Origin of the sequence: Hymenobacter sp. H14-R3, from assembly GCF_030063445.1 — a bacterium.
Taxonomy (GTDB): domain Bacteria; phylum Bacteroidota; class Bacteroidia; order Cytophagales; family Hymenobacteraceae; genus Hymenobacter.
On sequence record NZ_JASITD010000004.1, the window covers coordinates 56,969 to 113,368 of the forward strand.

Below are 56,400 nucleotides of genomic sequence, written 5' to 3' on the forward strand. Positions count from 1 at the left end.
CGAAACTGCTTGGTGCGCGTATACCAAGAGCTAAACAGCAAGCTTAAGTTATAAAACAGCAAAATAATGGGCAGCAAGTAGAACCACCAGCCCAGGGCCTGCACCTGAAGCCAGCCCACCAGCCAGGGGCCGAACAGCAACAGCGCCAGACTGGTAATGCCGAAAGCCCCTACCGCCAGCAGCCCCGAGAGTTGCATCAGGGCCAGGGCATCGGCTTTGTCTTTGGGCAGCGGCAGCGCGTTCTGGTAGGTGAGACTGCTGAGCAGAGCCAAGTTGCCAATAGCAGCGGAGAATACCGCGAACTGCCCGTAAGATGCCGGTGGATAGATACGCGTCATCACGGGCGTGAGCAGAAAGCCCAGCACCGTGACGGCGGCCGACCCGGAAAAGGTGACGAAGAAATTTTGGGCGAAGGAGCCTTTCTGCCGGAAGGGGGCAATTAGGGCGCGTATTCGTTCTATTAGCTGGTGCATACGCTACGCCGCCAAGGGGTGCTGCTGGGGTGAAATACTAGCTGGGGCGCTCACAACGCCAATTTATCGAGCAGAGCGGCGAAGCTGGCTGCGTAGGCCGGCCGGGTGTGGTGCTGCCCCGCAAATGCCTGCACCGCCGCCGAGCGTTGCCCTAACTCATCGGCTGGCATGTCCAGTACCGTGCGCACATGCTCCCGGATGGCCCCGATGATAGCCTCCGGCTCTGGGTCCGTTATCTCAAAGCCCAAATGAGCGCTACGCACCGCCGCCGACCGCGTGACGATGGGCAGCAGCCCAAAGTGCAACAGCTGAGCTACCGCGCCCGGCCCGCCCTCCGAAGCACTCGGATATACTTGCGCGATGCAGCGGTTAGCCAGTTCCATAAACTTAGCCGACGTCACATCTACCCAGCCTAGGTACACAATGTTGGGGTACTGGCCCAGCAGCGGCTTGAGCCATTGCCACAGGCGCGGCTCCCGTTCCAGGGCCCCGCCCAGGTACAGCGTGGCGTCGGGCATTTCCCGGAAGGCTTCTACCACCAAATCTACCCCCTTCAGAATGGCCCCGCCGCTGCCTAGCCACAGAAAATTGCGCCGGGCTGGCTCCACCGCTTTGGGCACGTGGGCGGGTAGCTGCGCCACCGATATATCTAGCAGGTGCTTCTCGGGTCGGAGCGAATAGAGTCGCTGCTGAAAAGACGTGCCAAAACTGGTCAGGTAGTCGGCGTATTCGTCCGAAAAGCTCACCTTAGTCTGCCGCTCCGGCTTCACCCACACGCCAGTGCGGGCGTGGAAGGCGTGCAGGCGGGTTAATTCGGCCAGGTTCTGAAAGGCCCAGTAATTTTCGGTGCAGTAAAACACCTTTTTGATAGGCAACTTGGCGGGGCACTCGGCCAGCCGGTCGCTTTGCACAAATGCCACCGCGTAACTAGCCCATTCGATAGGCTCCGTGCAATGCACGTCGTAAAAGTCCACTACCAAGCCGCGCTCATTAAGCTGGCGCACCATTTCGGCTGTTTCCCAATACATAGAGTGCTCGTTGAGCATGGGCGCTTGCTCCAACCTGCCCGCTATGTAGTATGGAATGACGTGAGCTACATACACAATAAGGGCGCGGGGTGCATCAGCCGCCACTTGCTCCTGCCCAATATTGTGGTAGCTCGCCCCGCCGGGGGGTACAAAAAGGCGCGTTGCAACTCCGTGCAATACGTTGGAGAGACGAAAACGTAAACCACGAAGGGTAGCCACTTAGAAAAAATTAAAAAAATAGCATCAACTCGAACTGATTATGGTCCTTCCAAAAGTCCTTAATTAAACTTCTGTACGTAGCTAAGACTAACTATACTTATGAAACATGCTGTTGACCAACCACCTTACTGGTTGAAATAGTCTCTTGCTTAAACGATATTCAGCCGAGCGAGATGCCCCCTCGTTTCCGTAGTAAGTATTCATAAACGGCACAAATTGGTCTGAAATCAGTCGTTCAATAGCTGGACGTTTTAGCAATAAATAAGCATCAAAGTCGAAGGTCGGTTGTCGTTTTGCCTCGTCAGCTATTACGGATAAGTTATGTAATTGCTGCTCGTTCAGCAATTGGCGCACCTCACCATCAAACTCATGCTTCAGTTTTTCTAGAGTGTCGAAGAGCTTTTGGCTTCGAGTAATTTGGTTTTGCAGGCTCCAAGCTCCATCACCGTGCATTCGATATGCCCCCATTACGGCGGGAAAGTACTTAATCTTTCCATGCTTGGCATTCAGCATGTGCAAGCAATAATCACCGATGGGAACCTGAGAATACCAGTCTGGTAGTTGAGTTGTCTTTTCAGGACCTGCAACAGTATTGCGAAAAACACAGGAAAGAGTAGAAATAAAATTGCCTTTTGCTAAATCAATAATTGTAGTAGTTTCCGACTGGTCAGATTTTTGAATGAGACCTAGCGACTTCTGCCCATCGGCTGAAACCATTCGCAGATTATGGAAGGAAATACTATAGTCGTGATTAGACTCTAGGAAATCAACTTGCATTTGAAGCTTTTTTGGGTCGTCCCAATAGTCGTCCCCTTCACAAAGGGCAATATAACTTCCGTTACAATAGTTGAGCGCGTCAATAAAATTAGGCATCATGCCCAAATTATGCGGACGTGTCAATACAGTAATACGATTTGGGAAACGTTCGGCATAATCTTGCGCTATGCTTAACGTACTATCCGTAGACTTATCGTCGGCAATAATCAAGTGAACTGCAAACGTTACTTGTTGCATCATTACTCCTTCAATGGCCTGAGCCAAAAAGGATGCGTGATTATACGTAATCATGCAGACGCTTACTAATGGACACATTTGATAAAATAATTAATTTATGTTCTGTTTTTCTTCAGAAACTCTTTCTCTTTTTCCAATAGCTCCTGACGACGTTCTTTAACCCACCGCGCCGGCGAGCCAAGGTAAATTCCGAAAGCGGCACAGTCATTAATCACGAGTGAGAGCGCGCCAATCGCCACCCCCTCTCCGAGTGTGACCCCTGGCAATAGGATGCATCCAGCTCCTACAATAGAATGACGACCAACATTTACAGGAAGATGACGCACATTGGTAAATTCTGTTCCCACCGTTGGTCCTGTCAAAAATCTACCCGAAAAATCATCACTACTTGAATAAATAGAAGAGCGGCCGGAAATACCGGAAAAATCATCTATATTAATCAATGCTCTCCCTATTATAGAAACATAGCAAGATATATGAACATTACGACCAATAGTGATTCCTCCTTCTCCTGCTGAGAGAATACAGAAATCATCGATGCGACTGTAGTCCCCAATGCTAATGTGTTCAGCACCGTAAATGGACGCCTTGTCCGAAATTTGCACCTGATGCCCTACTGATTTGAATCCCAGAGATTCAATTTCATCTTTGCTAAGAAAGGCCATATAATGGGGCTTAGTACGGTAAGTAGTTTTTGCACATTACTTCATTGCTTCCCGAACTAGAGTTACAATAGAAGTGGCTTGCGCATCTGTTAGGTCAAAATAAAGGGGTAAGCACAACGCTCGGGTCGAAATATCTTCCGAAACAAGCATCGGAGGCGATTCCACATAATTCAGCGTATTGAGCGACGGATAAAAGTAACGCCGCGGGAAGATATCGGCTGCGTTCAATTTATCGCGCACCCGAAGTAGTACATCTTCAGAAGGCATTACCAATGCGTAGTATGAATAATTATACTCACATCCTGAACGTAAAGTGGGACGCCGACACGCGGTATCAGCCAGTTCGCTATCGTAAAGCTCTGATAAATGGCGGCGTTTGGCGATAAGTTCAGAAATATGCGGAAGCACACACAAACCCATAGCGGCGTGAACTTCCGAGTTCTTACCATTTATACCAACCCCCCAAAACGCTTCGGGACCATTATGTCCGAAGTTTCTCATGTAGCTCAATCGATGGGCTATTTCATCATCGTTGGTTACTACAGCACCGCCCTCAATAGTATGAAAAAGCTTTGTAGCGTGAAAGCTCAATGTGGATACATCTCCGTACGTTAACACGGAGCGTTCCTGTTGACGTACGCCAAAAGCATGGGCCGCGTCGTAAATAATCTTAAGCCCCCGCCGTTCAGCTATTTCCTGCAAAGCCACCACATCACAAGGATTACCATAAACGTGAGTTGCCATAATGGCAGTAGTGCGAGGAGTAATTGCTTGTTCAACTAACTTAGGGTCCAGACACAGCGATTCAGGGTCAATATCAACGAATACCGGTACGCATTTTTCCCAAACTATGCTAGATGTAGTGGCTACGTAAGAAAATGGCGTCGTAATGATTTCACCAGTCAACTCAAGAGCCCGGATAGCCAATTGCAATGCAATTGTGCCATTGTTGAGAAAAAACAAATGTTTTACGCCTAAGTATTCTTTTAACTCTTTTTCCAATCGAACCACCAGAGGTCCTGCATTAGTGAGTTGCCCCCTCTCCCACACCCCTTGTAGTAGTGTAAAGTATTCAGTCAGCGGTGGCAGAAAGGATTGTGTGACGTTTATCATATAGTAAGATTATTGCATGGAAATATCAAGTCAGAGCTTTATAACCTCACGCGTAAAACCCGTGTACTGCCGCCGACACCTTTTCCACCTGCTCCTCGCTCATACCGGGCCACATAGGCAGACTCAGGGCGGTATCGGCAATTTCCTCAGCGATGGGGAAGGCTCTGGCGGGCATGTTCAGGTGGGCATATGCCTGCTGCCGGTGCGGAGGCACGGGGTAGTGGATGAGGGTGCCCACGCCCCGGTCGGTGAGGTACTGCTGCAACGCCGCCCGGCGGGCCGTGCGCACCACGTAGAGATGGTAAACGTGGGTAGCACCCTCGGCAATAACGGGCAGCACGAGGTCGCCCAGACCGGCCAGATGCGCGTCGTACCAGACCGCTACTTGCTGACGCTGCCGCGTCCACTCGGGCAGATACTCGAGTTTCACCCGCAACACGGCGGCTTGTAGCTCGTCGAGGCGCGAGTTCTGACCAATTACCTCGTTGTAGTATTTCTGCTGCGAGCCGTAGTTGCGCAGGGTGCGGATTTTAGTATTCAACGCTTCGTCGTTGGTCGTCACGGCCCCAGCGTCGCCCAGAGCCCCTAGGTTCTTGCCGGGGTAAAAGCTCGTGCCACTGGCAGCGCCAAAGCTACCGGTGAGGCCACCCTCCCAGGCCGCGCCCTGCGCCTGGGCGTTGTCTTCCACCACCCACAGGCCATGTTTCTGTGCCACGGCCATTATCAGGCCCATCTCGCAGGCCTGCCCGTAGAGGTGGACTGGCATAATGCCCTTGGTGCGCGGCGTAATAGCCGCTTCAATCAGGGCCGGGTCGAGGTTGTAGGTATGGAGATTGGGCTCGACGGGTACTGGCACGCCACCCACGTACGACACGGCCAGCCAAGTAGCAATATAAGTATTGCTGGGCACGATGACCTCGTCGCCGGGCTGTACATTCAGGGCCAGCAGGGCCAAGTGCAGCGCATCCAGGCCATTGGCTACGCCAGTGGTATGCGCCACTTGGTTGAAGGCGCTGTATTCGGATTCAAAAGTCTTAACTTGTTCCCCCAGTATATACCATTGCTTGTCATAAACATCAGCGATAACCGCCAATACTTCGGCGCGAATGGGGTCGTGCTGGGGGGAAAAAGAGAGAAAAGGAACGTTCATTTAGTAACTACGGCGACTAAAGTGGAGGATGCAAAGATACGCACCACCCGTTGGCAACCGCATAATTGCAACTCTTCCGCTATCTCTGGTGGCTCCCCTACTTGCCCACACGCCTGAGACCAGCAGGCTGAATTGTTCAGAAGCTGATAAAGTTATTCAAGCGTAGAACAGGTGCTTTACAAGGAACCTGTTCTAGGTTTCTGGGAGCAGATGGGTGTCATGCACGAAGACTCCCAAAGAAGTCGGAAATTTGGGGTGCGACCCACTCAAATTCCTTCCTTCGATGGAAGTCCTGCGCAAAGATATTATTCGTACCTGGATACTGCCCTACCTGAGCATCGGCACCCACAGGCCAGCTTGTCAAGCCGACCTGCTGGGGGTGGTGAAACTCATTTTGTACAAGCTTAAAACTGGCTGCCAGTGGCGACAACTACCACTTAAACAGTTTTTTAACGAGAATTTTCTGAGTTGGGAGAGCATGTATTACCGCTTTAATGAATAGCGCAAGGACGGCTCGTGGAAGAAGCGCTGGGTAATGCAGCTGCAGCTGCATAAGGCGCGCCTGGATTTGTCAAGCATTCAACCCGATGGTAGCCATACCCGCACCCACAACAGGGGGGCGGCCATCGGCTACCAGGGGCGTAAAGCCGCCCGCACGACCAACCTGCTTTTATGGCCGGTAGGACGGGCCAGCCCCTGGCCTGCGCCAGTCCGCAGGCCGGCAACTACCATAACCTGTTTGCCATCGAAACCTCGTCCGGGGAGTTGTGCGCGCTGGTGGAAGCAGCCCAGATTTCGCTCGAAGGTTTCTTTCTTAATGCGGATAGCGGCTTTGATGCTCAAGCATTACGCGATGATTGCTTCCGCCGGGGCATTGAAGCCAACATCGCCTTGAATCCAAGCTCCCGCACCAGTGAAGCCGCTCAGGACACTTATACTGACTGACCCCGAACTCTACCCCGAACGCACGGCCATTGAGCGCACCAATGCCTGGCTCGACAGCTTCAAAACCCTACTCGTCCGCTACGAAACCACCGTGGATAACTGGCTCGCTTTCCATTTTCTGGCGTTTACCGTCCTGCTACTCCGGAAAATACCCTTAGAACCCGAACTTTAAACAGGCTCAAGTAAAAGCTTCGCTGAAGAACCGCCGTAAGTATCAGCCGTACGGTGTTAACTGTATGGGCACCTATTCATCGCTGGCCGGCTCACCAAGATTACAAATAACTTATTACCTGCTGTTATACAACTATGCTATACATCAAGCGGCAAGATGGCAGCATCATTTCGGGCTTGGCACCGCTCATTTAAAACAAGCGCCGATACTCTGCGAATCTGATTAGATTGTCAATTCTTTATAACCAACAGGCTACCGATTCGCAACTTTTTCGGCAGGCCAGATGCGTAATAGCAGTTGCTAATAAACACCCACGAATAATGCATTAATCATGTAAGTGACGCCGCACAATACCTCAATTATCAACAGTGTAAGGAGCACCATTTTTTTGCGCCGCTGGCTTATATTCACAGGTATCCACGACAAAGTAGCCAGGAGAATAATCCAGTGCAGCACATGGTTGGCGGCTATTACCTGCCAGATAAAGTTACCGTGCATTGCCCTTGGCCCGGTTTCGTACACAAACAGAAAGACGCCGAACCCAACAAGTAAGCTTAGAAGCCCGAGCCGATGGGCCGGCAGCCGGAGCCAATCAGGCCGCAGCCCGTAGGCTACTATCGGCACCAGAAAGGAGCTGACTGCGCAGCCTAGCACGTGCCAACTGCTGTAGTCGGGCACAAAGGTGTGCCAGCCAGCTAGAAAAGCGAAACCTACGTGAGAAGCGCCGCCCAGCGTGTCCTGTGGGTGGTGGTTGGTCCACATCAACTGGCCCAGAATTACTAATAAAACGGGGACTATCGCCAGGGCTAACCGCATTATTTGCACTACCTGTAACCGGGATTGCAGCAGAAACAGCACCGCATATGCCGGCACGAAGGCAAAGGCGTAACTCGGTTTGAAAATGGCTCCTGTAGCCAACACCAGTGCCAGATACAAGTCTTTACACCAGTTTACCGCGCCGCCCGCTGCCAAGCACTGCGTGCCCAACACAACCGCGGCGATGCTGAACGGCATAGCGGTAATGATGGTCGAATTATGGTAAACATTGGGGGGCAGGAGCCCGACATACCAGCTAGCCGTGCTGACTGGCAACGGAAACAGCAGGCACGAGCCTAGAGCCGCCACCAACGCCATACCCTTTACGTTTGCAGTTGTGCTGATGCGCTGAATTAATTCTCCCTGCTGCAATAGCCCAATTCCTCCATACGCGGAAACGCCCACCAACCCGCCCCAGGCCATTGCTACCACAATGATGGCAATGATTAGCAGCCGCCCAGGATTACAGGTAAATCCACTGAGCAGGTGAACTACTTCGTAGAAACCGGCATTTGCCGGCACTGAGCCCTGCCCCAGGCAGACGTTATACAGCATGGAGACGTGGAGCTGAATATCCGTAATTCTATGCAGCACGCCGATGAGCAGCATATAGTACCCCATCGTGATAACAACCGTTAGTACTGACAGCAGAATGGCATTCCGTCGGAAACTGCTGGTCTTTTTCTGGTTCAGTACTTCTCCCATGCGCAGCGATGTTGCGTAAGCAGTTAGGCCTACTAATTTCAGTAAAAGTAACCGTTGCTGCTACAACGTGGCTAACAACGCGCAGGCTATTTGGCCGCTTGTGGCTATCATGGAGCCATCTGGAAATCATTGCAACCATGGGCTGCCACTTCTTACACAGCAGGTTACTGCTTGAGAATGTATACTTTTTCTCCCGACCGGGGGTCCATAATTTCCCTTGCTACTAAAGGACGCAATATTTCGGGCAGCGTCGCTTTTGCCGACGCGCAAATAAAGGCTAACTCGTACTGTTTCACGAATTGGTACTGCAGGCTATCGGTGGGCATATGCCGTGAGGGCACCATTAGGCGCGCGTACCGGTACAAACTAGCACTATGCAAACGCTGCCGGGCCTGCACAGAATCGAGGCGGTAGCGCGGGTCAGTCGTCAGACTGTCAACGGCGAAGATGGAGAGGCTCATCAGGTCATACCGATTACTCAGGCCGGCCAGATAAGTACCGGCCGAGTACGTATCCTCCGAAAGCATATAGGTGTTATCATAGTCTTTATCCCCGAACAGAAAGCCGCCGCGCACTTCCCTATCGGGCAGGGCCGCCTGCACTTGGCTTAGAAAGGCAGCTGAGTAAACTGTCGCGGTTTGCTTCTGGAATTTATCCTGAAGCAACGGGTAGCAGTTGACAACAGCTGCCCCCGCTAGCAACGTTAGCGCAGCCAGCCGCCTCCAGGTATTTACCCCCCCAAATGCCGCTCCTAGTACCACGGCCAGCAGCGTGGGCACCAAGGCTCCCATTACATTGCCAGAAAACTGAAAGCCATCAATGAAATGCGTCGCCAACGTCCGGCCAGCCGCTGCCAGAACGGCGCAGGCTCCGGCCCATACCAGCACCGGAAGCAATTCTTTTCGTTGGCTCAGCCAAGCGCAACGGGTGGTTACGACGACGCAAGCCGCTAGTAATAATCCAAAGAACAATCCATACAGTATCAGCGACCCAATGAATATATTAAGCAGGGTCCGCGCCTCCACCAGCTTTGGCACCAGTTCATCTATTAGTTGCAGCCCCGGCTCGCGTAGTTGAAAGGAGGCTGGTTGCACGACGTAAAAAACGCCGAAATAGCCAATGGTTAGGAACATAGGCAGCAGTAAGCGAGTTACTTGCGAATATGTAGCGCGGCGGCTTAACCACAGGTACCCGCCCAGCACTACGGTGCTGCCACCAATAGCCGGCCCAGTCGACACGTACACCAACGGAATACACGCTAGTACGAGCCCCGCTAAGTCGTAGCGGCGGCGCACTAAAAGCAGCACGCCCAAGGCAATAAAAACGGCGATGGCAGCCAATTTCGGCTCAAGTAGAACCTGGCTACCAGCCAATAAGCTGCCATTTTTCGTGAAATCGTAGTGTAGGAAGGCGGGCCATTTAACGCCGCCGCTTAACAGCAACAGCACGGTTAGCGGCCAGGCCCAGGTCGCCTTATGCCCAAAGTGTGCCACCAAGGCCCGCAGGCCTAGCGCCACTATCGTTAGCAGAATAGTATATGTGCTCAGGCAAAGGCCCCACATCGCCGACAAACCTGTGCATCGAACAAGTAAAGCATTCAGCCACAGTTCATAATAGTGATAGGGTTGCGCACCAATGAACTGCGGAAACACCGATTCGAGCACTGTGCTTTCGATGCCAGTTTTATTCAGGGCCAAGCTGACGCGGGCGTAAAAAACGTAATCTTGAAACGGGGTGGCCAGGAAAGTCGACTCAGAATCATAAAACAGCCAGAACCGGAACACATAGAGCACCACCGCTATAACCATCGCGTAACCTAGCGCGTGTGGTAACCACAGCCCTTCCTTCACAACTGAACCCCGTTGCTTCCAGATTAGCCAACCCATCAACAAAGGCACGGGTAGCATTACAGTGTGGCCTCCCGTCTGCACGGCTGCGTACGTCCCCACCCATAGGCTCAAGCCCGTTACCATTGCCAAAAACACCCCAAAATAGGGCTCCGTCGCTTCCGCTGACTGGCCCAGCAGCAAACGGCCGGTAACGTAAGCAATGGTCAAGCCCCCAATTGTCAGCAGCAGATATGGGAAAAACAAACTCATAAGTAACGCAGATAACAGACGAAGCGTGGAGCCATTCGAGGCCTCGCACAACATCATTTGGTGCGAATGGCTTGCGAAGATTGTGGAAGCGTGAGGCTGCTTGCGCTAATCCCGGCCGTATTTTCGAGATGGGTTTTCGATGTAGTAATCTATTTTATTTCTATTGAACCCGGAAGCGATGCTCCAGATAGTGGGCTGGCTCCAAGCGAAGCGACCGCAAATCTGTTTTTGATTCCGTTATCAGCCGCGTTGCGGCTTTGCTATCCAAGCAACTCCCGTCCGATCTCATTCATCTGCTTCACTACGTATAGGGGCCGGTGCCGAGCCGCGTCCATGCCGCGCCACACGTATTCTCCAATTACGCCTAAGGCAATCATCTGGAAAGCGGCAACGAAAAGCACCACTACCATCAGGGTCGTCCAGCCTTCGGGCTCGCCACTGCCAAACAACCGCAGGCCGATGAGGTATAGCCCATACAGCATGGCCACGCCCCCCAGCCCTAGCCCCAGCACCGAAATGGCCCGGATAGGAAAGTAGGAGAACGAGAGCAGCGAATCGATAAGCAGCTTGATTTTCTTTTGTAGCGTCCAACGCGACTTGCCGATTTCCCGCTTGCGGCGCACGTACGGGATGTTCACGTAGTCGTAGCCCAGCCATACCATCAGGTAGAACAGGTTGCTGTTGCGCTCCTGCATTCGTACCACGTCGTCGCACACCTGGCGGTCGAAAAACACGAAATCGAAACCGCCATCGGGGATATTTTTTAGGGCCAGGTGCTTCATCAGCCAGTGAAACGTTTTGGCGAATACCTGGCTGAAGCCGGTTTCCTCGCGGTCCTGCCGGTTACCGATAACTAGCTTGAAGCCCTTTTTCCAATAGTCGTACATCTGCACCATCAGTTCCGGCGGGTCCTGCATATCGGCCGTGATAATGGCCATGCAGTCGCCAGTGGCATGGGCCATGCCGGCCACAATGGCGTTGTACGAGCCCACATTGGCCACCAACTCCACCACCCGCACCCGGTCGGGATACTGGGCCTGGGCGCGGCGCAGCGCAGCTACCGTATCATCACCCGAGCCATCGTCCACAAAAATGTACTCAAATTCAACCTCCGGCGGGAAATTCACCTCGTTCCCAATCAGCCCCGGTATCGTAACAGGAATATTGTCTTCGTTATAGTAGCAGGGAACGATGACGGATAGCTTGGGCATAGATTAATAGTGCAACTACTTGCGCAGTATTGCTGCGCGCTGACAAAGGTAAAGTTTAATTAGCCGCTACAGGCCAGTACGTGGGTAGTGCTACCCAGTCGGAACCCTAGCTTCTCGCAGGTGCGAAATACGGCGCGGTTAGTGGCCTGCGTGGTCATCAGCACATAGGGTCGCTGTTTTTCAGCGGCTCGGCGCACAGTCTCAGCTACCAATTTCAGGTGCCAGCCCCGGTTTTGCGGCCCCACGGCCGTAAGCAATACCCGCGATGAACCGCTACCCGGCACCCCGGCCTCGGCCACCGCATCGCCAATGGCTAGGAATGAGTCGATAGGCAGGCCGGGCTCATTGGGCACCAGCACGGCATCGGCGTAGCTGCCTTCCGCGGCGGCTTCCGCGTAGCGAGCCAGCATAGCATCGGCCCGCGCGTCGCCGAACCATGGGTCGGCGTGGAAGCGGTCGAATACGTTGCGGGCGGCCGCCGAAATCCGGCCAATGTGCGCGGCTTCGTCGGGCCGGGCCAGGCGCACTAAAGCGGGCGGCGGCAGGGTAGCACTGGCCACTGAGCAATAGAAGTTCAGTCGGGTTTCCACCAGTCGCCAGCCACCGCCGGTCAGGGCTTGTAGCAAGGCCGTATCCTCGGCCGGTACCACACCAAAAGCATAGTATGGGCCTCGTCGGCCTAGTTCGGCCCGCAGGGCAGCGGCCGCCTGGGCCAGGTCGGCCGGGCTGATTTCCGCCCCGAATAGCCCCGTAAACAGGCGGTAGGTATCGGTACCAAAAAAGGCCGAATCCCAGGCCAGGTGCTGCACCAGCCACCGCCCAGCGGCATCCGGCATGGCCAGCACTTCCTCCCCGGCCAGGCTACCGAAGCGAGCGGCGGCCCCGGTGCCGTACTGCTCCTGTTGAGGGGCAAGCGGTAGCTCACGCAAAAAATGCGTGGGCGAATGCAGGACCAGCTTGTCGGCCCGCCCGGCAATCAGGCCGCTATCGGCCGCCGGCCCAATTACCGCGCCTGCCATACCCGTTTGAATTCGTCATACTCCCGGATATAATCGGCTTCCTGGTACGGTACCGATGCCAGCACCAATTGCACGGCCGAGTGTGAATACTGCATAGTGTGCCAGGCATGCGGTGGCACGTACAGGCCAACGTTCGGGTCCTCCAGCCGGAACAGTTCAATGCAACCGTCGGCTAGTTCAGTCGTGACAATGATGCGGCCGGCGGCGGCCACGAGCACCTGCTCCGTCACGTGGTGGGCGTGGCGGCCGCGCACGATGCTCTCAGGAGTGTAATAGGTCCAGAAAATACGCTGCACCTCAAAGGGCAATAATTTCTGTTGCTCCGTGACGGAAATGTAGCCGATGCTGGGGTCACCCAGCTTGGGAAAGCTAATGAGGTGCGGGTCGGCAAATTCAGCCATAAAATCAACAGAAACAGCCTCAGGCTTGAATTGCCCTGGTTCAGCAAAGATATACCCGTCACGAAATGAAATAAGAAAAGGACACGGAGATAGAGATGCCACACTTGGCGTCTCGTCGTTGCTGATGTTGTATGACCGGGTAGTAATTCCCCAGTTCGACCGTCCAACGCCGAGACACCAGGTGTGGCGTCTCTACCTCGTTCTCGCAACTCCATTCGTGATAAGGACAGCGCCTAGAGCGGTTTTCAGGTCAGTGTACGTTTTACTGCTTAGTTAAAAGTTAAAAGTGGAGAGTTAAAATGCAGACTTACTTACTTTTAAGTCTTCACTTTTAACTTTTAACTAAGTACATAGACCCGAAAACCGCTCTAGTAGGGAGTAGACCACATTCCAGGTCCAAGCATTCGGTCAGTGTGCCGGCCAAAACCCGCCCACCGGCCTTGTGAGCCATCACAGTATTCTCCACCTGGCGGCATACCATTCGGCCACTTTGCCCCTTTCCCCAGCAAATAGCACATTTCTCCCATACCTCTTTCCACCTAAGGCCGTAGCGTACATAGGTTCCGCATAGGCTGGTTATAGGCTTCTTGGTTATATAACCTCCCTCTTATGGTCTTTGCAGATTTAGCATTATTCCAGCATAATGGCCAGTTCCGCCGTTTTGCCCGGACGGTCCCAGGCGATAGCCTGCACCTGCCAGGCGGCAGCTTCCGGGTGCGTTGCCCTGGTTGCGCAGGTCCACCAGTCGCCCGCTTCGTGGGTGGCCTCCCCGTGCTCCAGCACCTGCCCGGCCTTGTCCAGTACTCGTACTTGCACCGCTACCACCCCGCAGGGCTTGTGCGCCCGCACGCGCAGAACCGCCCCGGCCTGCCCCCGGTACCCGTCGGCCTCCACCACCAATAGCTGTGGCGGTTTGGAAAAGTCCGACAGGGCCATGCTGTACACGCTGCCAAAGCGGGCCGGCTGCACGTAGGGTTGGTAGTAAGCCCGTCCCTCTGCACTGCCCTGCTGCTCACGCCCGTACGCCGCGGCCGCTTTAAAGTCGGTCTGGTGCTGCTGTTGCGCTGCGGAAGGAGGACCCTTTTTGCCCGCCGCCTGTTGGGCGTAGGTGACGCCATCGGCACTCATCCTGAACACCAAGTTCCCGATGCGCCCGCTGATGCCCGCAATGCCCGAGCCCTCCACCATTTTAACTCTTGCCATACCGCTGGTTTTTCGCAGGCCCAAATGCTTTGCCAACCACTGTCGAGTCGCCCATTACCCCCGCTAAATTACGGGGTAATAGTCGCCCCAATGGTAGCCTGCACAAATTAATACGCTCCATACGAAGTGAATACAAAAAGCCGGGCCACTAGCAGCAACTATCAATTGCTACCAGTGGCCCGATTTGTTACCCGATAAAAGAATTTGATGTGCTCCCAAGAAGCAAACCAAACGCAATCAGGCATTATTCTACCCGTTAACCTTTATCAATCAAAACATAAGCTAACCACTTAGAAGCTGCGCGGCGCATTGTCCACCTTGCCAGCCATCACCTCGTCTACGTGCTCCTTGAAGTATTCCAGCGTGCGCTTCAACCCTTCGGCGCGGTCCACTTTGGGTTCCCAGCCCAGAATTTCTTTAGCCAGCGTGATATCCGGCTTACGCTTCATCGGGTCGTTTTCGGGCAGCGCCTGGTAGGTCGGCTTAAACTCGACACCAGTTAATTTGGCGATTTCCTCACCAAATTGTTTGATAGTGATTTCGGCCGGGTTGCCAACGTTCACTGGTAGCGCATAATCGCTGAGTAGCAGGCGATAAATGCCTTCTACTAAGTCATCGACGTAGCAGAACGAGCGCGTTTGCGAGCCGTCGCCGAATACGGTCAGGTTCTCGCCGCGCAAGGCTTGGCTCAGGAAGGCTGGTAGTACGCGGCCATCATTGAGGCGCATGCGGGGGCCATAGGTATTAAAAATGCGGATAATGCGCGTTTCCAGGCCGTGGTGGGTGTGGTAGGCCATAGTAATGGCTTCCTGGAAGCGCTTGGCTTCGTCGTAGCAGCCGCGAGGCCCTACGGGATTTACGTTGCCGAAATAGGTTTCAACCTGCGGGTGCACCTCGGGGTCGCCGTACACTTCGGACGTGCTGGCAATCAGCATACGCGCGCCTTTTACCCGCGCCAGGCCCAGCAGGTTGTGGGTGCCCAGTGAACCTACCTTCAGCGTCTGAATCGGGATTTTGAGGTAGTCGATGGGCGAGGCCGGCGAGGCGAAGTGCAGAATATAGTCCAGCTTGCCCGGCACGAACACGAATTTGCTCACATCGTGGTGATGAAACTCGAAATCTTCGCGCTTGAACAAGTGCTCGATGTTAGCGAGATTGCCCGTTATCAGGTTATCCATCGCGATAACGTGGTAGCCTTCAGCCAGAAACCGGTCGCAGAGGTGCGAGCCCAGGAAACCGGCCCCACCGGTGATAAGAACGCGCTTTTTTTCTTCAGCCATTTTGTTAAGCTGTTAGCTACTAGCTGCTAGCCATTAGATTTTTTAAGGAATAATTTAATATGTCGTCAAACCAACGACTTAGGAAACTGGCTCTTTGTGAGCCGTGCGAATACCTATGCAGTGATAAGCAAAGCCAGCTTCTTTCATCTCGGCTGGGTCGTAGATGTTACGGCCGTCGAAAATAACTTTTTGTTTGAGCAAGCGGCCCACTACTTCGAACGAAGGCGAACGAAACTCGGGCCACTCGGTCACGACAAGCAACGCATCGGCATCAACCAACGCCTCAAACTGGTCTTTGGCGTAGGTGATGGTATCACCCAGCGTGTGCTTGGCTTCTTTCACGGCTACCGGGTCGTAGGCTGATACCGTGGCCCCTTCGGCCAGGAGCTTCTCGATGATAACCAGCGACGGCGCTTCGCGCATGTCGTCGGTTTTGGGCTTGAAGGAGAGGCCCCATATGGCAAACTTCTTGCCTTTCAAGTCGTTACCAAAATGCTTGCGCACTTTATTGAACAATACCTCTTTCTGCGCCTCGTTCACGCCTTCCACGGCTTGCAGCACCTGCATTTGGTAGCCGTTTTCCTGGGCGGTTTTGATGAGGGCTTTTACATCCTTGGGGAAACAAGAGCCGCCGTAACCAATGCCGGGATAAATGAACTTGGTGCCAATGCGGGCGTCGGAACCAATACCACGCCGCACCATATTTACATCGGCCCCCATGATTTCGCACAGGTTGGCGATGTCGTTCATAAACGATATCTTGGTGGCTAACATCGAGTTAGCGGCGTATTTTGTCATTTCAGCCGACGGAATATCCATGAAAATAATCGGGTGGCCGTTGAGCAGGAAGGGCTTGTACAGGCGGCTCATTACTTCCTCGGCCCGCTCGGAGCTGATGCCCACTACAATACGGTCGGGCTTGAGAAAGTCATCGATGGCCGCGCCTTCTTTCAGGAATTCCGGGTTGGACGCTACGTCGAAGTCGATAGTTTCGCCGCGCTTGCTGAGCGCCTGCTCGATTTCAGCGCGCACTTTAGCAGCTGTACCAACGGGCACAGTGCTCTTGGTAACGACTACGCCGTAGCTGTTCATATTTTCGCCGATGCCACGGGCCACGGCCAACACGTATTTTAGGTCGGCCGAACCGTCTTCGCCGGGCGGGGTACCCACGGCAATAAAGGCCACATCGCAGTCCTTAATGGCTTCGCTCAGGTTGGTAGAAAAGTGCAGCCGCTCTGCCTTCACGTTGCGGGTTACCATTTCTTCTAATCCTGGCTCATAGATAGGCAGGATGCCGTTACGCAGGTTGGTAATCTTTTTTTCGTCGATGTCAACGCAGGTAACCGTAATGCCGACCTCGGCGAAACATGTTCCGGTGACTAGTCCGACGTAGCCGGTGCCTACAACTGCGACTTTCATAGTGAGAGCTAGGTGTTTTTAAGAAGTAAGAGCGAGGTAATAATAGCAAAAACAATCCTAGCCTGACACTAAGCCATGTAGTGCTTCCACCAATACTGAAAAACTATCAGGCCCCAAATTCGGGCGTGGGCATCGCCGGGGCTATTGGAGAACAGCTGCTTTTTTAGTTTTTGCACGGCGGCCACGTCGAAGATGCCCTGGCCAGCTACAAAATCATCGGCCAGCAGGTCTTGCTCAATGAGGGGGCGCAGTTCGCCGCGCATCCACTTGAGCAGGGGTACTTCGAAGCCGTGCTTGGGGCGGTCGTAGAGTTCGGGCGGCAGCATGGGGCGGAAGGCATCCTGCACGATTTTTTTCTTCATCTTGCCGTCTACCTTACTGCTAACGGGTAGCGAAAAGGCGAAGTCCACCACCTTGTAGTCGAGAAATGGCGTTCTGACTTCCAGCGAGTTAGCCATGCTCATCAAGTCTACCTTGGTGAGCATGTCGTAGGGTAGTACCAACTGCATGTCGGTGAGCAGCACCTCGTTGAGGTCACCGTCGGCGTGGATATTTTCGAGGATATCCTTGCGGCGCTTGGCGGCAATCTTCTTATCAACTTTGCGGCGGCTGGCGGGACTCAGCAGGTCGGCGGCCTGCTTTTCGGAGGCGAAGCTGGCCCAGTCCAGGTAGCGGTCCTTGGGGCCGCTGAGCATGCCGCGCGAGAAGCGCTGGAGCTGCCGGACTTTATTGCCAAAGTAGGAGTTGCGCGACTTGGGCAGAATGTCCCACAGCAGGTTCAGGCCCGTGACGGCTTCGGCCTTGAAGCCGCCCTGCCGCACCTGGAAGTCGCCCATATGCTTGTTGTAGCCGCCGAAAATCTCGTCGGCCCCGTCACCGCTCAGCGCCACCGTTACGTGCTGGCGAGTGCGCTGGCTGAGAATGTGCACGGCCAGCGCCGACGAATCGGCAAAGGGCTCGTCGAAGTAATCGAGCATCTGAAAGATGTGCTCGTATAAGTCATTGTTGCTCAGCGAGAAAACCGTGTGATTGGTTTTATGCATCTTCGCCACCAGGTTGGCATACTTGGTTTCGTCGAAAAAGGGCTCGTCGCGAAAACCGATGCTGAACGTGTTGAGGTGCGGCGTGTGGCGGGTAGCCAGCGCCGTAATCACGCTGGAGTCGATGCCGCCACTCAAGAAAGAGCCCAGCGGCACATCGGCTACGAGGCGGCGCTCCACGGCCTCGTCCATGAGCGACACCAGCTTTTTCTGCTGCTCGTCGTAGGTGAGCTTGTTTTTGGCGACCTTTTTGGGGTCGTAGGGGATTTTGTACCAGCGCTTGCGCACCACCTTGTTACCCTGAATAAACAGGTAATGACCAGGTAGTAATTTCTTGATACCCTTGAAGATAGTGGCGGGGCCGGGAATGTAGTTGAGCTGCAAGTACTGGCTCAAGGCTACGTAATCGAGCTTGCGGGGCACGCCCAGGGCCAGTAGCGACTTGAGCTCGGAGCCGAACAGCAACTGGTCTTCATCGCGGTATACGTGCAGAGGCTTTACGCCGTAGCGGTCGCGGGCAATGAAGAGTGAATTCTCCTCTTTATCGAAAATGGCGAAACCGAAAAAACCGTTGAGCTTTTTGATAAAGCTCCGGCCTTCGCTGATGTACAGGTTCAGAATAACTTCCGTATCAGTTTGGGAATTAAACTGATAGCCTTTTTTCACCAGCTTCTCCCGCAGCTCGCGGAAATTGAATATTTCCCCGTTGAAGACGATGGTGTAGCGCCCCGAGGCGTCGGTCATGGGTTGGTTGCCATCGGCCGACAAGTCGAGGATGGCTAAGCGCCGAAAGCCCAGGCCGCATTGGTCGTAAATAAAATGACCTTGCGAATCGGGGCCGCGGCGCACAATGGCGTCCGTAGCCGCCTGCAAGCGGGTCAGGGCCAAGCGACCCAAATCGGAGAAGGCGTAAGCGCCGGTTATTCCACACATAGCTAGTGGGCAAAGATAGGGCGTAGCCCAGTGTCATGGGCCGGAAAAATGAAGTAAACTACCCAATTACAACCCGCAAGATGCAACCCCGGCCGACCTGAACTAGTAAAGCCTACCGAGCCGCAGCCCGGTTGCAGGCTCTTCTTTACGTAAATCCTCCCCCACCCTCCTTTATGAGCTTGCAACAAGAATTTGAAGCTGCCGTGCAGCAAGTCAACAACTTACCAGCCGAAACCGCTCCCAAACACATGACCGAACTTTATGGCCTGTACAAGCAAGCCACTGAGGGTGACGTGAATATGAAAAGCGGGGAAGTGGATGCCGCTGGTGCTGACCAGGCCAGCGGGCCTGGTGGTCTTTCGCAGGGCCAATGGGACTCTTGGGATAAGTACAAGGGTATTTCGGAGGAAGATGCCAAGCGCCAGTACGTGGCCAAGGCAACCGAAATAATGGGTAGCAACCAGAATGGCGGCTCCGAGGCCGGACAGGTACCAACCGATGCGCTCACCAACGCCCCGATAGCACCTGATGCGCCGCTGCCTACTGGCACGGAGAACGACACGACTGCGCCGCAGCCTGGCTTTGGCCCCGGCCAAAGCACCGGAGGTCTGCGCGGCGACATCACGGCCGGCGCGCCCTATGGTGGCGAAGACAAGCTGAAAGGCGCGCAATAGCTCCCGGCATAAACGAGACAATGGGTGTTGAAACTGAGCTTAATGCCGCCGTTTCAACACCCACTGTCTCGTTTATAAGTATTTTATTTATAAGTACTTACGATAGATATTATACAAAATACGTCGGTCGGTTTCGGTGAGAAGTGGGCTGGGGTCGGTGGGCACGAAGTGGCGCTTGAACGCTTTGGTAGCGGCGGGCAGGTCCTGGGTGTCGTAGCCGATGATGCGCAGGGCTTCGCGGGGCGTGAGGCCGGGCAGGAACTGGCCTAGCGAATCGGTGGCGAAGGGTGCGGCGGTGGTATCAGTCAGCACTGTGGTATCGTACCACAGCCCAAAACCGCGCTGCGCCAGCTTTTGCCAGGGAAACAGGGCGCTGGGGTCGCTTTTGCGGGTGGGCGCAATGTCGCCGTGGCCGATAAAGTTGGTTGCCGGGATGTTGTAGGTGCGCTTGAGGGCCGCCAGCACCTTCAGCAAGCTGACCACCTGGGCTTCCTGAAAGGGCTCGGTGCCATTGTTATCCAGCTCAATACCAATGGAGACTGAGTTGATGTCGGTGATGCCGCCCCATCGGGCGACGCCACCGTGCCAGGCCCGCAGGTAGTCGCTGAGCATATGGTAGGTTTGGCCGTCGCGGCCAATCACGTAGTGCGCGCTCACCTGGGGCTTCACCAGGGTGAAGGTCTTGAGCGTCTGGGCCGTACTGCTTTGCGCCGTGTGGTGAATGATAACGTAGTTGGGCTTGCGCAGGTTGAAATTGACGGTGCCCACCCAGTAGGGCACAGCGGGCAGACTATCAGTAGGCTGCGCGGGCTGGACCTGAATTTGGCGCGCCAATGCTTTGGCTTGCTGGCGATACACCTTATTGGTAGCCGCGTAGGGGTTGCGCACGCAGGCAGTGGCAGCGAGAATAGCGGCTACTATTAATGCAGCAGAAAATTTAGTCATGCGATAATCAGTTGTCTGACAACTAGTTAAAATGAAGAACGTCATACTGAGCTTACCGAAGCAGCGCGCTCGCATCGTTGGGGCTAGTTATCCAACGGCGCGGGCGCGCTGCTTCAGTAAGCTCAGTATGACGTGCTTGCTTATCCAGCGAGGCTGCTTACTTGGCGTAGGCCACCGAGCGCATTTCGCGAATTACGGTCACCTTAATCTGGCCGGGATACTGCATTTCCTTCTCAATTTTTTGCGAAATCTCGAAGCTCAGCTCGGCGGCGCGGTCGTCGCTCACGTTTTCGGCATCGACGATAACGCGCAGCTCGCGGCCGGCCTGGATGGCGTAGGTCTGGTTCACGCCTTTGAAGGCCGAGGCCGTTTCTTCGAGCTGGCGGAGGCGCTTGATGTAGCTCTCCATCATTTCGCGGCGGGCGCCGGGGCGCGAGCCCGAAATAGCGTCGCAGGCCTGCACGATGGGCGAGATGAGGGCTGTCATCTCCATCTCATCGTGGTGGGCACCGATGGCATTCACTACGTCGGGGTGCTCCTTGTATTTCTTGGCCATTTCCATGCCCAGGATGGCGTGGGGCAGCTCGGGCTCCTCGGTGGTCACCTTACCGATGTCGTGGAGCAGGCCGGCGCGGCGGGCGTGCTTCACGTTGAGGCCCAGCTCGGCGGCCATAGTAGCGCAGAGGTTGGCCACTTCGCGGCTGTGCTGCAGCAGGTTTTGGCCGTAGGACGAGCGGAAGCGCATCCGGCCCACCATCCGAATCAGCTCGGGGTGCAGGCCGTGAATGCCAAGGTCGATGACCGTGCGCTCGCCGATTTCGATGATTTCCTCCTCGATTTTCTTGGTCGTTTTGGCCACGATTTCCTCCACGCGGGCGGGGTGAATGCGGCCGTCCTTCACCAGCAAGTGCAGCGAGAGGCGGGCTATTTCGCGGCGCACCGGGTCGAAGCCCGAAATAATGATGGCCTCGGGGGTGTCGTCCACAATGACTTCGACGCCCGTGGCGGCTTCGAGCGCCCGGATGTTGCGGCCCTCGCGGCCGATGATTTTGCCCTTTACATCGTCGCTTTCGATGTTGAACACCGACACGCAGTTCTCAATGGCGTGCTCCGATGCGGTGCGCTGAATGGTTTCGAGCACCACCTTTTTGGCATCCTTGGTGGCCGTGAGCTTGGCCTGCGCCACGGTATCCTTGATGTAGGACGAAGCCTGTAACTGGGCCTCGTTCTTGAGACTTTCCACGAGCTGCTCGCGGGCCTCGGCGGCGGTGAGGCCGGCTACTTTTTCGAGCTGGCTCTGCACGTCGTGCAGTTGGGCTTCGGCTTCCTGTTGCTTGGCTTGCAACTCGGCCAGAGCGGCCTCGTGCTTGGCCTGGCGCTTTTCCTCCTGCTGCTCGGCCCGGGTGCGCAGGTTATCGCTGTCAGCCTGGAGCTTCTCGCGGGTACCATCGAACTCCTTTTCCTTCTGTTGAATGGTTTCGAGCTGCTTTTGGGTAGTATCGGTGAGGTGCTTGATGCTCTGCTCCTGGGCCAATACGCCCTGGCGACGCTCAGTCAGCTCCTGGTCGAGGGCGGCTTTGAGGCGCTGGCTCTCGGTTTCGAATTCGCGGCGCAGGCGCTTTTGCTCCTGCTCGTGCTCATTTTTGAGGTTGCGAAACTTGTCTTTCGACTGCTGAATGCGTTCGTCGCGGGTGCGGGTAGCCTGGGTTTCGGCTTCGTCGAGGAGTTGCTGGGCTTTGGTGCGGGCCTCGCCTTCGAGGTCTTGCCGGGCTTTGCCGGCAAGCTGCCGCCCCACCAGCACGCCCGCCACCAGGGCAATGACGGCCGCGACGGCGACATATAAAATAATGAGTGACATGGAGTTATGGAATTGAAGTGGAGTCAAAACCATAGCAACGGCAAAAACCCGGAACCGGAGCGCTACGAGAAGGCCACTTGCCTTCGGTGCGCCCGGCCGGGCCAACGAACATCACGGGGGCTGCACTGCCGCTAGGCGGCCAGCACCACGCCAGTCAGCAGCTCATCGAGGCGCGCCAGGCGCTCGGTGAGGGCTGCATCGGTTCCATCCTTTTCTTTGCTAACTTTCAAAGAGTCAGCCATGGTAGCAAGGGCCACCATCGCCAGCAGGTCTTGTTTGTCCTGAATACCGTATTTCTCCCGGAACTCACGTAGCTGTTCGCTGAGCTGCCGGCCGGCCAGGCGCAGGCGCTCTTCGTCGGCCACGGCTACCCGCATGGGGTAATCGCGCTCGGCAATGCGAATTTTAATAGCCAGTTCGTTCATAGAGAGCAAGATAGGGCATTCAAATGAGGAGGCTCGTTATTCCCTCAGATAGGCAAGGCATTTATCTATTTCGCGGATGTATTCGTTGAGGCGTTGTTTCAGCTCGTTGGCCTGGGTGGGTTCCCCGCCGGCTATGGTCTGGACAAGTTTAACAATGTTTTCCTGGTTTTGGTACTCGCGCAGCTGTTTTTCTCGGTCGCGCTCGTCGGCCTGCAGGTGTTGAATCGTGGTATGGGCATCGGCCAGTTCTTCGCGCATCTGCTGATAGGCAGCCACTAAGGTGGTTACCTGCCGCTCCAGGCGGTCGAGCTGAGCAAGTTGTTGAGACGAAGCCACAAAAAGAGGTGATTTAGCCCGCGAAGGTAGGGCGCGAACGCACGCTGCCCTAACGGGCCACAAAAAAGCCCGCCGGTGGGCGGGCTTTTCACGCGTTATTTAACAGAGCCGGTTATTCACCGCCCTTCTTCTTGGTCTTTACTTTGGTACCGTTGGGCTTATCGGTTTTGGTTTTGCCGTCGGGCATGGCGGGCATGGCAGGAGCGCTGAGCGTGGTAGCTGGCGCAGCGGCCGTTACGGGCCCACCGTTGAGGTCCAGCTCCTGCACGTCGTAGCCGAGCTCCGAGAGGCCGGGAAAGGCCTTGGCGCGGTCGCCCACCACCACGATGTACATCTTGTCGGCGGGCAGGTATTTCTGCACCGAGGCCTGCACGTCTTCCTTCTTCAGGTTCTTGAGAATGTCGGCCTGCTGGCTCACGTAGTCGGGCTTGAGGTCGTACTCGGCGAGGCGTGAGAGGAAACCGGCTTTCTGCTGGCCGGTTTCGTACTTGAGCGCATCGCTCTGGCCCACTGATGATTGCAGAAAAGCCAGCTCCTCATCCGAAATACCATTGCGGTAGTTCTGGATTTCGCTCATAAACTCCTTCACCGAGGCGGCGGTGGCATCGGCGCGCACGCCGGCCTGGGCCGTGTAGGGGCCGAAGTAGCGCGTGCCGCGGTAGCCCGAGCTAGCGCCGTAGGTATAGCCCTTGTTCTCGCGCAGGTTGAGGTTGATGCGCGAGTTGAAGGCGCCGCCGAGCAGGTAGTTACTGAGGTAGGCGCGGTAGTAGTCGCCGGTGGCGTCGTAGGCCAGCGGCGTGAGGTAGCCCACCCGAATCTCGGACTGCGCTGCGCCGGGCTTATCAATGAAGTAAATTTTGGTTTTGTCGGGCTGCACGGCGGCCGTGGCCACGGGCAGCGTTACGGGCTTGGCGGGCCAGGCTTTGAGGAAGGCCAGCGCGGGCTCCACGGTGGCCTGGTCCTGGTCGCCCACGATGGTGAGGTTGCTCACGCTGGGCGAGTAGTACTGCTGGTAAAACTGCTTCACGTCGTCGAGCGTGAGGCTCGTGACGCTGGCGGTGGTGCCGCTGTTGGGCACGCCCATGATGTCGGTTGGGCCATACAACAGCTTGGCATAGGCGTTGTTAGCAATTACCACCGGCTGGGTTACCTGGTTGGCAATGCCTTGCAGGGTTTGCTTTTTAAGGCGGTCGAAGTCGGCCGGGTCGAAGCGCGGGTGCAGCAGGCGCTGGTCGAGCAAGGCCAGAGTGGCGGGCAGGTTTTTGGTAAGCGACTGCACGTACACCGTCGTATTGTCGTCGCCCGAGAATACCTGAATAGTGCTACCCAGGCGGTCGAGCGCCGCCGAAAACTCTTCACCGGTGTACTGCGTCGAGCCCTCATTCAGCATTTGGGCCGTGAGCGCGGCCACGCCGGCTTTGCCGGGGCTGGCCTGCTCCAGCCGGTGGCCACCCTGAACGGTGAGCAGCATGGTGGTGGTGGGCAGCTCGGTGTTCCTGGTACCGATGACTTTCAGGCCATTACCAAATTTATCCTGCCAGATGGCGGGCACTTTCACCACCGGGTTGGGCCCCGATTTGGGCTGTTTCGCACGGTCGAAGGTATCGGTGGCCTTCACGTATTTCAGGCCGTCGTAGCCGTAGGTAGGGGCCTTGTAGCCGAGGGCGGAGGCCGTGTAGTTGTCCTTGGCGGCCTGCTCGTCGGTTTTGCCCTTAGGCACCACGCTCAGAATAACGGCGTGCTTGCCGCTAATATATTTATCGAACACGCGCTGCACGTCGGCCTTGGTGAGGCTGCGCAACTGGCGCAGCTCGATGGGCAGGCGGTTGGGGTTGTTGAAATAGGTCTGGTTAGCAGCCAGTTGGCTCACTTTGCCGCTCACGCTACTAAGGCCGTTGATGAGCTGGGCCTCGGTGCTGGCTTTGTAGCGGGCCACCTGCTCGTCGCTGATGCCGGTTGTTGCAAGCTCTTTCAGCGTGTTGCGCATGATAACCTCGGTGCTGTCCAGGCCTTTGCCAGGAAGGCTGAGGGCCACCATGGCAAACTCGCCGCTCAGCTCCGAGTTGCGCTGGTAGGCCTGGGCCTGCACGGCTTTCTGGTTCTTTACCAGGTTCTTATAGAGCAAAGAGGTTTTGCCGCTGCCGATGATGTCGGCCAGCGCGTCGAGGGGCACTTCGTCGGGGTTACCGTGGGCTACCGTCGGGAATACCATTTGCAGCATCGGGAAGCGCACGTTGTCCTCGTAGCTCACGTAGCGGTCGGCGGTGAGCACGGGCTCAGGCAGCTTTTGCACCGGCACGGCGGGGCCGCGCTTGATGGGGCCAAAGTACTTCTCGGCCAGCTTAAGGACCTGGGCGGTGTTCACGTCGCCGCCCACGGTGAGGGTGGCGTTGTTGGGGCCGTACCAGCGCAGGAAGAAGTTTTTCAGGTCGTCGACGCTCGACTTATCGAGGTCCTTGAGGTAGCCGATGGTCAGCCACGAATACGGGTGGCCGTAGGGGTACAGCGTTTTAGAGATGTACTCGCTGGCCAGGCCGTAGGGGCGGTTGTCGTAGTTCTGGCCGCGCTCGTTTTTGACGGTAGCGCGCTGAATCTCAAACTTTTTCTGGCTCACGGCATCCAGCAGAAAGCCCATGCGGTCGGCTTCGAGCCAGAGGCCGGTTTCGAGCTGGTTGCTCGGCAGGGTTTCGTAGTAGTTGGTGCGGTCTTGGTTGGTGCTGCCGTTGAGGGTGCCGCCGGCGGCGGTTACGAGCTTGAAGTGCTGCTGGTCGCCCACGTGGTCGGAGCCCTGAAACATCATGTGCTCAAAGAAGTGCGCGAAGCCCGACTTGCCAATTTGCTCGCGGGCCGAGCCCACGTGGTAGGTCACGTCCACGTGCACCAGCGGGTCGGAGTGGTCTTCGGTCACGACAACCGTTAAGCCGTTGGGCAGCACGTACTTCTCGTACGGAATCACCAGCTCGCCGGGCTTGGCCGCTACCTTCTCAATGAGGCGAGCGCCGCCAATTATAGGTGAGGCCGCCATCTTGTTGGCGGCCGGGGTTTTGGCGGCTTTGGGCGCGGGCTTCTGGGCCACGGCGGGCACCGCGAGCAGGGTCATTCCGAACAGCCAGGGGTAGGCAAAACGCATTTTCAGAGGAGGAGAAAGGATGAGAAAAAGCCGGCCGGGCGGGGAAGCCGCAGCTTACCCCGTCCGGCCGGCCCACAATGTTACTCGCCACTCCGCGCTTGGCGTTACACTAGAGCGTGAGGACAATTAGAGTCAAGTTTATTTATCTAAGCCAATCTAACATTGCCCCAATGTGCCAGAAGGCCAGGAAAGAAACGACGGTTTTTTCGTAGCGTGTGGCTAAGCGCCGGTACTGCTTAAGGCGGCCGAAAAAGCGCTCGATTTTGTTGCGGTCCCGATAGGTTTCCGCGTCCATATCGAGGGGTTTCACCCGATTGGGGTGGCTGGGAATAACGGCTTCGATGTGGTGCTGGGCACAGTAAGCGCGGTTTTCATCGCTGTCATAGGCGGTATCGGCCACCACCTTGCCCGGTTGCAGGCCAGCCAGCAGGAGCTGGGTTTGCGGGCAGTCGCCGGCCTGTCCGCCGGTGGCAATCAGGCGCACGGCGTTGCCTAAAGCCTCGGTGCAGGCGTGAATCTTGGTGCCGATACCCCCGCGGCTGCGGCCAAGGCACTCGGTTTCGGGGTCACTTTTTTTTGGCCGGCCGAATGCTGGTGCGCCCGCACGACGGTCGAATCGAGCATGACCCATTCCAATTCCGGCGCTTGCAAGGCCAAAAAGGCGCGTTCCCACACACCTTTTTGGGCCAGCCGGCGGAAGCGGCGGCAGACCGAATTAGCCTTGCCGAAACGCTCGGGCAGGTCGGCCCAGGGGCAGCCGGTCCGCATTATCCAAATGATAGCGTTGAAAAACAGGCGGTTATCTTTGGCCGTTACGCCGCAATCGGTGGCTTTACCGGATAAGAGCGGGGATACGGCCTCCCATTGGCGGTCGGTTATTTCATGACGGCGCATATAATTTAATGCTTAACTTATTTGATATAACCTGAAGCTAGGCAAAGGTAATTGTCCTCACGCTCTAGCCGCCCCGCTGGCCCTGGCCGCCTGCCAAAGCCAGCCCACCCAACCCACCGGCCAGCCGGCCGCCGCTACTGCGCCGGCCCCGCCCGCCGACTCGGCCGGCACCAAGTACCTCTCGCAGCCGCTGCTGAGCACTATTTACACCGCCGACCCCTCGGCGCACGTCTTCAACGGCAAGCTTTACATCTATCCCTCGCACGACATTGAGGCGGGTATTCCGGAGAACGACAAGGGCGACCACTTCGCCATGCGCGACTACCACGTGCTGTCCATGGACAGCGTGGGCGGCAAGGTAACCGACCACGGCGTGGCCCTCGATGTGAAGGAGGTGCCCTGGGCCGGCCGCCAGCTGTGGGCTCCTGATGTGGCCTTCAAAAACGGCACCTACTACCTCTACTTCCCGGTAAAGGACAAGCAGGACGTGTTTCGCATGGGCGTGGCTACCAGCTCGTCGCCCACCGGCCCATTCAAGGCCGAGGCCACGCCCATCGCGGGCAGCTACAGCATCGACCCGGCCGTGTTTACCAACACCGATGGCAAGGCGTATATGTACCTGGGTGGCCTCTGGGGCGGGCAGCTTCAGCGCTGGGCCACTGGCACTTACAACGCCAATACCCCCGAGAAAAAGCCCGACGGCAACGAGCCCGCCATCAGCCCCCGCGTGGCCCTTATGAGCCCCGACATGAAGCACTTCGCCGGCCCGGTGCAGGAGCTCAAAATAGTGGATGAAGCTGGCAAGCCCCTGCTGGCCAGCGACACCAAACGACGCTTTTTTGAGGGCGGCTGGCTGCACAAGTACCAGGGCAAGTACTACTTCTCGTACTCGACCGGCGACACGCACTTGCTGGTGTACGCGGTGGGCGACTCGCCTACCGGCCCCTTCACCTATAAAGGCGTGGTAATGAGCCCCGTGCAGGGCTGGACCACCCACCATTCCATCGTCGAGTTCAAGGGCAAGTGGTACATCTTCTACCACGATACCCAGCTGAGCAATAAAACCTGGCTACGCAACGTGAAAATGACCGAGCTAAAGCGCAACCCCGACGGCAGCATCGTGACGATTAACCCGTAAATAGTTATTATCAGGCAAAAGCCTGCTTACGCCAGCACCTCGCCCGCCCGCGCAAAGCGCACGCCCTGCGCCAGCAGGTCGGCCTTGGCGGCGGCGATGCCTTCGGCCGAAATGCCGCGGGTGGCATCTTCCAGCACGGTCACTTCGAAGCCTTCGCCGCGGGCGTCCTTGGCGCTGAAATACACGCAGTAATCAGCGGCCAGGCCGGCCACAAATACCTGCTTGATGCCCCGCGCCCGCAGGTAGGCCGTGAGGCCGGTGGCGCGGCGGTGGCCGTTATCAAAAAAAGCGCTGTAGCTATCCAGCTCAGGGTCAGTACCTTTGCGAAAGATGGCTTCCACGCGGTCCAGGCTCAGGCCGGGGTGCAGGGCCGCGCCCGGCGAGCCCTGCACGCAGTGGTCGGGCCAGAGGCGCTGGGGCAGGCCCTGCCACGTAATCTCACTAAACAGCTCCTGCCCGGGGTGGGCGCTGGCAAAGCTGCGGTGCCCGGCCGGGTGCCAGTCCTGGGTAGCCACCACCAGGTCGAAATGTGGCTGCAACTCATTGATTGATTGTAGGATGGCATCGCCATCGGCCACAGCCAGTGCGCCGCCGGGTAAGAAATCGAGTTGAAAGTCGATGAGCAGGAGACAAGTCATAAAAGAAGTGCAGGGTAAGCTTTAGCTTGCCGCTGGTAGGTGAAAAAATGTGCGCTCAGCTTTAGCTTGCCGGGGTAATTGCCTTCGGGCGGCGTTACCGCGGCAAGCTAAAGCTTACCCTACACCGTTCAGCCCCAACACATTGGCCGAGTGCGCCCGCACGCTGGCCGTCAGGGCCGGGTTATCAGCCAAGTGCTGGCCAAACGACGGCACCAACCGCCGGAACGTAGCCTGCCACTCGGGCGTAGCCGCGTGCTCGGGGAAGCAGCGCTGCACCAAATCCAGCATGATGCTCACGGCCGTGCTTGCGCCCGGCGACGCGCCGAGCAGCGCCGCAATGGAACCATCGGCCGCCGTAACTACCTCGGTGCCAAACTCCAGCACGCCGCCCTGTTTCTTGTCTTTTTTGATGACCTGCACGCGCTGGCCGGCCATTTCCAGCTCCCAGTCCTGGGGCCGGGCCTCGGGGTAGTACTCGCGCAGGGCCGCAATGCGCTGCTCGGGCGTTTGCATCACCTGGCCGATGAGGTACTTGGTAAGCGGAATATTGCGCGCCCCGGCGTAGAGCAGCGGCCGGATGTTGCCCAGCTCAATCGAGCGGAACAGGTCGGTGTACGACCCGCTTTTCAAAAACTTGGTGCTGAAGCCGGCGTAGGGGCCAAACAGCAGCTCCTGGCGGCCGTCTATCTGGCGGGTGTCGAGGTGGGGCACCGACATGGGCGGCGAGCCCACGGCGGCCTTGCCGTACACCTTGGCGTTGTGCCGGGCAATCACCTCGGGCTGGGTGCACTTCAGCCACTGCCCGCTCACGGGGAAGCCGCCAAAGCCGTTGGCCTCCGGAATATCCGATTTTTCGAGCAGCGTGAGCGAGCCGCCGCCCGCCCCAATAAATACGAAGCGCGTGTACACCTTGCGGCTGTCGCCGGTGGCCCGGTCACGGATTTTTACGCGCCACAGGTTGCCTTCCTGGCGCTTCAGGTCCTCAATTTCCTGGCCTAGCTCGAAGGCCACGCCCGGCTGCTGGCGCAGCTGGGCGAAGAGTGCGCGGGTGAGCGCGCCGAAGTTGACGTCGGTGCCAATGGCCATGCGCGTGGCGGCCACCGGCTGGGCGGGGTCGCGGCCACTCATTACCAGCGGCATCCACTGCGCCAGCCGGGCGGGGTCGGTGCTAAACTCCATGCCCGCAAACAGCGGCGAGCCTAGCATGGTCTCGTAGCGCGTGCGCAGGTAGGCCACGTTGGCCGCGCCCCACACAAAGCTCATGTGCGGAATGCTGTGGATGAAGGACCCCGGCTCGGGCAAGTCGCCGGCCTCCACCAGGCTCGCCCACAGCTGCTTACTCAGCTCAAACTGCTCGGCAATCTTGTCGGCCTTCGAGATATCCACGCTGCCATCGGGCAGCTGGGGCGTGTAGTTGAGCTCGCAAAAGGCCGAGTGGCCGGTGCCGGCGTTGTTCCAGGCATCGGAGCTTTCGGCGGCTACCGCGTCGAGGCGCTCATACACGGCAATGGTCAGGCTGGGGTCAAGCTTTTTGAGTAGTACGCCCAGCGTGGCACTCATGATGCCCGCCCCAATGAGCACCACATCAGCGGTGAGTGGCTGCACCGGTGGAGTTTTCAAATTCATATGTAAAAAGAAGGGATTAGCGCTGCGGAAGGTAACTTTGTGAGCTTTACCTTACTATGGGCAAACATTGGCCAGCAGCAGAAGTAAAGCGGAACCAACAGAATTAACCAGTAGCGCCGGGGCGTAGAGAGAAGAGTTGAGTATGAATAGCGAGCCAGCGGGTTGTTACAGCATCGTTTACAGTAGTACGGTCATTGTCGATTTTACGGAGGAAAGCTTGCTGCGGCTATTGCGCCGCGCACGCGTATTTAATGCGCAGGCCGGCATCACGGGCGTGCTGATGTACGGCGGCGGCCGGTTTATGCAAGTGCTGGAGGGCTGCCCGGCGGCCGTGCGCTGCCTCTACGCCCGCATTGCCACCGACCCCCGCCACGGCCGCCTCGAAAAGCTGGCCGACGGCCTGGTAGCCCGTCGCGAATTTACGGAATGGCACATGAGCTTTGCGCCGCTGCCCGCCGGGTTTCCGCTGCCGGGCTACCTCACGCCGCCGCAGCTGGTGATAGCCAGCGCCGGCACCCTGGTGCAACCGCTACTGAGCGAGTTCATGGCGTCGTGCTTTGAGCAAGTGGCCGCCTAAGCCCCGCCGCGAAACGCGAAGCGTTGCCGCAGCTCCCAGGGCCCGCCCTTGTACGCCCACAGCGCCAGCCCCGTGCCCTGTGCCTCAAATGGTTGAAAGCCAGCCGTTAGCTCTTCGTACAAAGCGCGCGCTACGGCCGGGTCCACCTTGTTTTGCGCCGTAATGTGGGGGCGCAGGCCCTGCTGGTCCTGGGGCGATAGCCAGGCCTGCCACTGCCGCTGCAAGCCGCGGTGCAGGGCTGGCAGGTTGGGGTTGTCGAGGGTATACATTACGCCCCGGCCCATAAACTTGAGGCCCGTCACTTGCAAGGGCAGCGGGCCGGGCTGGGCGGCGGCCATTTTAGCAAGGTGCTGTGTGATAGCGCTTTCCTCTGCGCCCGGCAGGGCGTGAAACAGCGTGAGGTGGGCACTGAGGTAATTGATTTTGGGCGGAAAATAGCGGCGGCGCTGCTCGTCAAAAAACGCCTGGCTGGCCGCGTCGAGCGTCAGCGTCAGGATAAGGGGGGCATTGGTCATAGTGCGGGCTATACGCAAAACAGGCCCGGCCGGTGCGGTAACCAAAAGGAAGATAGGAAGAAAGATTTATTTTTTATCTACTTGTAAATCAACAAGTTAAATACATGGTGTAAATGTGCAAAAACGACCTAATCCGGGCCGGTTGGCGTTTACCAGGTAATGCAGACTGACTTATTTTTGCCCGTTCTCAATGCCCCCGCGCCGGCCCAGCCGCTGGCACCCGCCGCCGATGCTGCCCGCACTCACGGCGCAAAACTATGGCTGCCCAAGCGCGTGCTTTTTACGCCCGCCGCCCTCGACGAGCCCTACGGCCAGCAGATGCTGGCCCGCGCCACGGCCCTCAACCTCGACATTGAGCTGCTCAAAAGCAACCGCCTCACCGGCCTGCGCGGCGACGACGAGCGCGCCACCTACCGCACCGCCAAAACCACGCTGGCCGTGGTAAATGCGCCCGCCGGGGCGCTGCGCCTGCAACCCACGCCCCCCTCAGCCGACTACCAGCTCAACCTGGCCGAGGGCTGCCCCGCCCACTGCCAGTACTGCTACCTGGCTGGCAGCCTCAGCGGCCCGCCCGTGGTGCGCGCCTTCGCCAACCTGCCTAAGCTGCTGGAAAACACCCAGGTATACGAGCAAGCCGGCCGCTTCGTAAGCTTCGAGGCCAGCTGCTACACCGACGTTTTGGGCATCGAGCACCTCACCGGGGCGCTCGGCGAGGCCGTAAAATACTTTGCCGGCCGCGAAGGAGCCCGCCTGCGCTTCGTGAGCAAATATGACCACGTAGAAACCCTGCTGGGCCTGCCGCACCAGGGCCACACCCGCGCCCGCGCCTCGCTCAATGCCGAGCCACTGGCCCGGCAGCTGGAGGGCGGCACAGCCAGCATTGAGGCGCGCATTCAGGGGCTGCGGCGGCTGGCGCTGCCGGTGGCGCAGGGCGGCGGCGGCGGCTACCCGGTGGGCGTGCTGCTAGCCCCCATTATGCCCATGCCCGACTGGCAGCGGCACTACGGCGAGCTGTTCGACCGCTTGCAGGCGGCCTTCGACTTCGACTGCGACCTTACCGTGGAGTTCGTTACCCACCGCTTCACACCCGGCTCGAAGGAGGTGCTGCTGGGCTGGTACCCCAACACGTCGCTCGACCTCGACGAGAGCACCCGCGCCGTGAAGCGCAACAAGTTTGGCGGCCTCAAGTACGTGTATGACCAGCCCACCATGAAAGAGCTAAAAGCCTGGTTCTATGCCGAGTGGCAGCGCCGCTTCCCCCACGCGCCAGTGCAGTACTGGACGTAGCCAGTAGCTTCGCGCCGCATTAAAACGTATGTATAATGACAGTGGGCGAGTTTTGGAACGAGCAGGATTTTGCTTACCTGGTAACGTATTCTTTCAACCACGGGCCAAAGCTGTTGGCTCTAAAAGAAGCAGCGAAAGCACAATTTTAGTTAATCAGAAAGCAGTTATTAACCTCTTCTTCAACTCAGTTGCCAGTATTGAGAGAAAAGCTGCGTTTATTGGAAAGAACGTTTGACCTTGATCTACTGAATTTGACTCAAGAAAATGCTGCTTTCCATATTACTGCCTCGCCAGTCGCCAGAATTGAAAGAAATAGCGTAGCTGCCCAAGCGTTTGCCGCAATCATGCGCAAGCCAATGGTCAGCCCAATGCCTTTCATGTGCGGGCCAGTTTATAGAGATGCATTGGCCATTTATGATGCACAACATAACTTATTGAACGTCCTTAATATCTGCTTTGATTGTGACCGATTGGTAACGGCTACCGGGAAAGAAATTCAAGCTGATGCTGCTACTTATGAAGCGTTGTGTGACTTTCTGACGCGGCTCGGTCACCCAATCGGTACGCTGTAAATTGCCATGTCGCTTACTCAACAGCCACTTCGAAAATCGGGATAATCGTCGAAGCCCGGCGCGGCTAGGTCACCAACCCGGATAATATGATCGAGGCGCACTTCTTCGCCCGAGGTTAGCTGGGCATATTCCACGTGGTCGCGCACGAAGAAGGTTTTGAACACTACCGAACCCTGGCAAAGCTGCCGCAAGTCGTTGAAATACTGCAAGTAAACTTGCTGCTTGCGGGTGGCAATGGCTTCCAGCTCGTCGTAAAAGCCACAGGCAATGGGTTGATAATCAGTAGCCATGAGGGTAGTAAATAGTTGTGAGGTTGGGCTGATGTGCGGCGCTACCCGGCGAAACAATCGCCTTGGGTAGCCTATAATGGGCCCCGATGGCCCGGTTTTGTTTACGCTATTTGCCCACCGCTGGCCAGTTTTAGCGTGGTGTTGCGCCTGTTTAGGTCGGGTTGCCCATCTTTTACCCAACTGGTTTTGCTCCCGTTTACCAATTGGGACGTACCTTTAGAGCACAAAAGGCAAATCGCCACGTTTCAGTACCATTACGTAGCTCACACTACGTTAATAGATAGGTTCGCTGCTGCTTGCTTTATCACAACCCCATTTTTTCCCTAGCATTATGCAGACAGGAACCGTAAAATTCTTCAACGAAACCAAAGGCTTCGGCTTCATCAAAGTAGACAGCACCGGCGAGGACGTATTCGTTCACGTAACGGACCTCGTTAACGAGATTCGTGAAAACGACAAAGTGCAGTTTGAAATTGCCCAGGGCAAAAAAGGCCCGAACGCAGTTAAGGTGTCGCTCGTTTAGTTCGCCACTCCAGCTTAGAAAAGCGGCATCCCCCCTGGGATGCCGCTTTTTTTTTGGCCCTGTCGCGCGGGTAGCGAAAAAAAATAACCCGCTAAAAGGAGCCGGTAGCCAGTCGCGCCGCATCTTTGCGCCTTCCACTTGCCCTTTGCCATGACCATTCCCATTTATCAAGTCGATGCCTTTGCGCGCCGGCCCTTCACCGGCAACCCCGCCGCCGTGTGCCCCCTCGACGAGTGGCTGCCCGCCGAAACCATGCAGCTGATTGCAGCCGAAAACAACTTGGCCGAAACCGCTTTCTTCGTGCCTCTCAGCGGGGAAGAGGCTGATTTTCACCTGCGCTGGTTCACGCCCACCTTCGAGATTGACCTGTGCGGGCACGCCACGCTGGCCAGTGCCCACGTGCTGTGGAACGAGCGCGGCTATGCCAAAGACAAGGTTACGTTCCAGAGCAAAAGCGGCCTGCTGCACGTGCGCCGCGAAGCCGACGGCAAGCTGGTGCTGGACTTTCCGAGCCGCCCGCCCCAGCCGCTGGCTCCCAGTGAGCACCCGGCGGTGCTTATGCGCTCGCTAGGGCCCGGGGCAGCTACGCCGCTGGCCGTGCTGGCCTCCCGCGATTTGGTGGTTGAGTTTGCCCACGCCGACGAGGTGCTGGCCCTGAAGCCCGATTTCGTGGCGCTCATCGACCTGGGCTACCTCGGCCTCATTACCACCGCGCCGGGCAGCGGCGACGTCGATTTTGTGTCGCGCTTTTTTGCGCCCGAGGTGGGCGTGCCCGAAGACCCGGTTACTGGCTCAGCGCATAGCACGCTCATCCCGTTCTGGGCCGCGAAGCTGGGCAAAACCGAGCTGTTTGCCCGCCAGGAATCGGCGCGGGGCGGCGAGCTGTGGTGCCGCCTACGCGATGGCCGCGTGGATATTGGCGGCTACGCCGTCACGTTTTTGCGCGGCGACGTGCAGCTGTAGCTAAGCCGAATGAACATCAAAAAAACACCCGGCGCAACGCGTCGGGCGTTTTTTAGCCTGTGCAGGGGCGTGGGCCTTGGTTAGCCGGCGCCCATATCCCTTCTACAACAGGTTATACACCTGGCTGAAGTACGAGCTGAGCGTGAAGGAAGTGGCGCTGCCGTTGGAGGCCCACGAAGGGTTTACCATGTTCATGCCGCCGCCGTCGCCGTTCCAGCACCAGCCCAGCACGGTCCAGCCCTTGCCTTTGGCGTGGTTGACCACATCTTGCCAATAAACGGGGCCGGCCGGCGTATTGCCAAACTCGCCGATGATGCAGGGCCGCCCAGCCGAGGCCAGGTCGTCGAGGTCGGCGTTTTGCAGGCTGTGGTTCTTGCCCTGGTTGTAGCCGTTGGGGTACACGTGCACCGACAAGATGATGTTGGTATCGTTGATTTTGGTGCCGCTGGTGCCCTTTACAGCGGCGGCCGCCGTGGCCGTTTCCTGGCCATAGCCGGCGCAGTCGATGATAATGGGCCCGCCATACACCTGCCGCACCGAGCTGATGGCCGTGTTGTAGGCTGCCGCGTAGGCATTGGCCGAGATGTTGTGGCTGCCCCACTCGTTCATCAGGTTGATGGTGAAGCCGCCGCCGAGCGTGTTGTAGTTGGCTTTCCACCAGTTGCCGGCCGCCGTTAGTTCGGCCGTGTTGTCGGAGCCCAGCACCGACGACTTGTGGTAGGTGGCAATTACGGCGTAGCCATTGGCCTTGGCCTGCGAAATCCAGCTTTTGGCCTGCGTCACGTAGCCGGGCTCAATCTCGATGCGCACCGTTTTGATTTTGGTTTGCTGCTTCATTAGCGCCCAGCCGAAGTTGGGGTTGCCCCCGTTGTAGTACGACGGCTGCAAATTGACGCCGTTGCCGAGGTTCGCCGTGAGGTCGGCCGTGGTGGGGGCGGCGGCCTGGGGGGCCGGGGCTACCTCGTGGGAGGCGCAGCCACCGAGCAGGGCACTGGCCCCTAGGAGCAGGCCGGCCAGGCGGGCCGGGCGGGGAGTGGAGGAAAAGGTGGGAAAAAGACCCATGTGAAAAAGGAAAAAAGGGTGGGAAAAGAGAAACTTTGCGGCTGCAAGGTATAATCTACCAAAACTCCTTATGTAATAGGCTTTTACCATTTAATAACCTGTAAAAACAGGCGCGCCAAAGGGCAGCGCCGGGCCTGGTGCGCCCTGGGCTGTTTAGGACAATTCTACTTCTTTATCCGCGGGCGATAAGCCCGCTGCTAGTAGCTTGCAACTTCGTTTCCACAAGCCTTGCTCTGCCTCTACCAGCTATGACGACTACTGCTACCAATCGCCTCGCCTGTATTATCGTCGATGATAATGAAATTAACCGGCTGACGCTGGAACACCTCGTGGACCTCACGCCCGAGCTGGAGCTGGTGGCGTCGCTGCCGGGTGGCCTCGAAGCCCTGAATTTTTTTCGCAATGGCGGGCAGTGCGGCCTGGTTTTGCTCGACGTAGAAATGCCCACCATCACGGGCCTGGAGCTAACCAAACTGCTGCCCAAGCCCGCCCCCGCCATTGTGCTGGTAACCACGCACCGCGATTTTGCCGTGGCGGCCTTTGAGCTGCAAGTAGTTGACTACCTGGTAAAGCCAGTGGAGTTTGTTCGCTTCAGCCAGGCGATAGCGAAGGTGCTGGCCCTGCGTCCGCCCGCCCCAGTAACCCCGCCCCCCGCCCCCAAGGCGGTCGAAGCGGCCAACGACTTATTCGTGAAAGTCGGGACCAAAACTATCAAAGTCAACTTCGCCGAAGTGCTCTATATCGAGGCCTTATCTACCTACTCGGTGCTGGTAACGGCTACCCAAAAGCATATTGTGTACCTCACCCTCAAGGCGCTGAGCGAGCGGCTGCCCTTTGCCCATTTTGTGCGGGTGCACCGTTCCTACATCGTTAATGTGCGCCGCATCGAGGCCATTGAGGACAACATGATTAAGCTCGGCACCCACGAGGTGCCGGTTGGCAAGTCTTACCAGGAAGAGTTTATCCGCCACCTGAGAAATTTGTAAGTGGTTGGCAATGGGTAGTGGAACGTCATGCTGAACGCAGTAAAGCAGCTCGCGGGCAGCAGTAAAATTAATTCCTGCAACGATGCGAACGAGATACTTCACCGCGTTCAGCATGACGTCTCTTTATTCCATTACACATTACCCACTGCTAAGCCGGTAGTTCGCGGGGGAGTTCGGTGAGCACACGCTGCACCTGGGCGGCGAGCTGAGCGGCGGCGGTGGGTAGGCGTGAGTAGTCGGCCACGGCAGCGGTTTCGAGCTGCCGCACGGCATCGGCCACGTAGTGCACGCCTACCGATTCGAGGCTGGGCTTGATGTGATGGGTGATTTTGGCGGCCTCGTCCCAATTGCCGGCGGCGGCGGCGGCGCGCAGCTGGTTCAGGCTTTCGGGGATGTTGCGCAAAAACGAGTCAATTATTTTCAGCACAAATTCCTCGCGGCCCCGCGCCAGCGCCCGCAGGCGGGTGAGGTCGTAGGCGGCCGCGGTGGCCGGGTCGGGCAGCAGTTGCACCAGGGTTTGGTACACTTGCTCTTCCTCGAAGGGCTTGGCCAGGCAGGCGTTCATGCCGGCGGCCAGGTAGCGGTCGCGGTCGGCCCGAAATGCATTGGCCGTGAGGGCGATAATGGGTAGGTTGGCCCGGGCGGGGTCGGGCAGCGCCCGAATGGCCGTCGTGGCATCGAGGCCATTGAGGCCGGGCAGCTGAATGTCCATCAGCACCACATCGTAGGGCAGGGCCGCGTCGCGCACCCGGTGCACGCCGGCCAGGCCATCCTCGGCTTCGTCCACCACCGCGCCCCAGCCCTCAAACAGCAGGCGGGCCACGGTGCGGTTTATTTCATTGTCCTCTACCACCAGCAGCCGGCGGCCGTGCAGGGCCCCGGTATCGTAGGCGTCGGTGGGGTGCCCGGCACCCAGCGGCGCATCTGCTTTGGGCAAGGTGAGGGTGAAGCCGAAGGTGCTGCCCACGCCCAACTCGCTGCTGATGGTGAGCTGCCCACCCAGCTGCTCTACCAGCGCCCGCGAAATGCTTAGGCCCAGGCCCGTGCCGCCAAAGCGCCGGGTGGTGTCAGAGTAGGCCTGGGTGAAGCCCTCAAAAATCATCTCCTGCTTGTCGGGGGTAATGCCGATGCCGGTATCTTCTACCGTGAAGCGCACGGTGAGGTCGGTAGCCGTTTCGGCCAGCTGCTCGCCAATAACGATGATGCGTCCGCCCGGCTCGGTAAATTTTATCGCATTGGCTACCAGGTTAATAAGAATCTGATTGAGGCGGTGCGGGTCGCCCAGCACCCAGGGGTAGGCGCAGGTGGTGCGCAGCGGCGTGCCGGCAAAGTGCAGGCCTTTTTCCTGCGCCTGGGTGGCTAACGGCCGAATAGCCTCGCCCATCGAGTCGCAGAGGTTGAAGAGCACAGCCTCCATCTCCAACTTGCCCGAGGTAATCTTGGCCATGTCGAGCACGTCGTTGATGACGTGCAGCAGGTGTTGCCCCGCGTGCCGGATGGTGCGCACAAAGTCCTGCTGGCGGGCGTTGAGCGTGGTTTTGCCCAGCTGGCTGGCCATGCCCAGCACCCCATTGAGGGGCGTGCGAATTTCGTGGCTCACGTTGGCCAGAAAGTTTTCGCGGGCCAGCACGGCGGCCTCGGCGGCGGTTTTGGCCCGGCGCAGCTCCTGCTCGGCCTGAATGCGCTCGGTAATATCCTGGCCGTACCCAATAACGTAGGGCGGCTGGCCAGCTTCGCGCACCAAGTGGTTGTCGTAGAGCAAGTAGCGCGGACCGTTGGGGATATCAATGGCCAATACCCCGCGCTGATTATCGGTGGTGTCGAACTGTTGCAAGTACTTCTGCACCCTGGCTTGGTGCGCGGGGGGCACCAGCTCGTGCAGCTGGCAGCCGGGCTCCAAGGGGAAAGCGCGTTGCAATAGACTGGTAGCCATGGGGTTGGCCGTGAGTACGTTGCCCTGCAAGTCGTGGGTGCAGATGAGCGCCTGCGAGTGCGTCATCAGGTCGCGGTACTGCTTTTCGCGCTCGGCCAGGGCTTGGCCAGCCAGCTTTTTATCGGTAATGTCGGTGCTTACGCCTAGTACCTGGCGGGTGCCATCGGGCCGCAGCAGCGGGCGCTTGATGGTGTAGAGGTAGCGCGTTTCGCCCGAGTTCAGGGTTATTTGTTGCTCGTAGCCCATCTGCTCGCCGCTGGCCATTACCTGCGCGTGCGTGGCGCGGTACGAGTCTACTTCGGCGGCCTGGCCCGTGGTGGGTTCGGGGCTACGGGCTCCGTGCAAGTGGGTGGCCTGGCTGCTGAGTTCGGCGGCCACCCGGTTTTGAAAGATAAGCTCGCCCTCCGTATCGCGCACAAAGATGGAGCTGGGAATGGTATCCAGAATATTGTTAATAAATATCTGTTGCTCAGCTAGTTCTTGCTCGGCCTTGACGCGAGCCGTAGTTTCGGCCAGGTAGAGGGTAATACTACCCTCGGGGGGGGAGATGGCCGCCTTTTGCAGCAAAAAATACCGTTTACCCACGCGTATTTCGGCGGCGTGGTCGTGGGTGAGCACCGCCGCCCGCAGCTGCTGGCGCACCCACACCTGCTCGGCCCGGCTCAGGCCCTGGCGCAGAGCCAGGGCGGCGGGGTTGGCATACAGCTGCCGGCCCGTGCTGTCGAGGCGCACGATGGGATTGGGGTTTTGCTCCGACAAGCTGGCTAGCGCCTGAATTTCGGCCAGAAGCAAGGGCGTAAGCTCGGCGGCTGGGGCGGGTTGGGAAGGCATAAGGGCGAGGAAGCGACAGGGCTGGCGAAGCGAATAGCAGCGAAAATAACGTAGGCAACCGGAAAAACGGGGTGCCTGGCCGCCGGCCTCCTGAGCCAACCGAGCTTGGCTCACGCAGTAAAGGCTTTCTGACCGCTAAAAAAAGGTCTCAGGACTTACGAAAAGAACTGTTTTTTAGCCCCGGCGGCGGTCGTACCCGGTAGGGCGATAGGTCACTGGTAACTACCTGTGCGAGAAGCAACAAAGCCCCGGCGGGGTAGCACGCGTCCCGCGCAGTATGCAAGTGTCTCCCCTACGGGGCTTTGGTTCTGCTTTCCAGAGCCTTGTTGTTGATGTATTACCCCGCCGGGGCTAAAAAAGGGTCTTCTGCGTAAGCAGTAGGTCTTTGAAACTAGTAAACTCAGCTATCACAAGTAATTAGTGGCTTGGTACAGTGAGCACTAGCTGACCCAAACAACCGGGCAGTGCTACCCGGCTGCTGCCTGGCCCCACGTGCTCGGCTTGCAGGCGTATGCGTGGCGTGCACGCATGGGCGGCAAAGCGGACATAAAAAAACCTCTCCCAAGTACTGAGAAGAGGTTTTGAAAAGGAAATTCTGGACCCGGTAATTATTGGCCCAAGGTGATGTGCAGCACATCGGTCGAAGGAGCGGCAACCTCTACTCGGCTGCTGCCCACCCCAAAATACTCAACCCGCAGCGACACGGGCCCGCCCGCAGGTACGGGCAGCGCAAAGGCTCCGTTGGCATCGGTAATAACAAGCTGGCGCGGCGCACCGGCGGGGTACACGCTGGCCCCGGGGCAGGGCTGGCCGTTGGCATTGAGCACAATACCCTTCAGCTTTATCACGTGCGGAGCGGTGGGGGCGGCATCTGGCTGCTCGGTAGCCACCGCTACGAGGGTGGTAGCTGGGCTGGCGGGCTGGGCAGCCGGCGTTTTTTTAGCGGCCGAGGTGGCAGCCGGTGCTTTAATTACCGTGTCAAGCACCTGGTGGGTGCGGTGGGGCGCGGCCGGGCGCTTGCTGATGGGGTCATTGCCAGCCAGCGCGGGCCCAGCCAGTGCCAAAGTGGAAACAACAGCGGCGAAAAGGCGAGTAGCGAAGGATAGCATAGGAGAGCGAGGTGGCCGGCGGCTGAAGAGGGTTTGGATATTAGTGGGAATTAGTATCCTTTAACAAAGCTACCTGGGCGAAATGTTTTGACAAGGCTCCGCTATCCGAATGAGCCGCTTTTGTGGCTCAATTGGTATTTTCAAGCGATTAAATTTACCTGGTTCTCAGCTCGGCGGCTATTTGGCGCGGCCGGGCTTGCGCGCTACGGTGGTGGTAGCCAGGGTACGGGCGGGGTTATCCTCCAGAAATTTGCCCCAGCTTTTAGCACCGGCTTTCACGTTGTTGCCCTGCTGGTAGTGGTGGCACAGGGCCACGGCCAGCGCATCGGTGGCGTCCAAAAACTTGGGGGCCTCCTCAATGGGCGGCAGCTCCAGGGTTTGGCGCAACATGCGGGCTACCTGCTCTTTATCGGCCGCGCCCGAGCCGGTTACGGCCTGCTTTACCTTGGTAGGGGCGTACTCCACAAACGGAATATCGCGCGACAAAGCGGCGGCAATGGCCACGCCCTGCGCCCGGCCCAGCTTGAGCATACTCTGCACATTTACGCCGTAGAAGGGGGCCTCAATGGCCAGCTCATCGGGCAGAAACTCGTCGATGAGCTCCAGCATACGGGTGAAAATCCGCTTTAGCTTTACGGCGTGATTCGTCCCGAGCGCCTTCATATTAATAACGTCGTATTGCAGTACCTTCACGTGCTGCCCGCGCACCTCGATGATGGCGTAGCCCATAATCTGGGTGCCGGGGTCGACGCCCATAATGACCTTCTCGGCCGGGGGCAGCCGTTGAATGGGGGCGGGGGGCAAATTGCGGGAAACGGCCATGTTGGTCAAAGTTACGCCCCGCCGCCCCCCGGCCCACCCCGCCGTGGCCCGCGCTGGGTACTGCTGGCCAAGGTGGGCATTACGCTGCTCACGCTGGGGCTGCTGTACCACTCGGTATTTGCCGCGCCCGACACGGCCGCGGCCTGGCGGCAGCTGGTGGCCGCCACGCTCAGCGGCGCGGGCCGGGGGCCAGTGCTGGCTGCCCTGGCCCTGGTGCCCCTCAACTGGGGCCTGGAGGCTTGGAAGTGGCAGCTGCTGGCCCGCCACCTCGAGCCCGGCCACTCGTTTGGGCGCAGCCTGCGGGCGGTGCTGCTGGGCCTCACGCTGGGCTTTGCCACGCCCAACCGGGTGGGCGACTACGCCGCCCGCATTCTGGAATTACACAGTCGGCGGCGGCTCGACGCGGTGGGGGCGGTGTTTCTGGGCCGCTACGCGCAGCTGGTGGCTACGGTGCTGGCGGGTGGGGCGGGGCTGCTGTATTTTCTGGTGAAATTTTACCTGGGTGGCTACCCGGCGGCGCAGGCGGGCGTGGTGGTAGCGGCCGGGCTGGCGAGCGCGGCGGTGCTGCTGCCGCTCTACCGCTCGCGCCTGCTGCTGGCGGCGCTGGCGCTGGTGCGGCCACTGCGGCGCTTCCGGCGCTACCTGGCCATAATGCCTACCTACCGCGCTGCCGAGCTGCACGTGGTGCTGGGCATTTCGGGGCTACGCTACGCCGTGTTTTGCAGCCAGTTTTTGCTGCTGCTGTATGCCTATGGGGTGCGTACTCCGCTGGGGCCGGCTACGGCGGCGGTGGCGGGCACGTTCCTGTTTAAGTCGCTGGTGCCCTCGCTCAATGCCCTGGCCGATGTGGGGGTGCGCGAGCTGTCGGCCACGCATTTGTTTGGGCTGCTGGGCCAGCCGGCGCTGCCCGTGCTGAGCGCCAGCCTGAGTTTGTGGGTCATTAATATCGCGCTGCCCAGCGCGCTGGGGCTGCTGCTGCTGCCTGGCTTGCGGGTGCTGCGCGAGCGCCGGGCCCGATGATGGCGCTGCTGGGAGCGCTCCTGCTGCTGGGGCCGGCAGGGTATGCGGCGGCGTGGGTTTGGCTGGCAGCCCCACCCCTGCGGGGGAGGGGAGCCACGGCGGCGCAGTCACTCACTAGTGCCAGCGTCAGGCTCCCCTCCCCCGCAGGGGTGGGGCCGGGGATGGGGCTGGACGCGGGCGTGGGGCTACCCTTTTTCTCCGTGCTCATCGCCGCCCGCGACGAAGCTGCCGCACTGCCGCAGCTGCTGCAAGCCCTTGCAAATCAGGGGCTAGCCCCGCAGCTGTTTGAAGTGCTCGTGGCCGACGACCACTCCACCGATGGCACGGCCGCGCTGCTGGCGGCCGCTGCCTCCACCGTGTCCTTTGCCCTGCGGCGCATTGCGCTGCCGCCCGGCACCACCGGCAAAAAAGCCGCCCTGGCCGCCGCCGAGGCGCAGGCCCGCGCCCCCTGGGTGGTGTGCACCGATGCCGACTGCCGCCCCGGCCCCGGCTGGCTGCAGGCCTATGCGGCGCTCCTTCACGCAGTTGCGCCCGCGCCCCTTCACTTCATCAGTGGGCCGGTGCGGCTCACGCCGGGCGGGGCGTGGTTTGATGGGCTGCTGGGGCTGGAGTTTGCCGGGCTGGTGGGGGTGGGGGCGGGGTGTATCGCCCGGGGCCGGCCCACCATGTGCAACGGTGCCAACCTGGCCTACCGCCGCGCCACGTTTCACGAAGTAGGCGGCTACCTTGATAACCAAGGAATTGCCAGCGGCGACGACGAGTTTTTGCTGCATAAAATCCATCGGCGCTACCCGGCCGGCGTGCGGTTTCTGGCCGCGGCCGCGGCCGTGGTCGATACGCCCGCGCCGGGCACGTTGCGGGCGCTGCTGCGGCAGCGGGTGCGCTGGGCCAGCAAGTACCCGCACTACCGCACGGCCGCCCCGCGCCAGCTGGCGCTGCTGGTAGTGGGGGCCAATGTGAGCCTGGCGCTGGGCCTGGCGCTGGCGGTAAGCTGGCCGGCGCTGGGGCCGTGGGTGGCCGCCGGCTGGGCGCTCAAGCTGGGGGCCGATGGCTGGCTGCTGTGGCCCATGCTAGGCTTGTTGCGGCGGCGGCGCTGGCTGGGGTGGCTGCTGCCCTTGCAGCTGCTGTACGCGCCCTACGCGCTGGCCGTGGGCCTGGCCGCGCGGCGCGGCAGCTACGCCTGGAAGGGCCGGCAGGTGCGGTAGCTTACCCACCCCGGTATTAGATGAATATTTTCTGAAATAGTCAGTTTTTCAGTAAGCAAAAGCTGAACGGTAAGGTTGTAGTAAAGGACTTGTTCTTTCACCTAACACTGTTGCCGTTATGCGCACTAACCCAGCTGGCTTGGCCATTGCCTTTAGCATGGGATTAATTGTTTTGTTGATAGGTTTTCTGGCGCTGAGCGCGGGCGGGTTGATAAGCCTCGCGCCAGCGGAGGAGCAGCTAGCGAATATGCCGGCCGACAGCCTGGGCCAGCGCCCGCAGGCAATGCCCGTATCTGCCTACGTGCCAGCCTCAGCTGAGGAAGCGGATGCTATAAAAACTGGTGACCCGCTCTTCAGGGCTAACTGTGCTCAGTGCCACGCGGTGCACGATAAAGTGATTGGCCCGGCGCTGGCTGGCATTGGCAAGCGGCGCCCTATTTCCTGGATTACGCGCTGGGTCCGCAATTCGGCCAAAGTCATTGCCAGCGGCGACGAGTACGCCGTGAAGCTATACGACGACAATGGTAAGCAGCAAATGCCTTCTTTCCCGAGCCTTACGGATAAGGAAATAGCCGGTATTATGGCTTGGGTCGCTTCGGAAGAAGGAAACAATGCCCAGCCCCGAGCTACCGGCGCCGTAGTCGTTAACTAACCCGCGCTACTGCACCAGCACCAGCGCCGTGCTGCCTGGCACCGCCAGGCCGCTTGCGCCAACGCTCAGTGTTTCCAACCCGCTTTGCTTAAGGTCGAGGCCGCGCAGCACTACCCGGTAGCTGCCGGCCGGCACGGGCACCGTGGCGGCCTGGCGCTGGCCGTTGAACAGCACGGTAATCGTCTGCCAGGCGTCGCCGCCCGCGTGGTTGGTGAGCTGGTAGCCGATGGTGCCGGCTGGCACGTTGGGTAAAAATATAAGATGCTGTGCAATAAGCTCTTGTGTGGGGAGGCGAAAAGCCGGGTGCGCCCGGCGCAGGGCCAGCAGCTGGCGGTAGAACGTGGCCACGGCCGGGTACGTTGCCTTACGGCCCCAATCAAGCTGGTTGATGCTGTCGGGCAGGTTGTAGGAGTTGGACGCGCCTTTTTTGGTGCGTAAAAAGTCGTCGCCGATGGGTAGGAAGGGCACGCCCTGCGACGTGAAGACGATGGTGTTGCAGAGGGCATCCATGCGGATTAATTCCTCCTCGCTGGCCGTGGGGTTGGCAATGCGCAGCTTGTCCCAGAGGGTGCGGTCGTCGTGGCAGGCCACGTAGTTGAGGGCCTGGCCGGGCTGGCTGGCCCAGGGCGCTTTGCTGTAGTTAACCTTTTGGTAATCAAGCTGCGGGTGCCGGGTCGCGGCCACAATGCCGAACTTCACGCTCTCCTCCAAACCCGGCTGGCCGCCCACGAAGCCCGGCTCCGCCTGGTGCGCATAGTGGCCCTTTACCCCGTCGCGCAGCTCATCGCCGAAGGCGGCAATGCGGCTGAGGCGGGGCAGATTGGCCTTCACGGCGCGCAGGGCTTCGGGCAGGGGGCTGGGGCCGGCCGCCCAGCCCTCGCCATACATAAAAATGCGGTGGTTTTGCTGGTCGAGGGCCACGCGCACGGCCCGCATGGTTTCAATATCGAGCACACCCATGAGGTCGAAGCGAAAGCCATCGACGTGGTAGGCGCGGGCCCAGTGGTTGGTGGCGTCCACGATGAGCTTGCGCACCATGGGCCGCTCGGAGGCGATTTCGTTGCCGCAGGCCGTGGCGTTGGCGAGCGTGCCATCGGCATTGTGCCGGAAATAATAGCCCGGCACCAGCTGCTCAAACGCGCTCGTGCCGGCATCGGCCACGTGGTTGAACACTACATCGACCACCACGGCCAGCCCGCGCTGGTGCAGTACCTGCACCAACTGCCGAAACTCGCGGATGCGCCCGGCCGGGTCCGTGGCACTGGTGGCATACGAGCCCTCGGGCACGAAGTAGTTGAGCGGGTCGTAGCCCCAGCTATAGCGCGTCGAAGCAGGGGGCAGGCTTTCGTCGATGGCCGCAAAGTCGTTGACGGGTAGCAGGTGCACGTGCGTAATGCCCAGCTCCTGCAGGTGTTGCAAGCCGGTGCTCACGCCCTGCGGCCCGGCGGTGCCAGCCTCGGCCAGACCCAAGTACTGGCCCTTGTGCACGATACCCGATTGCGGGTCGCTGGAAAGGTCGCGCACGCTCACCTCGCCCACCACAATATCGGTGGGGTGGAGGGGGCGCGGGCGGCGGTCGTCGGCCCAGTCGGGCGGGGCGGCGGTGGCCGGGTCGAGCCAGGCGCCGCGGTGGCCGTTCACGCCCACGGCGCGGGCGTAGGGCTCGGCTACCTCGGCCAGCGTGCGCCCTTTTATAGTGGCCTGCACGGTGTAGAAGCCGGTGGTGCCGGCCGGTAAGCTTATTGCCCAAGTGCCACTGGTGCTGCGGCTTAGCTCATGGGTAGCGGTGGCCGCGCCGCCTGTGCCGGCTGCGTAGAGGCGCAGGCGCAGGGCCTCGGCGGTGGGGGCCCACACGCGCAGGGTGCCCTGGCCGGTGCGCGCGTCAAACGTGAGGCCCAGGTCCGGGCCTTGGTAAAACGGGTATTGGCCGAGCGGGTAGCGGGCGGCATCGGGGTAGGGCGCCTGGGCCAGCGCGGTGGCGGGAAGGGAAAGCACGAGGAGCAGGCGAAGCAAACGGCGAATCATGCGGGCAAAGTAAGGCCCGCCCGGGGCCCGCGCCGCCACTGGGCGAAAACGGCCCGTTGGTCTGGAAAGCCCCGCCCCCGGCCGAACAAACTGCTGTTTCGACTAAACCCTTGGCAACCTTCGCCGTCGAAACGAGCATCCTCCCGTTGGTTACCATTCCCTTTTGCCATGACCACCGTGCCCTCATCTGCCCGCCTCTGCCCCGAGGCCGATTTTCCGGAGCTGCGCTACCGCGCCGACCTGCAGCTGGTGGTGGCGCGCTGGCGCCGGCCCGTGTCGGCGGCCGAGCTGCGGCAGGGCTACCGCGCCACCCTGCGGCTGGCCCGCGAAGTAGGCTGCCCGTTCTGGCAGGTTGATTTGCGCAGCCGCAACGCCCCCGACGCCGCCGACCAGCAGTGGCTCGCCACCGAGTTTCTGGTGCGGGCGGCGCAGCGCCTGGCGGGGCCAGTGTGCCTGGGCTATTTGCTTAGCCCTAAGCTACTTGCGCAAATAGGTGGCCCCGCAGCGGGCAGCAACCAAGTGGCATTTTTTGCGGAGGAAGGCCCACTCAGGGCGTGGCTCACGCAGTGCCAGGGAGCGCGTGCTATGGCGTAAAAGCCTCTCCATTTGTCATGGCAAGCGCTTTTGCGTAAGCCTCAGTAGTAAGGGCTTTACCCCGCTGCCGGCAGCGTAAACGTGAAGCAACTGCCCGCGCCGGGCTGGCTCTCGACCCACAGCTGCCCGCCCTGCGCCGTAATAAATTCCCGCGAAATACTCAGGCCCAGCCCCGAGCTGCCGCGCGCCTGCCCGGCCGGCCCCACCACCCCACCGAAGCGCTGAAAAATGCGTTGGTGGTGCTCTTTGGCAATGCCGGGCCCCTCGTCTTCCACGCTCAGCTGCACCATTTCGCCCCAGGGCACCGCCCGAATGGTGAGCGCCGCGCCGTGCGGCGAATAACGTATCGCATTGGCTAGCAAGTTGATAAGTACCCAGGTGGTTTTCTCCACGTCGGCCAGGGCGCGGGGCAGGGGCTCGGCCAGCAGCACGGCCAGGCGTAGGTTTTTGTCGGTGAGCTGGGCGCGCACAATGTCGGTGGCGTAGCGCACCACCTCGGGCAGCGGCACGGGGGCCAGGTTGAGGCGAATTTCCTTGCCCGCGTCGAGCCGCGACACCTCAATGAGCTGGCCCACCATGCCCAGCAGCCGCTGCGTTTCGGAGCGGATGCCGCCCGCTATCTCCTGCCGCCGCGCCGCGTCGAGGCGCTCGTCCTGCATCAGCATCAGGCTTAGGTTGATACTGGCCAGCGGCGTTTTTAACTCGTGCGAAATAGTGGCCAGGAACTCCGACTTCACCTGGTCGAGGTTTTTGAAGGCCGACACGTCGCGCAGGCAAAAGACGTGGCCCGCGGGCACGGCCTTTTTTAGCTCCTCGCTCAGCTCCGTCACTTCGCTCACCGTGAGTTGATAATGCAGATTTTCGCCGTGCGGCCGCACCTTAAATACGGGGCCGGCGGGCCGGCCGGCCTCGGGTGCATTAGGGGCGGGCGGGCCGGCCGCGGGCGCGTCGAGCGCGCGCAGCCACTCGCACAGCATCTCGTTCTGGCTGGCCACGGCCGCGGCGGGCTGGTCGAGCAGCTCCCGGGCGGGCTGGCCCAGCAACAGGCAGGCTACGGGGTTGGCCAGCACGATAACGCCGTGCTGGTCAATAAGTAGCAGGCCCTCGTCGAGGCCACGCACCAGGCTGTCGGTGCGGTTGCGCTGGGTGATGAGCTCGGCCAGGGTGGCGCGGCGCTCGTCCTCGGCTTGGCGCAGCACCCGGTTCACGGCTGCCGCCACCGAGCCCACCTCGTTGTTGCGCGTCACGGCCACGCGCGTAACGGGGCCGGGCGCGGCCACGCGCTCCACGTCGGCGGTGAGGCGCGTGAGCGGGCGCACCACCAGGCGGGGCAGGCGCACCATTAATATTATTCCCAATAAAGTACTGATAATCAGAAACAACCACACAGCTTGCTGCGCCGCCAGCGCGTTGGCCTGCTGCACGCCGGGCGTTTCCAGCTCCAGCTGGTGAATGGTGAAAATAACGTAGCTGCCCAAGCTCAGCAGCAGCCCCAGCATAATAAAAACCCCCAGGCGAATTTGTATTTTTAACGACATAGTGCAAAGCAAAAGCTGCCGAAAGCTGGGCAAAGTTGAACAAAGCTGGCCCGAGGTTACGCTGCGCTAAACCCGCGTTGCTGCTACGCAACACGCAGATATTCAGTAATTTAATCTTCTAGTCCGTATTCTTGCAGCTTGCGGTAGAGCGTCGTCAGGCCAATGCCCAGGCGCTTGGCTACTTCCGGCTTGTTGCCCGCTAAGTCGCTCATTAGCCGCCTGATATGGCGAGCCTCCAGCGCCCGCAGGCTCTCGTCATCGGGGGCCAGCGTGGGCCGCGCGCCGCTTTGAAATTCTTCGGGCAGGTAATCGGGGGCCAGCAATTCGCCGGCCGGAGCCAGGATGGCGGCGCGCTCCAGCACGTTTTTTAGCTCGCGCACATTGCCGGGCCAGGCATAGGCTTGCAGCCGGGCCAGCGTATCGGGCTCGAAGCCGGGCAGGCGCCTGGCCAGCCGGGCGGCAAAGTGCTGCAAGAAAAATGCGGCCAGCAGCGGCACATCGGTAGCCCGCTCTTGCAGCGAGGGCACCAGGATGGTAAATACCGAGAGCCGGTAGTACAAGTCGAGCCGGAAGCGCCCTTCGGCCGCCTCCTGCTTAAGGTTGCGGTTGGTGGCGGCAACCAGGCGCACATTCACACTAGTGGGCTTCGTGTCGCCGAGCTTGGTAAACTGCTGCATCTCCAGTACCCGCAGAAATTTGGCCTGCACATTAAGCTCCAACTCGCCGATTTCATCCAGAAATAACGTGCCGCCATTCGCTTCTTCCAGCAGGCCCTTCTTATCGGTGAGCGCCCCGGTGAAGGCCCCTTTCTTGTAGCCAAACAGCTCGCTTTCCAGCAAATCCTTGGGAAAGGCGCTGCAATTGACGGCCACAAACGGCTTGGTTTTGCGGCCCCCCGCCTCGTGCAATGCCTGCGCAAACAGCTCCTTGCCCGCGCCGGTGGGGCCTTCGAGCAGCACGGTGCTGTCGGTGGGTGCTACCTGCCGGGCCAGGTGCTGGGCGCGGCGCAGCGCCGGCGATTCGCCAATCATGCTCTCGAAGCTATGGCGCTGGCCCACGCGCTTTTCCAGCTCGTGCACGCGGCGCTGGAGGCGCGCTTTTTCGGCGGCCCGCTCCACCACCACCACCAATTGCTGCTCAAAATCGCCCTTGGTGAGGTAGTCAAATGCCCCCAGCTTCATGGCCTTCACCCCGTCGGGGATGGTGCCAAAGGCGGTGAGCAGCACCACCTCGGCCAGCGGCGCGGCGGCCCGGTAGCGGGGCAGCAGGTCCACGCCGTGGCCGTCGGGCAGCTTCACGTCGCTGAGTACTACCAGCACCTCGGCGGCGTGCTCGGTTAGCAGCGCCAGGCCCCGGTAGGCGTCGGGGGCTTGCAACACCACGTAGCCTTCCAGCTCCAATACTTGCGCCAGGAGCTGGCGCAGGCGCGCTTCGTCGTCGATGAGGAGCAGGGTTCCGGTGGGCATAGGGAGCGGTTATGGTAACAACTGGGCAAAGAACGGCAGGCGCGAAGGTCTATGCTGGGCCACTACTGCCCGCTTCCTGGCCCGCCACCCGCGCCAGCAACTCCGCTACCTGCTGCTCCAGCGTAGCCACGCGCTCATCGAGCCGGGCCGGGGTGCGCAGGTGCAACGTGAATACACCCTTCACCTCCCATATTTCCAGTGCCTGCGTTAGCTCCAACTCCTGGGGGCTGTAGTCGGTATTGTCGGCGCGGAGTTGCAGGCGCTGGCCATCGGCTAGCTTGCCAGCCACGCGGCGCACCAGAATTTTGCCCGGCGTCACAAATACATAGATGCTGCCTATCAAGATGTTAGGCTGGGCCGGGTTGACGCGGCTGCACAGCACGGTGTCTTTGTGGTGCAGGCCTTGCTGCTTAGGTAGTTGCATTTCGGCCCCCCGGATTTCGAAGGCCCGCGTGGGGCCGCTGAGCTGGTGCGGTAGCTTCAGCCACGGCAGGCCGTCGAGGTAGGCAGGGTCGTGGTGCTGCACAATGTATTCGAGGCTGCGGCTGCCGGGCACGTAGGGTGTGGTGCCGGCCAACCGGGCCGCGGCTGGCGGCGCGCTTAGTGCCGCGGCGGTGGGCGCGTTCTCCCGAAAAATATCGAAGTTATACAGCTCATTTACCGTTAGCTCTTTCGTAAGTAGCAAGTCGACTGACAAGCCAAAATACTGAGCAATCTGAATGAGCGTTTCCATTTTAGGTTCCGAGCGGCCTTCTTCGTAAGCCCCCACGCTGGGCCGCGCCAGCCCAAATAACTCGGCGAAAGAGGCCTGGCTCAGCTTTTTAACGGTGCGCAGCTTACGAATATTCTTTCCTACGAACGACATGTTAAAAAATAATTTGTGCTCATAAAAAGAGCATATCAGAAATTTTGTGTACTATTGTAGCGTAAAGCTAGCACCGGTATTATAACGAGGGCCGGCCGGCCGCTAGTTTTTTGAGCAAGCCGCTACCCGTTGGCTTGTCGAGGTATAGAGCACTACATTTAGCCCCGTGCTTATGACCCATGACTACTTCCTGAAAATCAACGCCTACCTGCTGGAACTGGGCTTTGACATCCGCCACGCCGACGAGCAGGCGCACCTGCTGGTGGTTGATAAGCCCGAGCTGGGCATTCGCAACCTGGTTATTGGCTGCGGCGACCCGCTGCTGATACTGGAGCAATACCTGCTGGAGCTGCCCGCGCCCTCCCTCGACATCTACCGGCAGCTACTGCAAAAGAACCGCGACATCATCCACGGAGCCTTTGCCCTGGACGATACCGGCCGCCGGCTCATCTTCCGCGATACGCTCCAAATCGACTCGCTCACCCTGCCCGAGCTGGAGGCGTGCATCAACTCCCTGGGCCTGCTGCTCAGCGAGTTTGCCGACGAATTGATTCAGTTTTCTAAACCCCTCACCGCCTAATTTTTCGCGTCATGAATATCTTGCAGCGTCTCTTCAAAATCGGGCAGTCGGAGGCCCACTCCGCCGTCAACCAGCTCGAAGACCCCATTAAGCTGACCGAGCAGGGCCTGCGCGACCTGCGCCAGGACCTCGATAAAAGCCTCCACGGCCTGGCCGAGGTGAAGGCAATGGTAATCCGGGCGCGCAACGAAGGTGAGGGCTACCGCGCCAAGGCGGCCGACTACGAAAATAAGGCCGTGCTGCTGCTGCAACGCGCCCACAAAGGTGACCTCGACCGCGCCGAAGCCGACCGCCTCGCCACCGAAGCCCTCCTGAAAAAGACCGAAAACGAGGCCCACGCCACCCGTTCGGCCACCGACCAGGAGCGGTTTGGCAAGTCGGCCACGCAACTCGACCAAAGCGTGCAGTCCCTCAAATCGACCATCAGCCAGTGGGAAAACGAGCTGAAAACCCTCAAGGCCCGCGTGACGGTGAGCACGGCCACCGTGAATATCAATAAGCAGCTGGCGCAGCTCGACTCGTCGGGCACGGTGACGCTGCTGGAGCGCATGAAAGAAAAAGTAGCCGTGCAGGAAGCCCTGGCCGAATCGTACGGTGAAATTGCCCAGGAAAGCAAAAGTATTGATGCTGAGATTGATAAGGCTATCGGCAAAGCTGGGGCCGGGCAGGCTGCCGAAGACTTGCAGGCCCTCAAAGCCAAGCTGGGCCTAGCTGAGTAGTTTGGCAGCTATGGCCGCGTTGTAATGAATGGCGATAGCCGACGATATTTACCCCGTCCAAAACCTGTGCACTCTTTGTCATAATTTATGACCGAACTTCTACAAGCCGCCGTGCTCCCGCCCAACCTGGTGGCTACCGGGCTGCTGGTGTTCGTGCTGCTGTACTGGCTCACGGTAATTGTGGGGCTGCTGGACTTTAAAACCGTTGATTTTCACCTGGATGCGCAGGCTGATTTTCACGTCGATGGCGGGCACCTGCCCACCGCCGACTCCGACTGGCTCAACGGGGCGCTGGCTTTTTTCAACCTCGGGCGCATCCCGCTGATGGTGTTTATCAGCTTCGTGGCGCTGCCGCTGTGGGTGGGCAGCATCCTCGTTAATTACTATACCGGCAACACGGCGCTGCTACCAGGGCTGTTGTTTTTGGTGCCGTTGCTGGTGGGCAGCATTTTCCTGGCCAAGTTCCTGACGCTGCCCTTCGTGCGGCTGTTTGCGGCGCTCGAAAAAGACCACGATGGCGGGGCCGTGGCCCTGGGCAAGGTATGCACCGTGCTGCTGCCCGCCACCGCCGACCAACTCGGCCAGGCCACCGTGCACATCGACGGCGCACCACTTCGGCTCAACGTGCGCACCACCGGCCGCGCCATTGGTAAAGGCGAAACGGCTTTGGTCATTGACTACGACACGGCGCGGCGCTGCCATTTAATTGAACCATATTCAACACACTGACGCGGTATTATTTTAATCACTTTTTTATTCTGCACTTCAACTCATTTCACATGGTTGCACAAATTTCCTGGGCCGTTTTGGTGGTGCTCGGCGTTTTAGTAATTGGTTTCCTGGCCATTGTGGCCCGGATGTACCAAAAGGCCGTGCAGGGGGAAGCCCTGGTGCGCACCGGCATGGGTGACACGAAAGTATCGTTTTCGGGCATCCTCATCGTACCAATTCTCCACAAGATGGAGGTGATGGATATTAAGCTGAAAACCATCATTATAGCTCGCGCTGGCGCGGAAGGCCTGGTGTGCAAAGACAACATGCGCGCCGACGTGAAAGTGAATTTCTTTGTGCGCGTGAATAAAACGCACGACGACGTGGTGAACGTGGCGCAAAGTATTGGCGCCCACCGGGCTTCTGACCCGCTGGCGCTCGAAGCGCTGTTTGATGCCAAGTTTTCGGAAGCCCTGAAAACGGTGGGTAAACACTTCGATTTTATCGAATTGTATAATTCCCGCGAGCAGTTCAAACAGGAAATTCTGCGCATTATCGGTACCGACTTAAACGGCTATGTACTAGATGATTGTGCTATTGATTATCTGGAACAAACGCCGCTAAATGCGCTCAATCAGGATAATATTCTGGATGCCGAGGGTATTAAGAAAATAATTGCCCTTACCTCAGAGCAAAAAATTCAGGCCAACCAGATTCAGCGTGACCAGCAGAAAACTATTAAAAAACAGGATGTAGAGGCGCAGGAAACCATTTTGCAGCTCGAAAAACAATTGGCGGAAACCCAGGAAAAGCAATTCCGCGAAATTGCCAGCATCAAGGCCCGCGAAGCTGCCGAAACCGAGAAAGTGCGCCAGGAGGAGCGCCTGAAAGGGGAGAAGGCCCGCATCACAACCGAGGAAGAAGTGAAAGTGGCCGAGCAAAACCGCGACCGCCAAGTACTGGTGGCCGAGCGCAACAAGGAGCGCACCGACGCCATCGAAACTGAGCGCGTGGCCCAGGCTAAAGCGCTGGAAGCCAATGAGCGCGAGCGTATCGTGGCCCTGGCCCAGATTGAAAAGGAGAAGGCGCTGGAAGAAGAGCGTAAGAATATTCAAGTGATTATCCGCGAGCGCATTACAGTAGAGAAGGCGACTGTGCAGGAGGAGGAGCGCATCAAGGATACCCGCGCCCAGGCCCTGGCCGAACGTGAAAAATCGGTGGCTGTAACCGCCGCGCAGCAGCGCAACGAAACGAATTCCATCAGCATGGTGGGCTCGGCCGATATGGAGCGCCAAGCCGCCGAATTCCGCGCGAAGCAGGTGATAATCGACGCCGAGGGCGACCGCACCGCCGCCGACCACCGCGCCGCCGCTGTGCGCATTATGGCTGACGCAGAGGCTAGCAAAGCCGCCGCCGTGGGCCTGGCCGAAGCGCAAGTGATGCAGGCCAAAGCCACCGCCCACCAGAAAGAGGGCGAAACGCAGGCCGCCGTGATGCAACTCACGTCCTCGGCCGAGGCCCAGGCCATCCAAGTGAAAGCCACCGCCCAGGCCGAAGCCGACGAAAAAATTGGTTTCGTGGCCGCTAAAGTCAACCGCGAAAAGGGCTTGGCCGAAGCCGATGTGGTAGAGGCCCGCGCCTCCGCCGACCAGAAGAAAGGCCTCGCCGAAGTGGCCGTAAACGAGCAGCGCTTTGCCGTAGAAGCCAAAGGCATTGAGGCCAAGGCCGACGCCATGAAAAAGCTCGACGGCGTGGGCAAAGACCACGAAGAATTTAAGCTGCGCCTCGACAAAGAAAAGTCGGTGGAGCTGGCCCAAATCAACATCCAGAAGGATATTGCGGCCTCGCAAGCCGAGGTTATCGGCGCGGCTCTTAAAGCGGCCAAAATCGATATCGTGGGTGGCGAAACCATGTTCTTCGACCAGATTATTGGCTCGATTACCAAGGGTAAGTCCATCGACCGCGCCGTGCACAACAGCGAGGTGCTGAGCACGGTGAAAAACGCCTTTTTTGACCACAACGGCGGCGGCGACTTCAAAACCAACCTGCGCAAGTTTGTCGACCAGTTTGGCATCAGCAGCGAGGACATGAAAAACCTGAGTGTGTCGGCGCTGCTAGTAAAATTGATGAACAAGGCCGGCGATGAGCAGACGCGCAGTACCATTTCGCAGCTCGCCAGCACGGCCGCAGCCCTGGGGATTAGCGATAAATCGGTGAAATCAATTGATTTGAAGTAGCCGTTCACCCCACCCCCCGGCCTCCTCTCCGAAAAGGAGAGGGGGAGCCTGATGATTTTTTGTCTGTAGCCTTTAAGTAGGTTTATAGCTTGATTTAGTCAATTTTAGCACTAGCTGGAACATGAGTTTCGACGAAAATCTATTGCAAGACTCATTCGAAAATCGTCAGGCTCCCCCTTTCCCGGAGGATTCTCCGCATCAAGCGGAGAAGGGGCCGGGGGGTGGGATGAACGGTTGCGGCATGTACACCACCGACGCACAGCGCTGGAAAAAGTCTCTCAAAGGCTACGCCCGGACCAATCGCAAAACCCAACTCCCGCCGAAAATCACCTTTGGCAAGAATTACGAGGTAACAAGCTAAACGCTTCACTTCGCCGCCAGCACGCAATTACCCAATTTCCGTTGATTTTGTGTGTCTGACTGCTTGGTTAATTATCGAGGTAGCTTGCAGCGTACACGGCGACCCGAGCGAAGCGGAGTATGATGGTGGCCGCACCCACGAGCTACAGAAATGCGGTTTTTCAGTGCTGCGTTTCCCCAATTAGCAAGTGCTCTATGATACTGCCAGCGTATTGGAAGCCATCAAAGAGCAGTTAACCTTGCTTCACCCGAGTTACCCAAATAAGTAGCACTAAAAAGCAAGCCTATGCCGCCGTGGCTCCCCCTCTTCCAGAGGATTCTCCGCATTAAGGAGAGTGGGGCCGGGGGGTGGGGTGAACCATATGGAAGCAAATCCCCAACTCGAAGGC

53 protein-coding genes and 1 pseudogene (2 of these 54 only partly in view) are annotated in these 56,400 nt (G+C 58.8%); 21 read left to right on the forward strand and 33 right to left on the reverse strand.

Translation table 11 applies throughout. The features are described from left to right. The 6 genes from QMK33_RS05275 to QMK33_RS05300 form a co-directional block, all read right to left on the reverse strand. Window positions 1-473, reverse strand: the beginning of a protein-coding gene (locus tag QMK33_RS05275; protein ID WP_283563516.1) for a lipopolysaccharide biosynthesis protein. It extends 949 nt beyond the left edge of the window; 473 of the gene's 1,422 nt are visible here — the first part of the coding sequence; its start codon is at window positions 471-473; the stop codon falls past the left edge of the window. Window positions 474-523: 50 nt separating this feature from the next. Beyond that, a complete protein-coding gene (locus QMK33_RS05280; protein WP_283563517.1) occupies window positions 524-1,501 on the reverse strand; it encodes a glycosyltransferase in 978 nt (325 codons plus the stop codon). A gap of 306 nt (window positions 1,502-1,807) precedes the next feature. After that, window positions 1,808-2,812, reverse strand: coding sequence for a glycosyltransferase (locus QMK33_RS05285; RefSeq protein WP_349361686.1), 1,005 nt, complete (start codon window positions 2,810-2,812; stop codon window positions 1,808-1,810). Between the two features lie 17 nt (window positions 2,813-2,829). Next, window positions 2,830-3,399 carry an acyltransferase gene (locus tag QMK33_RS05290; protein ID WP_283563519.1) on the reverse strand — a complete coding sequence of 190 codons (570 nt, stop codon included), beginning with the start codon at window positions 3,397-3,399 and terminating at the stop codon, window positions 2,830-2,832. A gap of 36 nt (window positions 3,400-3,435) precedes the next feature. Further along, window positions 3,436-4,512 carry a DegT/DnrJ/EryC1/StrS family aminotransferase gene (locus tag QMK33_RS05295; RefSeq protein WP_283563520.1) on the reverse strand — a complete coding sequence of 359 codons (1,077 nt, stop codon included), beginning with the start codon at window positions 4,510-4,512 and terminating at the stop codon, window positions 3,436-3,438. 46 nt (window positions 4,513-4,558) lie between these two features. Further along, entirely contained in the window at window positions 4,559-5,662 is a 1,104-nt protein-coding gene (locus QMK33_RS05300; protein ID WP_283563521.1) for a DegT/DnrJ/EryC1/StrS family aminotransferase, read from the reverse strand. Between the two features lie 283 nt (window positions 5,663-5,945). On the opposite strand from QMK33_RS05300, the gene QMK33_RS05305 reads away from it, so the two are divergent. Next, on the forward strand, window positions 5,946-6,164 hold the full coding sequence (locus QMK33_RS05305) for a transposase (RefSeq protein ID WP_283563522.1): 219 nt from the start codon (window positions 5,946-5,948) through the stop codon (window positions 6,162-6,164). A 170-nt stretch (window positions 6,165-6,334) separates the two neighbouring features. After that, the gene (locus QMK33_RS05310) at window positions 6,335-6,607 is read left to right on the forward strand and encodes a hypothetical protein (protein ID WP_283563523.1); all 273 of its coding nucleotides are present in this window, start codon (window positions 6,335-6,337) and stop codon (window positions 6,605-6,607) included. Window positions 6,608-7,079: 472 nt separating this feature from the next. Here the strand turns inward: QMK33_RS05310 and QMK33_RS05315 are convergent, their stop codons facing one another. The 9 genes from QMK33_RS05315 to asnB form a co-directional block, all read right to left on the reverse strand. Then, window positions 7,080-8,300 carry a hypothetical protein gene (locus tag QMK33_RS05315; protein WP_283563524.1) on the reverse strand — a complete coding sequence of 407 codons (1,221 nt, stop codon included), beginning with the start codon at window positions 8,298-8,300 and terminating at the stop codon, window positions 7,080-7,082. A gap of 164 nt (window positions 8,301-8,464) precedes the next feature. Beyond that, window positions 8,465-10,399, reverse strand: a complete 1,935-nt coding sequence (locus tag QMK33_RS05320; protein WP_283563525.1) for a hypothetical protein — start codon at window positions 10,397-10,399, stop codon at window positions 8,465-8,467. Window positions 10,400-10,659: 260 nt separating this feature from the next. Next, window positions 10,660-11,610, reverse strand: a complete 951-nt coding sequence (locus tag QMK33_RS05325) for a glycosyltransferase family 2 protein (protein WP_283563526.1) — start codon at window positions 11,608-11,610, stop codon at window positions 10,660-10,662. Between the two features lie 59 nt (window positions 11,611-11,669). Continuing rightward, complete coding sequence (locus QMK33_RS05330) at window positions 11,670-12,629, reverse strand: GNAT family protein (RefSeq protein WP_283563527.1); 960 nt, start codon at window positions 12,627-12,629, stop codon at window positions 11,670-11,672. Then, on the reverse strand, window positions 12,614-13,030 hold the full coding sequence (locus QMK33_RS05335; RefSeq protein ID WP_283563528.1) for a sugar 3,4-ketoisomerase: 417 nt from the start codon (window positions 13,028-13,030) through the stop codon (window positions 12,614-12,616). Before QMK33_RS05335 ends, QMK33_RS05330 begins: the two co-directional genes overlap by 16 nt. A 630-nt stretch (window positions 13,031-13,660) precedes the next feature. Continuing rightward, window positions 13,661-14,233, reverse strand: a complete 573-nt coding sequence (locus QMK33_RS05340; protein ID WP_283563529.1) for a hypothetical protein — start codon at window positions 14,231-14,233, stop codon at window positions 13,661-13,663. 290 nt (window positions 14,234-14,523) lie between these two features. After that, window positions 14,524-15,513 carry a UDP-glucuronic acid decarboxylase family protein gene (locus tag QMK33_RS05345; protein ID WP_283563530.1) on the reverse strand — a complete coding sequence of 330 codons (990 nt, stop codon included), beginning with the start codon at window positions 15,511-15,513 and terminating at the stop codon, window positions 14,524-14,526. Between the two features lie 78 nt (window positions 15,514-15,591). Further along, entirely contained in the window at window positions 15,592-16,932 is a 1,341-nt protein-coding gene (locus QMK33_RS05350) for a UDP-glucose dehydrogenase family protein (protein WP_283563531.1), read from the reverse strand. Window positions 16,933-17,000: 68 nt separating this feature from the next. After that, a complete protein-coding gene (gene asnB, locus QMK33_RS05355; RefSeq protein WP_283563532.1) occupies window positions 17,001-18,905 on the reverse strand; it encodes an asparagine synthase (glutamine-hydrolyzing) in 1,905 nt (634 codons plus the stop codon). 173 nt (window positions 18,906-19,078) lie between these two features. Between asnB and QMK33_RS05360 the strand changes: the two genes are divergently transcribed. Continuing rightward, window positions 19,079-19,579 carry an acyl-CoA-binding protein gene (locus QMK33_RS05360; protein WP_283563533.1) on the forward strand — a complete coding sequence of 167 codons (501 nt, stop codon included), beginning with the start codon at window positions 19,079-19,081 and terminating at the stop codon, window positions 19,577-19,579. Between the two features lie 87 nt (window positions 19,580-19,666). Here QMK33_RS05360 and QMK33_RS05365 read toward each other — a convergent pair whose 3' ends face one another. The 6 genes and pseudogenes from QMK33_RS05365 to QMK33_RS05390 all read right to left on the reverse strand — a co-directional run. Then, the gene (locus QMK33_RS05365) at window positions 19,667-20,524 is read right to left on the reverse strand and encodes an N-acetylmuramoyl-L-alanine amidase (protein WP_283563534.1); all 858 of its coding nucleotides are present in this window, start codon (window positions 20,522-20,524) and stop codon (window positions 19,667-19,669) included. Window positions 20,525-20,681: 157 nt separating this feature from the next. Next, entirely contained in the window at window positions 20,682-22,382 is a 1,701-nt protein-coding gene (gene rny / locus QMK33_RS05370; protein ID WP_283563535.1) for a ribonuclease Y, read from the reverse strand. A 131-nt stretch (window positions 22,383-22,513) separates the two neighbouring features. Continuing rightward, window positions 22,514-22,807 carry a cell division protein ZapA gene (locus tag QMK33_RS05375; RefSeq protein WP_283563536.1) on the reverse strand — a complete coding sequence of 98 codons (294 nt, stop codon included), beginning with the start codon at window positions 22,805-22,807 and terminating at the stop codon, window positions 22,514-22,516. A gap of 36 nt (window positions 22,808-22,843) precedes the next feature. Then, window positions 22,844-23,143 (reverse strand): hypothetical protein, encoded by a 300-nt coding sequence (locus tag QMK33_RS05380; RefSeq protein ID WP_283563537.1) that lies wholly within the window; start codon window positions 23,141-23,143, stop codon window positions 22,844-22,846. Between the two features lie 112 nt (window positions 23,144-23,255). Further along, a complete protein-coding gene (locus QMK33_RS05385; protein WP_349361687.1) occupies window positions 23,256-26,273 on the reverse strand; it encodes a M16 family metallopeptidase in 3,018 nt (1,005 codons plus the stop codon). A 145-nt stretch (window positions 26,274-26,418) separates the two neighbouring features. Continuing rightward, window positions 26,419-27,140, reverse strand: a pseudogene (locus QMK33_RS05390) (IS5 family transposase); the annotation flags it as partial. A 103-nt stretch (window positions 27,141-27,243) separates the two neighbouring features. Between QMK33_RS05390 and QMK33_RS05400 the strand changes: the two are divergent. After that, window positions 27,244-28,305 carry a glycoside hydrolase family 43 protein gene (locus tag QMK33_RS05400; RefSeq protein ID WP_502867049.1) on the forward strand — a complete coding sequence of 354 codons (1,062 nt, stop codon included), beginning with the start codon at window positions 27,244-27,246 and terminating at the stop codon, window positions 28,303-28,305. 26 nt (window positions 28,306-28,331) lie between these two features. Here QMK33_RS05400 and pncA read toward each other — a convergent pair whose 3' ends face one another. Beyond that, entirely contained in the window at window positions 28,332-28,943 is a 612-nt protein-coding gene (pncA, locus tag QMK33_RS05405) for a bifunctional nicotinamidase/pyrazinamidase (protein WP_283563539.1), read from the reverse strand. 114 nt (window positions 28,944-29,057) lie between these two features. Continuing rightward, a complete protein-coding gene (locus QMK33_RS05410; protein WP_283563540.1) occupies window positions 29,058-30,569 on the reverse strand; it encodes a malate:quinone oxidoreductase in 1,512 nt (503 codons plus the stop codon). A gap of 142 nt (window positions 30,570-30,711) precedes the next feature. Here QMK33_RS05410 and QMK33_RS05415 point away from each other — a divergent pair, with 142 nt between their 5' ends. Continuing rightward, the gene (locus tag QMK33_RS05415; RefSeq protein WP_283563541.1) at window positions 30,712-31,146 is read left to right on the forward strand and encodes a BLUF domain-containing protein; all 435 of its coding nucleotides are present in this window, start codon (window positions 30,712-30,714) and stop codon (window positions 31,144-31,146) included. Here the strand turns inward: QMK33_RS05415 and QMK33_RS05420 are convergent. Beyond that, a complete protein-coding gene (locus QMK33_RS05420) occupies window positions 31,143-31,661 on the reverse strand; it encodes a 2'-5' RNA ligase family protein (RefSeq protein ID WP_283563542.1) in 519 nt (172 codons plus the stop codon). The genes QMK33_RS05415 and QMK33_RS05420 overlap by 4 nt on opposite strands. Before the next feature lie 177 nt (window positions 31,662-31,838). Here QMK33_RS05420 and QMK33_RS05425 point away from each other — a divergent pair, with 177 nt between their 5' ends. Next, the gene (locus tag QMK33_RS05425; RefSeq protein WP_283563543.1) at window positions 31,839-32,948 is read left to right on the forward strand and encodes a spore photoproduct lyase family protein; all 1,110 of its coding nucleotides are present in this window, start codon (window positions 31,839-31,841) and stop codon (window positions 32,946-32,948) included. A 197-nt stretch (window positions 32,949-33,145) separates the two neighbouring features. Continuing rightward, the gene (locus QMK33_RS05430; protein ID WP_283563544.1) at window positions 33,146-33,520 is read left to right on the forward strand and encodes a hypothetical protein; all 375 of its coding nucleotides are present in this window, start codon (window positions 33,146-33,148) and stop codon (window positions 33,518-33,520) included. A gap of 17 nt (window positions 33,521-33,537) precedes the next feature. Here the strand turns inward: QMK33_RS05430 and QMK33_RS05435 are convergent, their stop codons facing one another. Next, entirely contained in the window at window positions 33,538-33,810 is a 273-nt protein-coding gene (locus QMK33_RS05435; protein WP_283563545.1) for a hypothetical protein, read from the reverse strand. 331 nt (window positions 33,811-34,141) lie between these two features. Here QMK33_RS05435 and QMK33_RS05440 point away from each other — a divergent pair, with 331 nt between their 5' ends. After that, a complete protein-coding gene (locus QMK33_RS05440; RefSeq protein WP_151087837.1) occupies window positions 34,142-34,333 on the forward strand; it encodes a cold-shock protein in 192 nt (63 codons plus the stop codon). Between the two features lie 150 nt (window positions 34,334-34,483). Further along, entirely contained in the window at window positions 34,484-35,296 is an 813-nt protein-coding gene (locus QMK33_RS05445) for a PhzF family phenazine biosynthesis protein (protein WP_283563546.1), read from the forward strand. A 102-nt stretch (window positions 35,297-35,398) separates the two neighbouring features. On the opposite strand, the gene QMK33_RS05450 is transcribed toward QMK33_RS05445, so the two are convergent. Further along, on the reverse strand, window positions 35,399-36,358 hold the full coding sequence (locus QMK33_RS05450; protein ID WP_283563547.1) for a glycoside hydrolase family 5 protein: 960 nt from the start codon (window positions 36,356-36,358) through the stop codon (window positions 35,399-35,401). 248 nt (window positions 36,359-36,606) lie between these two features. Here QMK33_RS05450 and QMK33_RS05455 point away from each other — a divergent pair, with 248 nt between their 5' ends. Next, on the forward strand, window positions 36,607-37,344 hold the full coding sequence (locus QMK33_RS05455) for a LytR/AlgR family response regulator transcription factor (RefSeq protein WP_283563548.1): 738 nt from the start codon (window positions 36,607-36,609) through the stop codon (window positions 37,342-37,344). 148 nt (window positions 37,345-37,492) lie between these two features. Here the strand turns inward: QMK33_RS05455 and QMK33_RS05460 are convergent, their stop codons facing one another. From QMK33_RS05460 to ruvC, 3 genes are all read right to left on the reverse strand, one after another. Further along, on the reverse strand, window positions 37,493-40,108 hold the full coding sequence (locus QMK33_RS05460) for an ATP-binding protein (protein WP_283563549.1): 2,616 nt from the start codon (window positions 40,106-40,108) through the stop codon (window positions 37,493-37,495). 608 nt (window positions 40,109-40,716) lie between these two features. Next, window positions 40,717-41,172, reverse strand: a complete 456-nt coding sequence (locus tag QMK33_RS05465; protein WP_283563550.1) for a carboxypeptidase-like regulatory domain-containing protein — start codon at window positions 41,170-41,172, stop codon at window positions 40,717-40,719. Window positions 41,173-41,394: 222 nt separating this feature from the next. After that, window positions 41,395-42,039, reverse strand: coding sequence for a crossover junction endodeoxyribonuclease RuvC (gene ruvC, locus QMK33_RS05470; RefSeq protein WP_283563551.1), 645 nt, complete (start codon window positions 42,037-42,039; stop codon window positions 41,395-41,397). A 72-nt stretch (window positions 42,040-42,111) separates the two neighbouring features. Between ruvC and QMK33_RS05475 the strand changes: the two genes are divergently transcribed. The 3 genes from QMK33_RS05475 (at window position 42,112) to QMK33_RS05485 (ending at window position 44,916) form a co-directional block, all read left to right on the forward strand. Then, window positions 42,112-43,059, forward strand: coding sequence for a lysylphosphatidylglycerol synthase transmembrane domain-containing protein (locus QMK33_RS05475; protein ID WP_283563552.1), 948 nt, complete (start codon window positions 42,112-42,114; stop codon window positions 43,057-43,059). Window positions 43,060-43,259: 200 nt separating this feature from the next. Further along, a complete protein-coding gene (locus QMK33_RS05480) occupies window positions 43,260-44,264 on the forward strand; it encodes a glycosyltransferase (RefSeq protein WP_283563553.1) in 1,005 nt (334 codons plus the stop codon). Between the two features lie 157 nt (window positions 44,265-44,421). Next, complete coding sequence (locus QMK33_RS05485) at window positions 44,422-44,916, forward strand: c-type cytochrome (RefSeq protein ID WP_283563554.1); 495 nt, start codon at window positions 44,422-44,424, stop codon at window positions 44,914-44,916. A 6-nt stretch (window positions 44,917-44,922) separates the two neighbouring features. Here QMK33_RS05485 and pulA read toward each other — a convergent pair whose 3' ends face one another. Beyond that, on the reverse strand, window positions 44,923-46,911 hold the full coding sequence (pulA, locus tag QMK33_RS05490) for a type I pullulanase (RefSeq protein ID WP_283563555.1): 1,989 nt from the start codon (window positions 46,909-46,911) through the stop codon (window positions 44,923-44,925). Between the two features lie 198 nt (window positions 46,912-47,109). Between pulA and QMK33_RS05495 the strand changes: the two genes are divergently transcribed. Beyond that, the gene (locus QMK33_RS05495; RefSeq protein ID WP_283563556.1) at window positions 47,110-47,535 is read left to right on the forward strand and encodes a hypothetical protein; all 426 of its coding nucleotides are present in this window, start codon (window positions 47,110-47,112) and stop codon (window positions 47,533-47,535) included. Between the two features lie 56 nt (window positions 47,536-47,591). On the opposite strand, the gene QMK33_RS05500 is transcribed toward QMK33_RS05495, so the two are convergent. From QMK33_RS05500 to QMK33_RS05510, 3 genes are all read right to left on the reverse strand, one after another. After that, window positions 47,592-49,073 (reverse strand): sensor histidine kinase, encoded by a 1,482-nt coding sequence (locus QMK33_RS05500; protein ID WP_283563557.1) that lies wholly within the window; start codon window positions 49,071-49,073, stop codon window positions 47,592-47,594. Window positions 49,074-49,183: 110 nt separating this feature from the next. Next, window positions 49,184-50,539, reverse strand: a complete 1,356-nt coding sequence (locus QMK33_RS05505; protein ID WP_283563558.1) for a sigma-54-dependent transcriptional regulator — start codon at window positions 50,537-50,539, stop codon at window positions 49,184-49,186. 49 nt (window positions 50,540-50,588) lie between these two features. Next, the gene (locus QMK33_RS05510; RefSeq protein ID WP_283563559.1) at window positions 50,589-51,404 is read right to left on the reverse strand and encodes an XRE family transcriptional regulator; all 816 of its coding nucleotides are present in this window, start codon (window positions 51,402-51,404) and stop codon (window positions 50,589-50,591) included. Between the two features lie 172 nt (window positions 51,405-51,576). Between QMK33_RS05510 and QMK33_RS05515 the strand changes: the two genes are divergently transcribed. The 7 genes from QMK33_RS05515 to QMK33_RS05540 form a co-directional block, all read left to right on the forward strand. Further along, window positions 51,577-51,984 (forward strand): YbjN domain-containing protein, encoded by a 408-nt coding sequence (locus tag QMK33_RS05515; RefSeq protein ID WP_283563560.1) that lies wholly within the window; start codon window positions 51,577-51,579, stop codon window positions 51,982-51,984. Window positions 51,985-51,995: 11 nt separating this feature from the next. Continuing rightward, on the forward strand, window positions 51,996-52,703 hold the full coding sequence (locus QMK33_RS05520; protein ID WP_283563561.1) for a PspA/IM30 family protein: 708 nt from the start codon (window positions 51,996-51,998) through the stop codon (window positions 52,701-52,703). A gap of 87 nt (window positions 52,704-52,790) precedes the next feature. Continuing rightward, entirely contained in the window at window positions 52,791-53,432 is a 642-nt protein-coding gene (locus QMK33_RS05525) for a hypothetical protein (RefSeq protein ID WP_283563562.1), read from the forward strand. A 50-nt stretch (window positions 53,433-53,482) separates the two neighbouring features. Beyond that, complete coding sequence (locus tag QMK33_RS05530; protein WP_283563563.1) at window positions 53,483-55,651, forward strand: flotillin family protein; 2,169 nt, start codon at window positions 53,483-53,485, stop codon at window positions 55,649-55,651. Window positions 55,652-55,772: 121 nt separating this feature from the next. Beyond that, window positions 55,773-56,012, forward strand: a complete 240-nt coding sequence (locus QMK33_RS05535; protein ID WP_283563564.1) for a hypothetical protein — start codon at window positions 55,773-55,775, stop codon at window positions 56,010-56,012. Window positions 56,013-56,061: 49 nt separating this feature from the next. After that, window positions 56,062-56,196 carry a DUF559 domain-containing protein gene (locus tag QMK33_RS23570; RefSeq protein ID WP_502867047.1) on the forward strand — a complete coding sequence of 45 codons (135 nt, stop codon included), beginning with the start codon at window positions 56,062-56,064 and terminating at the stop codon, window positions 56,194-56,196. Window positions 56,197-56,373: 177 nt separating this feature from the next. Beyond that, window positions 56,374-56,400: the 5' portion of a DNA repair ATPase gene (locus tag QMK33_RS05540; RefSeq protein ID WP_283563565.1), read on the forward strand. 4,866 nt of this gene lie beyond the right edge of the window; 27 of the gene's 4,893 nt are visible here — the first part of the coding sequence; it begins with the start codon at window positions 56,374-56,376; its stop codon lies off the right edge, out of view.

Excerpts from the sequence above, each read along its gene's own strand:
- QMK33_RS05280 (WP_283563517.1), bottom strand. The coding sequence starts at position 1,501 with ATGTATTGGGAAACAGCCGAAATGGTGCGCCAGCTTAATGAGCGCGGC.
- QMK33_RS05285 (WP_349361686.1), bottom strand. The coding sequence starts at position 2,812 with ATGTGTCCATTAGTAAGCGTCTGCATGATTACGTATAATCACGCATCC.
- QMK33_RS05290 (WP_283563519.1), bottom strand. The coding sequence starts at position 3,399 with ATGGCCTTTCTTAGCAAAGATGAAATTGAATCTCTGGGATTCAAATCA.
- QMK33_RS05295 (WP_283563520.1), bottom strand. The coding sequence starts at position 4,512 with ATGATAAACGTCACACAATCCTTTCTGCCACCGCTGACTGAATACTTT.
- QMK33_RS05300 (WP_283563521.1), bottom strand. The coding sequence starts at position 5,662 with ATGAACGTTCCTTTTCTCTCTTTTTCCCCCCAGCACGACCCCATTCGC.
- QMK33_RS05305 (WP_283563522.1), top strand. The coding sequence starts at position 5,946 with ATGGAAGTCCTGCGCAAAGATATTATTCGTACCTGGATACTGCCCTAC.
- QMK33_RS05310 (WP_283563523.1), top strand. The coding sequence starts at position 6,335 with ATGGCCGGTAGGACGGGCCAGCCCCTGGCCTGCGCCAGTCCGCAGGCC.
- QMK33_RS05315 (WP_283563524.1), bottom strand. The coding sequence starts at position 8,300 with ATGGGAGAAGTACTGAACCAGAAAAAGACCAGCAGTTTCCGACGGAAT.
- QMK33_RS05320 (WP_283563525.1), bottom strand. The coding sequence starts at position 10,399 with ATGAGTTTGTTTTTCCCATATCTGCTGCTGACAATTGGGGGCTTGACC.
- QMK33_RS05325 (WP_283563526.1), bottom strand. The coding sequence starts at position 11,610 with ATGCCCAAGCTATCCGTCATCGTTCCCTGCTACTATAACGAAGACAAT.
- QMK33_RS05330 (WP_283563527.1), bottom strand. The coding sequence starts at position 12,629 with ATGGCAGGCGCGGTAATTGGGCCGGCGGCCGATAGCGGCCTGATTGCC.
- QMK33_RS05335 (WP_283563528.1), bottom strand. The coding sequence starts at position 13,030 with ATGGCTGAATTTGCCGACCCGCACCTCATTAGCTTTCCCAAGCTGGGT.
- QMK33_RS05340 (WP_283563529.1), bottom strand. The coding sequence starts at position 14,233 with ATGGCAAGAGTTAAAATGGTGGAGGGCTCGGGCATTGCGGGCATCAGC.
- QMK33_RS05345 (WP_283563530.1), bottom strand. The coding sequence starts at position 15,513 with ATGGCTGAAGAAAAAAAGCGCGTTCTTATCACCGGTGGGGCCGGTTTC.
- QMK33_RS05350 (WP_283563531.1), bottom strand. The coding sequence starts at position 16,932 with ATGAAAGTCGCAGTTGTAGGCACCGGCTACGTCGGACTAGTCACCGGA.
- asnB (WP_283563532.1), bottom strand. The coding sequence starts at position 18,905 with ATGTGTGGAATAACCGGCGCTTACGCCTTCTCCGATTTGGGTCGCTTG.
- QMK33_RS05360 (WP_283563533.1), top strand. The coding sequence starts at position 19,079 with ATGAGCTTGCAACAAGAATTTGAAGCTGCCGTGCAGCAAGTCAACAAC.
- QMK33_RS05365 (WP_283563534.1), bottom strand. The coding sequence starts at position 20,524 with ATGACTAAATTTTCTGCTGCATTAATAGTAGCCGCTATTCTCGCTGCC.
- rny (WP_283563535.1), bottom strand. The coding sequence starts at position 22,382 with ATGTCACTCATTATTTTATATGTCGCCGTCGCGGCCGTCATTGCCCTG.
- QMK33_RS05375 (WP_283563536.1), bottom strand. The coding sequence starts at position 22,807 with ATGAACGAACTGGCTATTAAAATTCGCATTGCCGAGCGCGATTACCCC.
- QMK33_RS05385 (WP_349361687.1), bottom strand. The coding sequence starts at position 26,273 with ATGCGTTTTGCCTACCCCTGGCTGTTCGGAATGACCCTGCTCGCGGTG.
- pncA (WP_283563539.1), bottom strand. The coding sequence starts at position 28,943 with ATGACTTGTCTCCTGCTCATCGACTTTCAACTCGATTTCTTACCCGGC.
- QMK33_RS05410 (WP_283563540.1), bottom strand. The coding sequence starts at position 30,569 with ATGAATTTGAAAACTCCACCGGTGCAGCCACTCACCGCTGATGTGGTG.
- QMK33_RS05415 (WP_283563541.1), top strand. The coding sequence starts at position 30,712 with ATGAATAGCGAGCCAGCGGGTTGTTACAGCATCGTTTACAGTAGTACG.
- QMK33_RS05420 (WP_283563542.1), bottom strand. The coding sequence starts at position 31,661 with ATGACCAATGCCCCCCTTATCCTGACGCTGACGCTCGACGCGGCCAGC.
- QMK33_RS05435 (WP_283563545.1), bottom strand. The coding sequence starts at position 33,810 with ATGGCTACTGATTATCAACCCATTGCCTGTGGCTTTTACGACGAGCTG.
- QMK33_RS05440 (WP_151087837.1), top strand. The coding sequence starts at position 34,142 with ATGCAGACAGGAACCGTAAAATTCTTCAACGAAACCAAAGGCTTCGGC.
- QMK33_RS05445 (WP_283563546.1), top strand. The coding sequence starts at position 34,484 with ATGACCATTCCCATTTATCAAGTCGATGCCTTTGCGCGCCGGCCCTTC.
- QMK33_RS05450 (WP_283563547.1), bottom strand. The coding sequence starts at position 36,358 with ATGGGTCTTTTTCCCACCTTTTCCTCCACTCCCCGCCCGGCCCGCCTG.
- QMK33_RS05455 (WP_283563548.1), top strand. The coding sequence starts at position 36,607 with ATGACGACTACTGCTACCAATCGCCTCGCCTGTATTATCGTCGATGAT.
- QMK33_RS05460 (WP_283563549.1), bottom strand. The coding sequence starts at position 40,108 with ATGCCTTCCCAACCCGCCCCAGCCGCCGAGCTTACGCCCTTGCTTCTG.
- ruvC (WP_283563551.1), bottom strand. The coding sequence starts at position 42,039 with ATGGCCGTTTCCCGCAATTTGCCCCCCGCCCCCATTCAACGGCTGCCC.
- QMK33_RS05485 (WP_283563554.1), top strand. The coding sequence starts at position 44,422 with ATGGGATTAATTGTTTTGTTGATAGGTTTTCTGGCGCTGAGCGCGGGC.
- QMK33_RS05495 (WP_283563556.1), top strand. The coding sequence starts at position 47,110 with ATGACCACCGTGCCCTCATCTGCCCGCCTCTGCCCCGAGGCCGATTTT.
- QMK33_RS05500 (WP_283563557.1), bottom strand. The coding sequence starts at position 49,073 with ATGTCGTTAAAAATACAAATTCGCCTGGGGGTTTTTATTATGCTGGGG.
- QMK33_RS05505 (WP_283563558.1), bottom strand. The coding sequence starts at position 50,539 with ATGCCCACCGGAACCCTGCTCCTCATCGACGACGAAGCGCGCCTGCGC.
- QMK33_RS05510 (WP_283563559.1), bottom strand. The coding sequence starts at position 51,404 with ATGTCGTTCGTAGGAAAGAATATTCGTAAGCTGCGCACCGTTAAAAAG.
- QMK33_RS05515 (WP_283563560.1), top strand. The coding sequence starts at position 51,577 with ATGACCCATGACTACTTCCTGAAAATCAACGCCTACCTGCTGGAACTG.
- QMK33_RS05520 (WP_283563561.1), top strand. The coding sequence starts at position 51,996 with ATGAATATCTTGCAGCGTCTCTTCAAAATCGGGCAGTCGGAGGCCCAC.
- QMK33_RS05525 (WP_283563562.1), top strand. The coding sequence starts at position 52,791 with ATGACCGAACTTCTACAAGCCGCCGTGCTCCCGCCCAACCTGGTGGCT.
- QMK33_RS05530 (WP_283563563.1), top strand. The coding sequence starts at position 53,483 with ATGGTTGCACAAATTTCCTGGGCCGTTTTGGTGGTGCTCGGCGTTTTA.
- QMK33_RS05535 (WP_283563564.1), top strand. The coding sequence starts at position 55,773 with ATGAGTTTCGACGAAAATCTATTGCAAGACTCATTCGAAAATCGTCAG.